Source organism: Plantibacter lichenum (assembly GCF_050587525.1).
In the GTDB taxonomy this organism is placed as follows: domain Bacteria; phylum Actinomycetota; class Actinomycetes; order Actinomycetales; family Microbacteriaceae; genus Plantibacter.
This window is the reverse complement of sequence record NZ_JBOBFT010000002.1, coordinates 230,687-286,656: the sequence shown is the minus strand read 5'-3', so window position 1 is coordinate 286,656 and position 55,970 is coordinate 230,687. Positions and strand designations below refer to the sequence as shown.

Here is a 55,970-nt window from a genome sequence, read left to right as displayed (position 1 = left end):
GTATGCGTCACCGACCACGGTCGCATCGGAAGCGGCCGATGCCGGCGAGGACGCCCTCACGCAGTTGGCCGTCGAAGCCGCGGTCGCCGAGGCATCGCCGTCGCGACCTTCGCGCGCACACGCCTCTGTGATGCTGCCGGACGGCCGCCTCGCAACGACCGACCTCGGTCACGACACCGTCCGCATCTGGCAGATCCGCGGCAAGCGCATCGTCCTCGACCACACGGTCGTGCTCCCGGAGGGGGTCGGCCCGCGCCACCTCGTCACGCACCCGAGCGGACATCTGCATGTCGTCACCGAGTACTCGAACGAGGTGTTCACCCTCGCCCCGGACGGCACCGGCCACTGGCACCTCGTGTCCGCTGTCTTCGCCGCGGCGCAGGGCATGCGTGAGGGCGACTTCCCGTCGGAGATCAGCCTCGCGGCTTCGCGTGAGCAGCTGCACGTCGGGATCCGCGGCAGCAACCTCATCGCGACGCTCGCGGTGATCGGCGACGGCTCGAAGCTGCAGTCGGTCGGCGATGTCGAATGCGGCGGGAACTGGCCCCGTCACCACCTCGAGGCCGGCAACCTCCTCCACGTCGCGAACCAATTGTCGGACACGGTCGCGACGTTCCGTCTCGACGAGCGCACGGGTGTTCCCACGACGCTCCTGGGCACGCTCGACACGGGTTCGCCCACCTGCCTGCTCCCCGTCTGACGACGCGCCGCTCGGGACGCGTCACTCCCCTCATGACTCTCATAACTCCTTCAATTCGCGCCTCACTTGATTTCGGATCAGCGTCATTCCGGGGTAGTCGAGGTCTGCGGGGGCGGAATCGAAGGAGTTGTGATCGAAGGAGTTGTGCTCGGTCGCGGTGATGCGGGCGGTCGCGGTGATGTGGCCGGGCAGGATGCAGCGCATCCGCAGCCCGCGGATCCTATGCTTGGTCCGTGAATGCACGACGCCCAGACCCGCAGCCGATCGACGGCCGCACCATCCGCTTCGAACCGCTCACCGCGGCCCACCGTCCGGAGCTCTTCGCCGCTATCGCCCGCCCCGAGGTCTTCGCCGGCGGATACGGCGGCGGTCCGCAGGGCCTGCCGACGACGCTCGCGGAGTTCGACGTCTTCGCCGACGGCTACTTGTCGGGTGACAACCACAATACCTTCGCGATCCGTCTCGTCGGCGGAGTGCACGACGGCCTCCTGGTCGGGACGAGCACGCTCGGCGACTTCGATGAACCGAGCGAGCACGCGCACATCGGCTGGACCGCGTACGACCCGCGAGTATGGGGCACGGCGGTCAACGCCGAAGCGAAGCTCCTCCTGCTGCAGCTCGCGTTCGACGCTGGGTTCGGTCGCGTGAAGATCCAAGCCGATGAGCGCAACACCCACTCGCGAGCTGCGATCGCGAAGCTGGGCGCGACGTTCGAGGGCATCGTGCGCCGCGACAAGCGTCGTGCCGACGGCAGCTGGCGGAACACCGCGCTGTTCTCGGTGATCGTCGAGGAATGGCCGGAGGTCCGCGCCGGACTGCAGGCGCGTCTCGACCGTCATCCGGGCCCGGTCGCACTCCGCACGCTCTGACCGCGGTAGCTAACCGCGGCGTCTGCTCGCGCCGTCTGCTCGCGCCGTCTGCTCGCGCCGTCTCTCAGATTGTCCGGTCGTGCCGGCTGCGCCGTCTGCTCAGGCTGCCCGACCGTGCCGACTGCTCCGTCTCCTCGCCCGTCCGACCGTGCCGACCGCGCCGTCTGACCGCGGCGCGCACACCTTTCGAGCACAACTCCTTCGAATTCGACATGGCCGATGCCGAAGCCGCGGAACGACGGCGGTCTCTGCGGCGGGATGTCGGAATCGAAGGAGTTATGAACAGGGAACGTCGCTGGGGTCGGCATCGCAGGCACAGATGATGCACATATGTGCAGATCGGCGCAGCATAGCCGCAACAAGCGCTTGACGCCAGAACGACCGCCGTCGTTCACGAACCGGACACCAACAGGTGGTTCCGCGGCCACCGGCTGTGCGTAGCTTCACTCCCAGATGTCCGCGGTGACCAACGGTCCCGACAGCACGGGGCGGCCGCCGGCATCACTGGAGGAACAGTGAACAGCAGGCGCACCTTGACGGCCCTCGCGACTCTCGCGATCGCCGCAACCGCCCTCACCGCATGCTCGACCAGCGCCGCCCCCGCGGGCTCAGACGGCAAGGTCGATGCGGCCACCGCCACGAGCGCGAAGGACTTCGGCGGCCTCGACTCCCTCGTCAAGGCCGCGAAGGCTGAAGGCCAACTGAACGTCATCGCCCTCCCCGACAACTGGGCGAACTACGGCAAGATCATCGCCGCGTTCGAGAAGAAGTACGACATCACGGTCAACTCCGCCGACCCCGACGTGTCGAGCGCCGAGGAGATCACGGCCGCCAAGAACCAGAAGGGCCAGGACACCGCTCCCGACACCTTCGACCTCGGTTCAGCGGTCACGCTCGACAACCTGAAGCAGTTCGCTCCGTACCAGGTCGAGACCTGGGACGACATCCCGAAGGATTACAAGGAGTCGACGGGCCTCTGGGTCTACGACTACACGGGCCTCGTCTCCATCGGGTACGACGCCGACGCCGTCAAGGAGCCGAAGAAGCTCGACGACCTGCTCGGTTCCGACTACTCGGGCAAGGTCGCGCTGAACGGTGACCCGACCCAGGCCGGCGCCGCCGCAGCGGGCGTCTACATGGCTGCCCTCCAGGCCGGCGGCACCGCCGACGACATCCAGCCCGGCATCGACTTCTTCCAGAAGCTCAACAAGGCGGGCAACTTCCTCCCCGTCGACCCGACGCCCGCGACGATCGCTTCCGGCGAGACCCCCGTCGTCATCGACTGGAGCTACAACAACCTCGCCGCAGCGACCGAGAACAAGGGCACGCGCAACTGGAAGACGACCGTCCTCCCGGGCACCGCGGTCGGCAGCTACTACAACCAGGCCATCAACGTGGACGCACCGCACCCCGCGGCGGCCCGCCTGTGGCAGGAGTTCATCTTCAGCGATGAGGCGCAGAACCTGTACCTCGCGTCCGGTGCGTACCCGTCGCGTCTCGCGGCGATGGACAAGGCCGGCACGGTCGACAAGGACGCTCTCGCGGCCGTCGGTGAAGCTCCCAAGGACCTGGTCCAGTTCACCGCGAAGCAGACCGAGGCGGCAACCGCTCTCCTCGCCGAGAAGTGGGCGGCAGCGATCTCCAAGTGAGTCGCGTCGATCAAGCAAGGCCCGTTGGACGTCGGGAGGTGGACGGTGTGAGCCGTCCGCCTGCCCGGCGGTCGCGGTCGCGGTCGGGGTGGGCCGTTCTCGGTCTCACCCCGTTCGCGGCGTACGCGCTCCTCTTCCTCGCCGTCCCGACGGTGCTCGCTCTCGCGACCGGGTTCTTCGACGGCAAGGGCGCGTTCACCTTCGACAACCTGACGGCGCTCGCGGAGCCCGCCGTGTTCGGCACCTTCGTGAGTTCCTTCTGGATCTCCGCGCTCACCGCGGTGGTCGGCGCGATCCTCGGCGCCCTCGTCTGCTACGCACTGCTGGCGGTCCGTCCCGACGGCGCCGTCCGCTCCTTCGTCGATTCCGCGTCGAGCGTGCTCGCGCAGTTCGGCGGGGTGATGCTCGCGTTCGCGTTCATCGCGACGATCGGCATCCAGGGCGTCGTGACCCTGTACCTGAAGAGCACGTTCGGGATCGACATCTTCGCGAACGGCGTCTGGCTGTATCAGGTGCCGGGCCTCATCCTGCCGTACCTGTACTTCCAGGTGCCGCTCATGGTGATCACGTTCATGCCGGCGATGGAAGGGCTGAAGCGGACCTGGTCCGAGGCCAACGCCACGCTCGGCGGCAACGGCTTCACCTACTGGACGCGGATCGCGATGCCGATCCTCGCCCCGTCCTTCTTCGGTTCGCTGCTGCTCCTGTTCGCGAACGCCTTCTCCAGTTATGCGACGGCCGCCGCGTTGATCAGCCAGGGTGCGCAGATCGTCCCCCTGCAGATCCGTGGTGCGCTCATCAGCGAGACGGTGCTCGGCCGTCAGAACCTCGCCGGCGCGCTCGCCATCGGCATGATCATCGTCATGGTGGTCATGATGACGGCCTACTCCGCGCTGCAAGCGCGCACGGAACGGTGGCAGAAATGACCGGCACGACGTCCGCGGTCGATCCGGCCGGGCAGCTCGGTGCGGTGCCGACCGTCACCGTGACGGAGACGATCGCGCGTCGCGAGGCAGCAACTGCCGCAGGTCTGCCGCCGCGGGTGCGTCCGAGCCGTCGTCGTGACGCCGCGACGCCGTCGAAGCTCACGAGCCGCATCATCCTCGCTGTGATCGGGCTGCTGTTCGCGGTGCCGATCCTGTCGATGATCGAGTTCACGCTCCGCGGTGGCCTGGGCGGCGGCTACAACCTCGACCACTGGGCCGCGATCTTCGACCCCGCGAACGCTCGCAAGTACCAGGTGCTGTTCCAGGGCATCGGGAACTCGCTCATCCTCGCGGTCGTCACCGTCGCAATCGTCGTCGTGCTCCTCCTGCCGACGATGATCCTCGTCAAACTGCGGTTCCCGAAGCTGCAGCGGACGCTCGAATTCATCTGCATCATCCCGATCACGGTTCCGGCGATCGTCCTCGTCGTCGGTCTCGCACCGGTGTTCTCGGTCGTCGCGAAGGTGTTCGGTTCCGGCCCGTGGACGCTCGCGTTCGCGTACGGGATCACGGTCCTGCCGTACGCGTATCGGGCGATCGCCGCGAACCTGCAGTCGGTGGACGTGTCGACGCTCAGTGAGGCGGCGCGGACCCTCGGCGCAGGCTGGGGCACGGTCCTCGCTCGCGTCATCCTGCCGAACCTCCGACGCGGCGTCCTGTCCGCGGCCGTCATCTCGGTCGCCGTGGTCCTCGGCGAGTACACGATCGCGTCGTTGCTCGGACGGAACACGCTCCAGACGGCGCTCGTGCAGGTGCAGAAGAGCGACCCGTTCGTCGCGGTCATCTTCGCCCTGCTGTCGTTGGCGTTCGCCTTCATCCTCTTGTTCATCATCGGGCGCGTCGGCGAGAGCCGCCGGGCCAAGGAGACATCATGACCGTTCAGAACACGACCCCGTCCGGCACCGATGCGATGTCGGCGGGCGGTTCGTCCGCGGGGGCTCCGTCTGGCGCTGCCGGAACCGGCGCTGCCGGTGCTGGCGGAGCTGCCGGAGCCGTCGGCGCCGAGGTGGAGTTCCGCTCCGTCGTCAAGGACTACGGCAGCGGGGCGCGTGCGCTCGACGGCGTCAGCCTGACCCTCGCACCCGGCGAGTTCGTCGCCCTCCTCGGCCCGTCCGGCTGCGGCAAGACGACGGCCCTCCGGAGCCTCGCCGGTCTCGAGGAGGTCACTTCGGGGAGCGTCCTCATCGACGGTGTCGACGTCGCCCCGATCCCGACGAACCGACGCGACCTCGGCATGGTCTTCCAGTCGTACTCGCTCTTCCCACACCTGACCGTGCTGGAGAACGTCGAGTTCGGGCTGCGCATGCGGAAGGTCGCGAGCGGGGAGCGACGTGCGCGCGCCGAGGAGAGCCTCGAACTCGTGGGGCTCGGCCACCTCGGCAACCGCTACGCGCATCAGCTCTCCGGCGGCCAGCAGCAGCGGGTCGCGCTCGCCAGAGCCCTCGTCACCCGCCCACGCGTCCTCCTGCTCGACGAGCCGTTGAGCGCGCTCGACGCGAAGGTGCGCGTGCAGTTGCGCGATGAGATCCGCCGCATCCAGACGGAGCTCCGCATCACGACGCTCTTCGTCACGCACGACCAGGAGGAGGCGCTCGCCGTCGCCGACCGCGTCGCGGTGATGCGGGCGGGCGTCATCGAGCAGATCGGCACGCCGGAGGAGCTGTACTCCCGGCCCGTCTCGCCGTTCGTCGCAGACTTCATCGGACTCTCGAACCGGATCCCCGGGGAGCTCGAGGCCGGCGGCATCCGTGTCCTCGGCCAGTGGCTGCCCGTGCTCGGCGACGTGCCCGCTGCGGAAGCCGTCGTCGCGCTCGTCCGTCCGGAGGACATCGGTTTCGAGGACGTGCCTGCTCACGCTGCTGATGCGCAGGCCGCTGGCGGGGATGCCGATGCCGGCGCAACCGACGAGCTCTCGGAGGAGGCCGCCGATGCCACGTCAGCCGTGGTGCTCACCTCGAGCTTCCTCGGTCCGGTGCGTCGGACGACCGTCCAACTGGCCGACGGCACGCTCGTCGCCGTCCAGCACGGTGCGAACGACCGCCGCGAGCCCGGCGACACCGTCAGCATCCGTCTCGCCGGCCGTCCCGTCGCCGTCCGCCCGGCCTGACCCGCCCGCCCCGTCCCCATCTGCCCGCGAGGGGTCGCAAACTGCGGGTGTCGTCGACGAACACCCGCAGTTTGCGGCACCTCGCGAGCTGAGGTGAGGGCCCGGGTCGGAGGCTAGGCCTTGCGGTCCTGGCGCGGGACGACGACCTGCTTGATGATCAGCAGGATCGACGCCGTCACGGGGATCGAGACGAGCGCACCGAGCAGCCCGAGGAGTGCACCGCCGACCATCGCGCCGATCACCACGAGTGCGCCCGGAACCGCGACGGCCTTGTTCATGACCCGCGGCGTCAGCACGTACGACTCGACCTGCATGTAGATCAGGTAGTAGATGACGACGACGAGTGCCGTCGCCGGGGAGTTGAAGAGGGCCACGATGGCCACGATGACGGTCGCGATGATCGAACCCACGAGCGGGATGAGTGTCACGAAGAAGATCACCACGGCGAGGATCCCGGCGAACGGGACGCCGACGATGAGCATCATCACGAGACCGAGGGACGCGTTGATCGCCGCGAGGATCACCATCCCGTTGACGTAACCGCCGATCGACGCCGTGATCTGGTTCGTGATCGAGATGACGCGGGGACGGTTCCGACGCGAGACGAGCGAGTAGAACGCGTTCTTCATCGCTCGCATCGACGCGAGGAAGTAGAGCGACAGCACGAGCACGATGAAGCCGCCGAAGAACCCGTTGAGGATGCCGCCGCCGACGCTCAGCACGCCCCCGGCGAGGGCCACCCAGTTCTTCGGATCGGCGGCGAGCGACTGCAGCCAGGACAGCGCGCCTTCGAGATCGACGCCGGGCCCGAGCGCATCGCTCAGGTTGACGAACCACGGCTGGTTCTTGATGTCGGTGAGGAACAGCGGCGCGTTCTGGACCAGTTCGATCGCCTGCCGCGTCACGATCGGCACGATGAGCGCGAGGAGGCCGATGATCACGAGCGCGAAGACGGCGAACACGATCGCGATGGCGAGCGGCCGCTTCACGCCGTGCGATTCGAGCCTGACCACCACGGGGTCGAGACCGAGCGCGATGAAGAGCGCGGCGGCGATGTAGACGAGGATCGATGACAGCGAGCCGAGCGTCACGCCGAGGAGGATGGCGGCGAGGACGCCGAGCGCGCCGATGAAGCCCACCGCGAACGGCTGCTGCAGGATCGTCTTGACCGTCTCGGTGCGGGCCACCGGCCGACCGCCGCGGAACTGGATGCGAGGGGTGCCGGAGGACGCGCGAAGACGCGGGTTCCGACGTGGTTCGATGGCCATGAGGTCAGGGTATTGCCGTGGGCGTGACGGCCATCCGGGGCGCGCCGGTCGGCCGTGCGCCGTGTCATGCATCTGTCGCATACGGGTCGTACCAGAGGATGACCCGTCATCCGCGGGGTTGGTCCGGCAGCGGGATGTGCGGATCGGTGCACCCGAGCACGATGGAAACCATGAACACTCCCATCCTCTCCGCACGCTCACTCGTCAAGCAGTACGGGACCACGTTCGCGCTCGCCGGAGTCGACCTCGACATCACGGCGGGGGAGTCCGTCGCCATCATGGGAGCGTCCGGCTCCGGGAAGACGACTCTCCTGCACTGCCTGGCCGGCATCATCGGTCCCGACGGCGGTACGATCTCCTTCACCTCGCCGACCGGCCAGCTCCGCATCGATGAACTGGGTGAACGACGACGCTCGCAGTTGCGTCGAGAGGCGTTCGGGTTCGTGTTCCAGCAGGGCCTGCTCGTCCCGGAGCTGACAGCCGTCGAGAATGTCGCCCTCGCACTCATGCTGAACGGCGTGCCTCGCAAGACGGCCGAACAGCACGCGGCCGGCTGGCTCGCCGCCCTCGGTCTCGCCGGGATGGAGCAGCGTCGCATCGGAGAGCTCAGCGGCGGTCAGGCGCAGCGCGTCGCCATCGCCCGCGCACAGGTGACGGGCGCATCGGTCGTGTTCGCCGATGAACCCACCGGCGCCCTCGACTCGCAGACCTCCGCTGACGTCATGGGCGCGCTCCTCCACGCCACGACCGGTCAGGGCCGCACGCTCGTCCTCGTCACGCACGACGAAACCGTCGCCGCACGATGCTCGCGCACGATCCGTCTCCGCGACGGCCGCATCGAGGGGGCGCCGCGGAACGCGGCGACGGGCGGGGCGAACATCGGATGGGCGCCGCAGCCGGCCGGCCAGTACGGGCCGCGGCAGGCAGCTCAGTCCATGCCGACGCAGGCGCCGATGCCCTCGGTGCAGCCACCTGGCATCCCGCCGATTCCGTCGACGGGCGGAACGACGCAGTCGGCCGCAGTCATGGCAGGCGCCGCAGCCGAGCTCATCGATTCCTCGTCACCGCAGCCGTTCGCTCAGGTCTCCGCTGCCCGCCATGTGAACGGCTCGGCGTCCGGATTCGAGGGCACGGGTCTGCTCGATGCAGCCGATGCAGCCAACGCAGCCGACGCAGGCCATGCCGGCAGCGCCCCTTCCGTCTCCGGCGCTGCCCGCGCCGACACCAAGACCTCCGGCATCCGGTTCCTCGGCGCCGGCTGGGGATTCGATGCGATGTCGCTCGGCGCGTTCGCCCAGTACCGCCGCAAGGGCGCGGCCGCGTGATCGGCCACGAGACCCAGCCTCAGAGCGCTTCGAACGGCGCGCAACCGCACTCCCAACCGCCGCATCCGCCGCATCGGCCGACCGCCGGGCCCGCCCGACGGTTCACGGGCGGAGCGCCGCGGGGGACGGGGCGCACTCCCATCGTCCGCCTCACCTGGCTGCTGTCGCGGCCGAGCGCGCAGAGCCTCGCGACCATCCTGCTGCCCGCCGTCGCATTCGCGGTCACGTCAGCACTCGTCCTCATCGTCCTCGGCGGCGCGCTCATGTTCTGGCGGTGGGACAGCGACATCGCACCGGCGTACCAGTTCCTCAGCGTGCTCGCGCTCGCGCTGCTGCTCGTGCCGCTCGGTGCGCTCGGCGGAGCCGCAGCCCGCCTGTCCGCGCGACGCCGCGACGACCGGCTCTCGACGCTGCGCCTCCTGGGCGCGACGCCGTCGGCCGTCACCAGGATGACAATCCTCGAGTCATCGGCCATCGCGCTCATGGGAGCTGTCGTCGGCGCCGTGCTCTATGCGGTCACGATGCCGCTCGTCGGGCTGCTGCCGTTCGGCGGGGCACTGATCGGGCCGGTCGCCGTGTGGGTGGGCTTCCCGATCCTCGCGGCCGTGGTCCTCGGGATCGCCGTGCTCGCCGCCGTCAGCGCCGCGATCGGCCTGCGTGTAGTGAACCTCACGCCACTCGGGGTGCGGACCAGGCAACAGGCGCCGAAGGTGCACTGGCTGCGGATCGTCCTCGGCGCCGCGGTCGTCGTGATCGGCTACGCGGCGCTCTCTGCGATCGGCGGTCTCGGCAGCATCGTCGCGATCATCACCGTGATCGGCCTCGCCTTCGCCGCCGGCGTCGCGGTGCTCAACCTGATCGGGCCGTTCGCGATCCGCATCGTCGGACGCGTCGCGCTCTCACGGGCGAAGACCGCTGAACGGCTCATCGCCGCCCGCGGCATCCTCGAGTCCCCGAAGGCCGCGTGGCGACAGGTGAGCGGTGTGGCGATGACGAGCTTCGTCGCCGTGGTCGCCGGCACCGGCATCGCACTCGCGGACATGGCCGGCGGCTCGGGGATGGACCGGGAGAGCATCGTGCTCGTCGCCGACATCCGCACCGGCATCCTCATCACCCTGGCCGCGTCCTTCGTGATGGTGGCATGCTCGGTCGGGGTCAATCAGGCCTCCGCGATCCTCGACCGGCGCGAGCTGTACGTGAGCCTCGACCGGCTGGGGGTGCCCAGGGAGGCGATGGAGCGGGCGAGGTCACGGGCGATCCTCCTGCCGTTGCGAACCGTCTCGATCGGGTCGGCGCTCATCGGTGCGTTGCTCGTGCTCCCGCTGGCCGGCATGACGCTCATCGTCGCGCCGCTCTCGCTCCTCGTCATCGCCGGGTGCTTGGCGGCCGGCATCGGGCTCGTCTGGCTCGCGCTGCGCGCCACCCGGCCCGTCCTGACCGCGGTCCTGCGTGCCCCCGACCGTCTCTGAGCCGCCGCCCCGTCCCTCCGGTGGTTGCACAATTCAGGAACATCCGCACAATGCAGGACGATCCGGCCTCGGCGCGCCGATCGATCATCCTGAATTCTGAAGATCTTCCTGAATTCTGCACACCGTTCAGGGGGCGAGGACGTGCTCGATCCCGTCGAGTGCGACCTCGAGCTTCCGACCGAACCACGTCGCCGGATCGCCGTGCATGGACTCCCGCATCGCCTCCGCGAGCCCCTCGTCGAGGTTGCGGTACCAGGTCTCCACAGTCGGGTCGGCAGCCGCTTGTGCAGCGAGCGTCTCGCGCATCTTGAGACTGTCGATCGCGAGATCCAGAACGAAGTCGACGGCGAGGCCCGCATCGGCCGGAGCGAAACCGGCCGCGATGAGATCGAGGCAGATGCCGCTGTACAACGCCATGAGCTGCGGATTCGTGATGCCGACCGCGGGGGACGCCGTCGCGAGACCGGGATGCGAACGCACGAGATGCCACAGCGTCCAGGTGACGGTCTCGAGGTACTCGCGCCAATCGCCCTCGATCGTCGGCCAATCGGTCGTACTGACCAGCCGCGACACCGCGAGGTCGACCATCTCCGCGTGACCCGACACATGGCGGTAGAGGGTTGCGGGATTCACGGCGAGCCGCTCGGCGACGTCGACGGCCTTCAGATCCGTGAACCCGCAAGCGATGATCGCGTCCGCGACCCGCTCGTCGGTGAGGGATCGCGGCCGCCCGACGGGCCGGCGCTCGCTGTCGTCCATCGTCCCAGTATGCCCGGTGGCCTCGATTGTGCGAGCAGGCGTGCACGAGCAGGCGGTTCTCGGAGGGTCACGTCGCGCGGCGTTGCTAGAGTGCTGACATGAGTGCGACCGACCCCACCCCAGCCACCGACCCGTCCGTCCGCCTGGGGCGTCTGCGCAGCAGCATCGACAACATCGACGCCGCCCTCATCCACTTGCTCGCGGAACGCTTCAAGTGCACGCAGGAGGTCGGCGCGCTGAAGGCCGAGTTCGGGATGCCCGCGAGTGACCCGGAGCGCGAGAAGCGCCAGATCGCCCGCCTCCGCGCGCTCGCGGAGGAATCGCACCTGGATCCCGCCTTCGCCGAGAAGTGGTTCAACTTCGTTGTGGCGGAGGTCATCCACCACCACGAACAGCTCGCAGAGGGCTCCGCCGGACGCTGACCCCGTCGCGGCGCGAGCGCGTCGCAGCCAGTGCTGGAGCATCGCTGTTGCCGATGGCGGATGCCGACTCTGAACCTGACCCGGTCGCCGCCCACGACGATGCCGATGCTGGACACTTGCTGAGCTTGCGAGTTTTGCGAGGGTCCATGCGGAATGATGAAGTCATGACGTGGAACGTGGACTCCCTGCCCGACCAGACCGGCCGAGTGGTCGCCGTGACCGGCGCGAACGCCGGCCTCGGCTTCTGGACGAGCTACCAACTCGCACGGGCCGGTGCGCATGTCGTGCTCGCCTGCCGCAACGAGGACAAAGCGGCAGCGGCCATCCGCGCGATCCGCGGACGCGTCCCGGGGGCGCAGCTCACGCACGTCCCACTCGACACCTCGTCGCTCGCCTCCGCACAGACGGCGGGAGAGCGCCTCGCACGCCTGCCTCGCCTCGACGCGTTCGTCGCGAACGCCGGCATCGTGCACTTCCCGAAGCACCGCGAGGAGACGATCGACGGGATCGAGCTCGTCTTCGGCACCAACGTCGTCGGGCACGCGGCTCTGCTGCCGCACGTCCTCCCGCTCCTCGAGCAGACGGCCGGATCGCGCGTCGTGATGCTCGGCAGCCTCTCCACCCTGCTCGTGAAACTCCGGCTCCAGGACCTCGAACTCCGGAACCGCTACAGCGGATGGCAGGCGTACGCGCAGTCGAAGATCGCCCTGTCGGCGCTCGGTTACGAACTCGACCGACGCCTGCAGGCATCGGGCAGCGGGGTACGTGCCTCGGTCGCGCACCCCGGGTTCGCGATCTCCGGCCTGAGCCCGCGCGTGCCAGGCGTGAACGAACCGTCCAGGGGCACCAGGTTCTTCGACACGCTGCAGCAGCCGTTCGCGCAGGGGAAGGACCGCGGCGCGCAGCCGACCGTTCGTGCGGTCACCGATCCGGCAGCCGTCGGCGGATCGTTCTTCGGACCGCGCTTCATGACGAAGGGCGAGCCCGTTCTCGCGACCCCGGCGAAGGTCACCGTCGACGAAGCCGTCGGCGCCTCGATCTGGGCGCAGCTGGAAGCGCTCATCGGCAAGCAGATCCTGCCGGCGCGCTAGTCGCCGCGGGCGGCGGCTCGGAGGGCTCGGTGGCCGGACTCAGTCCGTCCGCCGGGTCAGTTGAGGATGAGCCCGAGCACGGTCGCGCCGCCGGCGCCGAGCACGAGGGCGATCACCAGTGTCCAGGCGATGACGCGCTGCCTCCGGCGACGCTTCTCGCCCCACTCGGCCAGGTCCTGATCATCGGTGCTCATGGTCCACAAGCCTAGGCGATTGAGATGTGCGACACGTGTGGCGACATCGGGCGGCGCTGACGGGAGCTGAGCGGCGCTGACGGGAGCTGAGCCGCGCTGATCATCTGGTCCGATCGGCGCGTTCCGTTAACTTTCTCGCAACGGCCGGTCGCGTTGGATGGAACCATGATCGCGTCGCCGTCCTCGTCCCAGATCCCCTCGCCGCCGGACGATGACGCCGTGCTCGCCCAGTTGGTAGGACGGACCGAAGCCGTGAACGACAGCGGCTGGGCACGCTCCATCGGACTGGCCGACGGCCCCATGAAGGGTCGGACGCAGCGACGACCACCGATCATGATGATCTGGACGGCCGTGTTCTCCGCAATCGCGATCCTCGTGGCACTCACGGTCTGGACGATGCAGTTGCAGGGGCCGACGATCGTGCCGTCCGGTGGTGCAACGGTGCCGTCGGTGATCGGGCTGAGCGTCGCCGACGCGACGAAGCAGCTGACGGATCTCGGATTCACGGTCGAACACCGGCCCGGATCCGACACGGGCGCTGGAGCTGGGCGAGGGGAGCCGGGGACAGTGCAGGCCAGCAATCCCGCTGCAGGGTTCGTCGCGCCGGAGGGGACGCACGTGGAGTTGTACGTCGTGCCGGAGCCCGCGCCATCCGCGTCGCAGTCCGACGCCTCGCCGCCCCAAGCGCCTCCGTCGTCGTAGCGTTCCTGTTCACAACTCAGGAGCGTCGCGGCGTGTCGACGGAGCCCTTCGGCGCGTCGCGGGCGACACGCCGAAGGGCTCCTGAGTTGTGAACAGTGGTGGTCAGGCGAGCGCTGGGGTCGCCGCGAGCTGTCGGATCGAGACCGTCCGCTTCCGGGCGATCGCGAGCGTCGTCACCACCACCGAGCCGAGCAGCCAGAACACGAGCCCTGCCACCGCGGCTGCCGCACCGTTCTCGCCCGTCACGATCGACTGCATCCCGTTGAGCGCCGGCGCGATCGGGACGTACGTGAGCAGGGTGTCGAGGAACGGGGGAGCAGTGGCGATGATGCCGGTCGCCAGCCCGATGAGCGCGATGATCATCGAGATGAAGCGTCCGATGCCGCCGAACAGGGCCATGAGCGCCTGGTTCGTCGCAGCGAACGCCGCACCCGCGAGGACCGCGACGCCGGCGAAGCCGAACCACGCCCCCGCGTTCAACTCGAGCAGCGGAGCGAGGATGACGGCCACGAGCAGGCCCTGGAGCATGCCGACCGCACCCGCAGGGGCGAACGAGCGCAGCGCCAGACGGAACGACGAGCGCGTGGAGCCGAGCGTCGACGTCGGGACGGAACGGAGCACGAGGAACGTCGCGAGGGCGCCCAGCCACAGGGCGAGCGATGCGTAGAACGGTGCGCTGTTCTTGCCGAGCTCGATCGACGGCGTCCCGGCGCTCACCGGGTCCGCGACGACCTTCGAGAGGTTCTGACGATCGGACGAGGAGTACGTCGGCAGCTGGTCGACGGCCGTCTTGAGGCCGGCCGTCAGCGAGGTGATGCCGCCGCTCAGGGTGCCGGTGCCGTCGGCGAGCTGCGTCGTGCCGTCGGCGAGACCCTTCGCGCCCGTCGCGAGGTCCGCGGCTCCACCCGCGAGGGTCGACGTGCCCGTGGCGAGCTGCGCTGCTGCGGAGGACAGCTGGGAGATCCCGTCCTGGACAGTCGGGATGGAGCTGGCGAAGGTCTGGGCGCCGCTAGCGAATTCCTGCGTCTTGGACGCGAGCGACGTGGTTCCGGGGTAGTCGGCTTCAGTCGTGCCCGTGCCGTTCATGACCGCAGCGCTTGTGCCGGCAGCCGTCAGAATCGCCGTGCACGTGTCGGCGTCCAGCGTGACGTCGGGCGGAACACACTTCTTCGCGAGGGCTTGCAACTGCTGATCGAGCTTGCCGGTTATCTGTTGTGTCCCAGCGGCTGCCGCTGCAAGACCGGATGCGCCACCGGCGACTTGATTCGCGCCGTCGGCAAGCGCGGGGACACCCGCATTCAGCTGCGCGAGCCCGTTCGCGAGCTGGTTCGTCCCATCGCTCAGCTGCGCAGCACCGTTCGAGAGATCACCGGCACCGCCCGCGAGTTTGGTCGTGCCGTCGGCGAGCTGACGTGAGGCGTCCGCGAGCGAGAGTCCGCCCTCGGACAGTTTGGCCGCGCCGTCCGCGGCTTCACCGAGCTGGTCGTTGAGGGTGTTGAAGCCGACGTAGACGTTGTCGAGGTACGTCGTCGTCAGCTGGCGGCCCATGACGGTCGCGGCCGTCGAAGTGATGGTCTGCGTGATCGCATCGTCGACGAGTTTGCTCTTGTCGCTCGTCGTGACATCGATTCGTGCCTTCTCCGCGTCTGCGGCCTTCCCGGAGAAGGACGTCGCGGCGGCGGAGAAGTTCTTCGGGATCGTGACCACGGCGGTGTACTGACCGCTCTTCATCCCGGCTTTCGCATCGGCGGCGTCCGTGATGACCCACGTGTAGTTGGTCTTCGTGTCGCCGTCGACGAGCCCGGCGGACAGTTGGCGGCCGAGCGGCACCATCTGCCCGTTGAGCGTGACGGGCTTGTCGTTGTTCACGATGGCCGCGGTCACCTGACCGAGACGGTCCTGCGGGTTCCACAGCGCCCACACGAGGATGCCTGCGATGACGAGCGGCACGAGGATGATGCCGACGATCGAGAGGACCGTGATCTTCTTGTTCGAGCGGGCCCGTTCGAGCCGGCCGAGGATGCTGCTCATGCGTGTACCTTCGCTTCCTGCGCAGCGAACGAGTCGCCGCTGGTGTCTGCTGCGGCCGCGAGGTCCGCGTCGATCCCGGCGCGAGGTGAGGTCGCGTCGAGGTCGATGATGGTGACGTCCGTGCCGGAGACCACGTCGGTGATCGCTTCGGCGTCCGCCGTGCCCACGACGACCGTCAGCGGCTTGGCGGCGCGTTCCGCGGCGCGCTTGGCGGTGTGGACGATCTCGTAGAGCGTGCGTCTCGTGCTCTCGTCCGGCACGGTGTCGAGCGTGTCGATGGCGATGACGGTCGGTCGTTCCGCGAGTGCGCTGCGGAGGCGGCTCGTCGGATCCGGTTCGTCGAGGCGCACATAGGCGACCCGGGACCGGACGGCGCCGGCGCGGACGGGCAGGACGAGTCCCGCGACCTTGAGTTGGCCGTCGTCCGGGTTCAGGCGACCGCTGAGCGTGAGCAGGAGGGCGCTCACCTCGACGGGGCGGGACCCCTGGACGACGAGGACGCCGCCCGCCGAAACGGTGGTCGCGACATCGCTGTACAGACGACCGTCGCGGCCCGTGAGGCTGAGACCGTCGGCCGCGATGACCGTGTCCCCGCCTGCTCGCCAGTCCTTGAGCGAGAGTTCGTGCTGCAGTCCCTCGCCCTCCACATCGAAGGAGGGGAGGACGCGGTCGAGCCAGCGGGGCATGTACCAGGCGCGGTCGCCGAGGAGGGCCAGCACTGCCGGGACGAGGGTCATACGGACGATGAACGCGTCCACGAAGACGCCCACCGCGAGCCCGAGCGCGATCGGTTTGATGTTGCCGTCGCCCTCGGGGACGAAGGCGGCGAACACCGCGAACATGATGACGGCTGCGGCGGTGACGACCTTCGCCGAACTCGTGAAGCCCGTCTCGATCGATCGCCTCGCCTTGCCGCTGTGGACGTAGTCCTCGCGCATCCTCGACACGAGGAACACCTCGTAGTCCATCGCGAGACCGAAGAGGACGCCCATGAGGATGATCGGCATGAAGCTGATGATCGGGCCCGTCTTGGCGACGTGGAGCGCTTCGGCGAACACCCCGTGCTCGAAGACGAGCGCGACGACTCCGAACGAGGCGCCGACGGACAGCAGATAGCCGAGCGTCGCTTTGATGGGAACCCAGATGGAGCGGAACACCATCGTGAGCAGGAGCAGCGAGAGTCCCACGACGATGAGTCCGAAGGGCACCAGCGCTCCGCCGAGTCGATCGGAGATGTCGATGCCGGCGGCCGTGAATCCCGTGACCTTCAGATCGACCTTGTACTCGTCCTGGAAGTAGCCGTGCAGATCGCGTAGCTCCGTGACGAGGTCCTTCGTGGACTGCGAGTCCGGGCTGCCCGTCGGGATGACCTGGACGATGCCCGTGTCCGCCGTCGCGTTGGGGGTGGAGAGCGGGACGGCCGCAACGCCGTCGAGGCCCTCGATCTCCTTCTTGAGATCGGCCATGAGCTTCAACGGATCGGTGCTGCCCACGATGCTGCCGGTCACGATGAGCGGACCGTTGAACCCCTCGCCGAAGTGGTCGGAGATGAGGTCGTAGGTGATGCGAGCGGGGTCGCTCGCGGGAGCGGATCCGGCGTCAGGGAGGGCGAGACGGAGTGATGCGGCGGGAATCGTCGCGACGCCGAGGATGCCGACGACGGCGATGATCGTGACGATGGGCCACCGCGTGACACCGCGCACCCAGCCGAGGAAGAAGCGGTTCTGGTGGGGTTCCGGAGCAGCGGGGGCGGCAGAGGCGTCCGATCCCTGAGTGACGCCGTCCGGTCCCTGAGCCTGTCGAAGGGCGGAGTCCGACACTTCGACAGGCTCAGTGACCGGGGAGACAGGCTCAGTGACCGGGGTTCCAGACTCAGTGACCGGGGTTCCGGCCTCGGCGACGGGGGCTTTCGCCGTGCCGCGCTTCGCCCGCTTGGACTTCGGCGTCAGGCGCGCACCGGCGAAGCCGAGCATGGCGGGGATGAGGGTGAGCGAGATGACGACGGCGATGGCCACGCCGACGGCCGCGGCGACGCCCATCGTCGTGAGGAACGGGATGTTCGCGACCGACAGACCGAGCAGGGCGATGACGACCGTGAGGCCGGCGAAGATGACCGCGGAGCCGGCCGTCGCGACGGCGCGCGCGGTCGACTCCTCCGGATCGAGCCCAGATCGCAATTGGTCTTGATGTCTGGAGATGATGAAGAGGGCGTAGTCGATGCCGACGGCGAGGCCGAGCATGAGCGCGAGCATCGGCGTGGTCGAGGAGATCGGGCCGAAGAGTGTGGCCACGAAGATGAGCGCCATCGAGATCGCGACGCCGAGGAGCGCCGTGATGAGCGGCATCCCGGCCGCGAGGAACGAGCCGAAGGTGATGACGAGGACGGCGAGGGCGACGACGACGCCGATGACCTCGACGATGCTGAGGGCAGGCAGGTTCTGGCTGAACAGCTGACCGCCGAGCGCCGATTGCGCGCCGGAGGGGAGCGCATCGGCCAGGTGCTTCGCCTCGTCCTGGATGGCGGTCTTCGTCTCCGCCGTCACCGCGGACTGTTCGCCGTCGAGCTGGATGGTGATGAGTGCTGCGCTCTTGTCTTCGGAGACGGCACCGGTGATGTTCTCATCGAACGGCGAGACCGCCTGCGCGACGCCCTTGACGTCATCGAGCGCCTTGATCGCATCGGTGATGGCCTGCTTCGTGGCCGTATCGGTGACGTCCTCGCCCTTGGGCGCGACGACGACGAGTTGGGCGCTCGCGCCGCTCACCTGGGGGAAGGTGTGCGAGAGGGAGTCGAGCGCCTCCTGCGATTCGGTGCCAGGGATGGAGAACGAGTTGTCCGTGCCCTGGTTGAACGCGAGTGCGCTGCCACCTGCGACGGCGAGGACGGCGATCCAGAGGACGAGCACGAGTCGTCGGGCCCTGAAGGCCCAGCGTCCCAGGGAATACAACATTGACGACACGCGTCACTCCTCTGTACAAGGATCGGGGGATTTTCGATACAGCGGCGTATCCGATACACAAATGTATTCGATACAATGATGTATCGCAAAGAGCTCACAGTAAGGTGTCAGGATGCGCGTGCACGAGGAACGGACCACTGCAGCCGACGAGGCAGCGACCGAGAAGACGACGCAGCAGACCCCCGGATCCGCGGTCGAGACGGGTGGTGGGACGCCTGCCGAGACGCGCGCCGAACCGCGCGCCGAGGGCGGTGCCCAGCCGGTGCCGGAATCCGTTTCGGACGGCCCCGTCGAATCCGCTCGCCGTCAGCGCACGCGAGAGCGGCTCATCGACGCCGCCTACGACGTGTTCGCGGAGCACGGCGTCCGGTCCGCATCCGTCGAGATGATCAGCGAGCAGGCCGGCTTCACTCGCGGCGCGTTCTACTCGAACTTCGATTCGAAGGAAGAGCTGTTCTTCGCCCTCGAAGCACGCGAGAACCGCCTTCGCTTCGATCGCCTGCAGGAGGGGCTCGGCGCCGTCCTCCCCAACTTCAAGCCGGCGGACGGCAATTACACGCCCGCCGCCATCGAGACGATCGTCACCGCGTTCCTCGAGATGCAGACCGATGATCGGCAGTGGTGCCTCGTCCAGTCCGAGTTCCGGCTGCTCGCCATGCGCGACAACGCTGTGGCCGCGCGGTACCTCGAACACCAGCTGGGCTTCAACCATCGCCTTGCCGAACTCCTCGACCAGGCGGCGGAGACCGTCGGTCTGCGGTTCACCATCTCGACCGATGCCGTCGCGCAGATCGTCGTGACGCTGTACGAGCACGCTCTGCAGGAGTCGATCCTGCAGGACGCCGACGGTGACGAGAAGTCGGCTCATGCGCTCGCGATGAAGACGCTCCCGCAGATCGTCCACGCGCTCACCGAGGCGCGCTGACCCCACCCGAAACGCCGCCGAGGTGAGGCTTCCGGTCGTCTCGAGCGCTGTCGAACGACCGGAAGCCTCACCTCGGCGGATGGGCGGCGGCTAGCTGCTGAGGGCGGACGTTGGCGGCGTCCGGGACGCACGGATCGCTGGATACAGGCCGGCGATGGCGCCGATCACGAGCGTCGCGCCGATGCCGCCCGCGATGACCGCGACGGGGATCGCCGTCGGCCACCCGCTGAGACTCGCGAAGACCGCTGTCACACCGCTGCCGAGCGCCGCACCGGCGATGCCGCCGAGCGCCGACAGTAGGAGCGCCTCCGTGAGGAACTGCGACCTGATGTGTCCCCGGGTCGCGCCGAGCGCCCGCCGCAGACCGATCTCCCGTCTCCGTTCGAGCACCGAGATGACCATCGTGTTGGCGACACCGATGCCGCCCACGAGGAGCGCGACGGAGCCGAGACCGAGCAACAGGCCGGTGAACGCCTGATCTGCTGCGTTCTTGGCTGCGAGGGCGTCTGACGGGCGGGAGACCGTGATCTCCTCGGGCGCCGACGGGTTCACCGTGCGGGAGAGGAGTTCGCGAACCGAAGCGACAGCCTCGTCCGAGGACCGTTCGTAGATCGTCGTGGGCTTGCCGTTGAAGCCGAACTGGCCCTTCGCAACGGCCTCGCCGATGAGCGCGGTCGTGTCGATCTCGGGTGCGAGCGCAACCGGATCGAGGATGCCGATGACGGTGAACTGCTGATCGCCCAACCAGACGAGCGTGCCGGGCGTGGAGATGCCGAGTCGCTCGGCCGCTTTCGAGCCGAGGACGACCGCTGGGTACTGGCTCGTCGCCTGGTTCAGCCAGCTGCCTGCGGCGAGGCTCCCTCCGATGACGTCGAGGAGGCCGTCGGTCGCGACCTTCACCCCGAGACCGCCGCTCTGAGCGGGATCGATGAGGCTGCTCCGGTAGATCGAGAGTTGGTCGAGGTCGGCCGTGGAACCGACGGCGGTGACGCCCGCCAGGAGGCTGACCTTCGCGACCGAGTTCTCCGGCAGCGTCGCATCCTTACCGAAGAGCGTCTTGCCGGCCTGCGCGGTCAGCAGGTTCGTGCCGAGGGTCGCCAGCTGCTCATTGAGCTTCGCCTGGCTCGACGTGGAGATGCCGACCACCGCGATCATCGCCGCGATGCCGATCGCGATGCCGAGCGCGGACAGGATCGCACGCGTGGGACGGGATCGGAGACCGGCGGTGCCCAGGTGCAGCACGTCGCTGCCGAGGAGCTTCGAGCGGAGTCCGCGCGGGTTGCCGGGGCGCGTGCGGGGACCCGCGACGCCACGTGACTGGTCGCGGTTCCGGCGGCTCATGCTGCACGTCCTTCGTGATCCGGTGCGGAACCGAAGCCGGCCGGCCGGCCCGAGTCCGACACGACGAGGCCGTCGCGGATGCCGATCCGTCGGGGGAGCTGCTCGGCGAGCTCGACATCGTGGGTGATGACGATGACGGTGGTGCCGGAGCGGTTGAGCTCGTGGAGGAGCTCGACGATCGTGGCTCCGGACGCCGAGTCGAGGTTGCCTGTCGGTTCGTCGGCGAGGAGGAGGGGCGGTTCGCCGACGACCGCGCGCGCGATGGCGACGCGCTGCCGCTCGCCACCGGACATCTGGTTGGGGCGGTGGGTGAGGCGATGGCCGAGCCCGACCCGCTCGAGTGCGCGCTTGGCGCGGCGGCGACGCTCGCTGCGTCGGATGCCCGTGTAGATGAGGCCGTCCGCGACGTTGTCGACGGCGCTCGTCCCCTCGGCCAGGTGGAATTGCTGGAAGACGAACCCGATGCGGTACGCGCGGAGTGCCGACAACGCGGCGTCCGACATCGTCTGCACGTCGGATCCGTCGATCACCGCGGTGCCCGTCGACGGTCGGTCGAGCGTGCCGATGACGTTGAGCATCGTGGATTTGCCGGAACCGCTGGGGCCGACGATCGCGACGAACTCGCCCGCTTCGATCGAGAGGTCGACGCCGGCCAGCGCGTGCACGGGCGGTTGCCCGTAGCTGCGCGTGACGCCTTCGAGGTGGACGATCGTGTCGCGGGGGTCGAGGGGTGTGGCGGAATCGACGGTCGGTGCAGCGGACGCAAGCGGCGAGCCAGCTCGGATCAGGCCGCTCATGATCCCGGCACCACGACGTCGTCGCCCTCGGCGATGCCGTCGCCGGAGATCTCGACCTGCCCGTCGGCGAATAGGCCGGTTGTCACCGGGACCTTCTTGCCCGTGCCGTTCTTGCCCTTGCCGGCCAGTTCGACGCCGAAGGTCTTGCTGTCGAGCGCGAGGAGCGCTTCGACGGGGACGTACAGGACGTTCTCGCGCTTCTCCGTCGGGAAGCCGACCGTGACGCTCGCGCGTTGCAGATCGGCGACCGCGGCGAGATCGTCGAGGGTGATGGTCACGGGGATCGTGACCGTCTTCTGGCCGTTGTCGTCCTTCTCCGTCGGCACGCCGACCTCGGACACCGTGCCCGTGGTCGTCGCTCCGCCCGGCAGACGGACCTCGACCTTGGACCCGACGACGCCGAGCTTCTGATCGCTCAGCTTGAGGTCCACGTCGATTCGTTTGTCGAGCGACGTCACCGTGATGACGTTCGCACCGGGGCCTGCCTGCGCCCCGACGGCCGTGTCGACCGAGGCGACGCGAACGTCGCCCGCCATGAACACGACGGATCCGAGTTCCAGCCGACCGGTCTGCTCGAGGCCGAGTGCCTTCTGCCACTTGATGATGGCCCGCTCGGTGGATGCTGCGAACTCCTCGTCCGGCTCGCGGTCGAAGTATCCGAGCGCGGCAAGGCTCTGCTCGAGCTGGAGGACGTCCGGGCCGTCCTCCATCCCCATGCCGAAGGCCCGCCACGCGGGGAGGCCGCCGTGCAGGAGCAGCACGGGGATGTTGTCGACGGAGAAGAGTGCGCCGCCCAGGCTGATGGTCGCACCGGGCGCGGGCGTCGAGGTCACCGTCCCGCCCGTGCCTCCGCTGACCTTTCGCTGATTCGCGTAGTTCAGAATGCCGCTCACCTGCGTGACGCCGGAGAGCGTGCCCTTCTGAATCTTCGCCGTGCTGGTCTTGATGCTGCTCTGATGTTCCTCCGGCGCGGCGTTCGCCTGGCCGGCGGTCGTGGCGACCACGGCCGCCCCTCCCACGAGCAGGAGGGCACCGATGCAGATGCTCGCGACGATCAGCCGTCGCCGCGTCGGACGCGGTTCAGGCGATCCGCTGTCGGAGGTGAGTCCGCGAGCGGAACCGGTGGGGGAGCCGGGTGTTCCGCCGGTCTCCGGTTCGAGGTCATCGATCGAGTGGTCCATGGTGTCTTCCTGCGTTCATCGGGTGGGTGGCCGGGGCGGCCGGGTCTGAGTGGGCGTTCAGTGGGGTGGCGCGGCGGGATCAGCCGGCGGGCCGCACACTCGTCATGCCGCCTGCCCCGGCACCGAGGCCGCACTTCTCCATGACGTCGTCAGGAGCCTCGGGGATCGTGAGCCCCTGGCCTTCCTTCGGGTCGGCGACGTCGATGCCGTTGTCGCGGAAGCACTTCGCGAGCTTCAGCTGGTCGGCGAGCATCTCCTTCTCGGTCTTCTTGCCTCCGGGAGGTGCCGGCGGTTCGCCGAGCTTCTTCATGCACGTGTCTGAGGCCGTCTGGAACGCTTCGGCGTTGGCCTCGTCGAGGGTGAGCGCCTGGGACATGCCGCCCTTGCCAGGGTCGGGCATGTCGACGCCGTTGTCGCGCATGCACGAGGCGAACGACACCTGCCAGTCTTCGAAGCTCTTCTCGGAGGAAGCGGACTGCTCGGGTTTCGGGTCGCCCGTGCTACAGGCGGCGAGGAGGCCGACGAGAAGTGGCACCGCGAGGAGCGCGGAGTACTTCGCCAGGCGACGGTCGGTGATGCGGAACATGATGCTGTCCTGTTCTGTCGGGAGTCGGCCGATCGGGTGATCGGCGCGAGCTGATGAGAACAGTCCAACGAATGACGCGTACCCCTGGCGTCAAAGGAAATCTTTATGTTTCTGCAAGGTCGTTCAGGGGCCGCTCTGTGAAGCCGGTGAGCACCACCGTTCGATTTCGGCACCGCATCATCGGAACGCCGCCCCGTGACGAAACGACGATGCCGCCCTGCTGGCTGCAGAGCGGCATCGGGCTGTCGGACGGTCAGTTCTTCGAGCTGACCACGCCGCCCTCGCCGATGCACTTCTCGATCACGTCCTGAGGAATGTCATTGCTCATGGTCATCTGGTTCCCCGCCTTCGGATCCTCCATCTCGTAACCACTGTCGCGCACGCACTGGGCGACCTTCATGTTCTGCTCCATGAGCTCCTCACCAGTGACCTTGCCCCCGGGGCCGGCCGGCGGTTCGCCGAGCTGCTCCAAGCACGTCTTCGACGCCGTCTCCATCGCCTGCGCATCGGCGTCGTCCAGGGTGGTGCCAGCTTTCATCGTGCCGTCCGGTTCCGGATCCGGATAGTCCGCGATGCCCTCGTCGCGCATGCACGCGGAGAAGGACACCTGCCAGTCCTGGACCGTCTGTTCCGTGCCTGCCGGCTTCTCGGACCCCTTCGGATCGCTTCCGCTGCATGCGGCGAGCATGCCCACGAGGAGCGGAACGGCGAGCAGCGCCGAGTACCTGGCGAGCGTGCGCTGGCGGGTTGTCGATGTGGTGTGGAGCATGGGTGCTGTCCTGTTCTCTCGATGGTCGACCGATGCTGTGGCCGACGCTGGGGATGAGACCAGTTCATGCTCTCCGGTGTTATGACGACGTCAGGACGTCGGTGATCACGCTGCTCAGCCGGCGTTCGGCAGTTGGTCCGGGCAGGTTCCGCCCGGTGAGGTCGCGAGCTCGAAGTGCCAGATCTCGTTCGAGTAGGTCTGACACAGGCCGTAGTCGGTGCCGTGCTGGATGAGCCAGTAGTCGGCGTCGGTGGCGCCGATGTCGACCGCCGCACCACGGGTGTGCGAGGAGCCGTCCGGCGTCGCGACGTACTGCCTGGCGGCCTCCTCGCTCCCGTACTCGACGATCGCGGCGTCCAGGAGGTGCTGCTGGTACGACTGACTGCGCCATCCCGAACTCACGAACATCGTGATGTCATCTTCGGCGGCATCCCGCGTCGCCTGCTGAACCGCGTCCAGGAGGGCCGGATGGAGGTTCGCGATGCCGGGGTGGCCGGTGTCGAAGGCCGTGAACGTGTTGTCGGTCATCGCTCCGTCGGCTTCTCCGTACGTGCCGTCCGCCACCCCGCCGCCTCCGAGCGGTTCGGGGAGCTGCCCCTGCGTGATCGAGGAGATCCCCGTCACGATCGCCGTGCCGCCTCCGGTGCACGCCGTCACCGCGATGAGCGCAGCGAGCGTGATGCCGACGATTGCGACGATCCTCCGGCGGACGCGCTTCCGACGCCGGTGCGTGGCGGCCGGGTACGGGTCCTCGGACCGGAGCGAGCGCGCGGTGATGCGCGGGGGCGGTGTGCGGTGGGATGTCGTCAACACGGCGTCTCCTTCATCGTGGGCCGCCTCGACTCGGCGAGTGGGCGGTGGCTGGACCGGTGAGGGTCGCGACCCAGTCCACCCGGACGGGCATTTCGCAGGCGATTGGCGATCGCCATACGTTTTCGACACACCGGCGCACGTACGATCGAGGTGCCGTGCCGGGACCGCGCACGGACCGGATCCCGAGCGGTCCGGAACCCGCCCAGCAGAGGAGTCCCATGCGCGTGTTGATCGCCGAAGACGAGCCGTACCTGGCGGAAGCGATCCACGACGGCCTCCAGCACGAGGGCATCGCCGCCGACCTCGTCCTCGACGGCGACACCGCGCTCGAACGGCTCGCGGTCAACGCGTACGACATCGTCGTCCTCGACCGCGACCTGCCCGGCACCCACGGCGACGACGTGTGCCGGTGGATCGTGCAGCAGGAGCTGCCGTGCAAAGTACTGATGCTCACTGCCGCGGCCGAGCTCGACGACAAGGAGTCCGGCTTCGAGATCGGGGCGGACGACTACTTGACGAAGCCGTTCGAGCTGCGGGAGCTCGTCCTCCGTCTTCGGTCCCTCGCCCGCCGGCCCGGCGCATCGGTTCCGCCCGTCCTCGAATACGCGGGGGTGCGTCTCGATCCGTTCCGGCGCGAGGTGTACCGCAACGGTCGGTACGTCCGGCTCGCGAAGAAACAGTTCGCCGTCCTCGAAGTGCTGCTCGCAGCGCGCGGCGGGGTCGTGAGCGCCGAGGAGCTTCTCGAACGGGTGTGGGACGAGAACGCCGACCCGTTCACGAACGCCGTCCGCGTCACGATGTCGACGCTCCGGAAGGAACTCGGCGAGCCGTGGATCATCCACACGGTCTCCGGCGTCGGCTATCGGGCGCTCCCGCCCGAGGAATAGCCCGCCGCCACTTCTGCCGAGGGGTCGCAATCTGCGGGTGCGGGCTGGCCGGACCCGCAGATCGCGACCCCTCGGCGGAGATGAAGGGGTGGGGCGATGGCGCTATTTGGCGCAGGCGCGCGCCTCATCGAAGAGACTCTCCGGGAGCTGCCAGGAGCCGTCCGCCCCGGGGTCTGGCACGTCGAAGCCCTTGTCCCGGAGGCACTTGGCCCGTTCCATGAGCTCGTCGGAGATCTCCTTCCTGCTCGGCTGGTTCGGGTCGGTCGGCGCGTTGCCGACCGATGACAAGCACTCGGTCACGGCGTTGTCGGCACCGGGTTCGTTGGGATAGGTCCACTGCGTGCCCGGCTCCGGATCTGCGACGTCCATGCCCTGATCGCGCAGGCATTTCGCGACCTTCAGGTTCCAGTCGTCGAACTCCTGCTCGTAGCTCTGCGAACCGTCTGAGCCCCCGGAGCCGCTGGAAGGGCTGCCGCCGGCTGATGGCGTTCCGCCGCCGGAGCACGCGGCGAGCCCGAGCGTGAGCGCGAGGAGGGGGAGGGCGAGTACGGCTGCTGTGCGTCTGCGCATGGTGGGGTCCTTCCGTTGGAGGCGATCGGGTCGTGATCGCACGCCGCGTCGCGACGTCCCTCCATCCCATCGGCCGGCCCGCTATGTCATCGTCTGCCGATCACCAGACATCCTCCAAAGCCCCTTCTCAGCTGCCGAGGGGTCACAACCTGCGGGTGTGAGCCGCTGACACCCGCACGTTGAGACCCCTCGGCGGAAAGGGGGGTCAGGAGGCGGAGGAGGGCGCGGGCTCTGGAGCGGCGGCGCCACGGGCTCTGGCCCAGACGAAGAAGCCGACGAGCGTGAACGCACCGTAGAAGACGTACATGATCGCGGACGCCCAATACCCCGCGCTGAAGAGCAGCGGGACGCCGACGAGGTCGACCGCGACCCAGATGAGCCAGAACTCGACCCACCGCTTCGCCATGCCGTACGTCGCGAGCAGCGAACCCATGAAGATCCAGGCATCCGCCCACACCGGCTCGTAAGAACCCAGCGCGCGGAACAGCGGTGTCAGGGCGACGGTGCCACCGAACAGGACGACGATGAGCCCGATGCGCACGCGCCAGCCAGCCCACCGGGTGCGGATGACCTCCTCCGGCTCGTCCGGATGGAGGCCGGCGCGAACCGCGGCTCGGCGTTCGCTGCGGCGCCACTGCACCCAGCCGTAGACGGACACGAGGATGAAGACGATCTGCCGGCCCGCCTGACCGAGCAGGTTGGTCGCGTTGGGCGTGTGGAACACGGCGCCCAGGAAGACCGTGAAGAGCAGGGCGTTGCCGATGATGCCGACGGGCCACGCCCACACCTTGCGACGCATGCCGCCGAGGGCGCTCAGGAGGCCGAAGACGTTGCCGATGACCTCACGCCAGAGGATGGTCTGGTCGCCGATGGAGAAGGAGGCGTCGAACAACCACACGAGGAAGCCCACGATGCGTCTCTCCGTTTCTGCTGGCCCCCGTGCCCCGATCTCTCACAGTAGTGGTCGGTCGGCCCGTTCGCATCGACCAGTCAGCATCGGCCCGCCAGCCCTGGCCCGCCAGCCCTGGCCCGCCAGCCCTGGCCCGGCAGCCCCGGCCGGCCGGCATCCGTTCGTCGCGTCAGCCGAGCGGCGCGCCGCGATCGCGCATGAACGGGACGGGGTCGGTGCGGCCGCCGCCGATGCGCACCTCGAAGTGCAGGTGGCAGCCGCTGGACGCGCCAGTCGTGCCGGACCAGGCGATGAGCTGCCCGGCGGAGACCGATTGCCCGTTGTTCACGACGATGCCGCCGGGGCGGATGTGCGCGTAGCCGGTGTCGACGCCTCCGCCGTGCGCGAGCTGCACGAAGTTGCCGTACGTGCCGTAGTAACCGGCGTACTCGACGGTGCCGGCCGCCGCGGCGTAGATGGGGGCGCCGCAGCCCGTGCCGATGTCGGTGCCGTAGTGGAACGGGCCACTGCATCCGTCTGAACCGCAGATGGGTTCGCGCGGGCCGTAGGAGTCGGTGATGCGGCCACCGGCGGGGACGCCCCAGCCCTGCGGGCCGACGCTGCCACCGGGGAGGCCGCCGCCTCCGCCGCCCCCACCCGGGTTCGCCGCTGCTGCAGCGTCGACGCCCGCCTGGTACTCGGCGGCCGTCTTGGCCGATGCGTCGGTGAGGGCGGCGAGCTTCGCGTTGAGCTCGATCGCCTGCTTCTGCGCGCTCGCGACTGCCGCTGCATCGGCGTCCGCTGCCTCGCGTGCCGAGGCGAATGCGGTCGACGCCGCCTCGCGGAGGGCATCGCGTTCCGTGGAAGCCGTCTGCGCCTGCGTGGCGACGGCCGATGCGACGTTCCGGGCGGTCGTCGCGCGCTCGTACACGGTGTTGTTGCGCTCGGCGAGCTTGTTCATGGCACCGAGAGCCGAAAGGAGGTCGGTGTTGCCGCCCGAGTCGCCCTTCGTGGAAGCGGGCGATGCGTTCGCGTCGGACGGCGTCGCCGAGAGGAACAACTGTGCGGTGAGGTCGGCGCCGCCGCCGCGGTATAGCTGCGCGGCGATGCGACCGGCCTGCGTGGCCGTGGAATCAGCGGTGGCGCTCGTCGTGTCCGCCTGCTGCTGCAGCGACGTGGCACGGGCGAGCGCGACATCGTAGGCGTCCTGGGCGATGGCGAGTTCCTCACCCTTGGTCTGTGCGACGCGGCTGGTCTCGGCCGCGCGGGTCTCGAGATCGGCGAGGTGGCCCCGCAGCTCCTTCGCCTTCGCCTCGGCCGCGGCCTGATTGCCTCGAGCGGCGATGACGTCGCCCCAGCTCGGGTACTCGGCGGCCGACGCGGTGGGGACGACGGGCGGTGCGAGCAGAGCGACGCCGACGGCCAGCACGAGTGCGACGATCCCTGACCGGCGGAGCCCCCGATGGGACGGATTCCGATGCGATCGGTTCAGCCGACGAGTGGTGGAGATCGAGGGGTGCGTCACGGTGTCCTTTCTTCCGGGACGTGCCCGGGCGCCCCTGCACCGTACCGAGTCCCCTGTTCGGGGGCAAATCCTGGTTCACGGGTGCCTTTCTGGTATATCACGTACACTGCTCTCCAGTCGAGCCCGCGGCGCAGGAGACCGCCCCGAACCGGCCTCCGACCGCTCGTCGGCTTCCTTCTTTACGCAGCTTGAACACCCGTCGTGCTTCACTGGATCGACCGGCGCACTGCGTCGATCGCTTCACCGACCCGAGCGGTCCGACACCCGACGGATCGCACCCGAGAGGAACCCATGCGCGTCCTGGTAGCAGAGGATGAGACCTTCCTGGCGGAAGCCATCCGAGCCGGGCTCCGACAGGAGGCCATCGCCGCCGATCTCGTCCACGACGGCGACGCGGCGCTCGAAGCCATCACGATCAATCAATACGACGTCATCGTGCTCGACCGCGACCTCCCCGGCACCCATGGGGACGACGTCTGCCGCACGATCGTGGCCGACTACCCGGAGATCCGCGTCCTCATGCTCACGGCCGCTCGACGACTCGACGACAAGGTGTCCGGCCTCGGGCTCGGCGCCGACGACTACCTCTCGAAGCCGTTCGAGTTCCCGGAGCTCGTGGCGCGTCTGCGGGCGCTCGTGCGTCGCAACGTCGAATCGCGTCCGCCCATCCTCGAACTCGCCGGCGTGCGCCTCGACCCGTTCCGTCGCGAGGTGTTCCGCGGGGGCTCGTACATCAAGCTCTCGCGCAAGGAGTTCGCGGTGCTCGAAGTGCTCATGCAGGCCGGCGGCGGCGTCGTGAGCGCCGAGACGCTCCTCGAGAAGGCGTGGGACGAGAACGTCGATCCCTTCACCAACACGATTCGCGTGACCGTCTCGAACCTCCGCCGTCGCCTCGGCTCGCCCTGGGTCATCCAGACGGTGCCTGCGGCCGGGTACCGGATCGAGGAACCGGCGTGAGCGGGCGGGGAACGGGGGAGTCGCCCCGCGTCGGACCCCGGACGGCGAACCGGCCCACGCCGCGCCAGGCGTCGAATCGCATCCTCGAGGCCCCCCTCCACGAGCGCCCCCGTCGTTTGACCGTCCGCGCGCGGCTCACCCTCACCTACTCGGCGCTCTTCACGGGGGCCGGTGCGCTCATGCTCGGCATCGTCTACGTCTTCATGCGGTACGTGCCGACCTATGCGATCCAGGTCGACAAGACGGCCGTCGCTGCAACGCGCGCCTACCCGTCGGACGGGTACGCCGAAACCGTCGATCCGACGACGGGTCTCCCGCTCTCGAGCATGTCCGGGCTGATGCCGACCGGGACCGATTCCGCCTCGATCCGTGTGGCGTCCCCACTCCTCATCACCGACCAGTCGGACATCCTCAACACCCTGCTCGTCGTGTCGGTCATCGTGCTCATCGTCCTCGCCCTCGGCAGTTCGTGGGCGGGCTGGGTCATCTCGGGCCGAGTCCTCCGGCCGCTCCAGGAGATCAACCTCGCCGCGCAGCGAGCAGCGACGGGATCCTTCGACCACCGCGTCGCACTCACCGGCCCCCGCGACGAGATCACGGAACTCTCCGACACCTTCGACCACATGCTCGAACGCCTCGACCGCTCGTTCCACGCCCATCGACGCTTCGCCGCCAACGCCTCGCACGAACTCCGCACCCCGCTCGCCACGACGCAGACGATGCTCGACGTCGCGGCCCGGGACGACGAACTCGACCTCGAGCGGACGCGGGAACTGCTCAGCCGCCTCCGCACCACGAACTCGCGCAGCATCGAGACCGTCGAATCGCTCCTCGACCTCGCCGACATCGGCCAGCGCGAGATGGACGTGGAGCCGATCGCGCTCACCGGGCTCATCGAGGACGTCGTCATCGACGCGCAGGACGACGCGGCCGAACGCGGGATCACGATCGACACGGACCTCGCACCGGCTGTGGTGCTCGGCGAGGCGACGCTCGTGGCGCAGGTCGTCTCCAACCTCGTCGGCAACGCCATCAGGCACAACCACGACGGCGGGACCGTGAGCGTGCGCACGCGGCTGACCGGGGGACCGGACGGCGGTGCGCCGGAGCTGACGATCACGAACACGGGAACGCTCGTGCCGGAGTCGGCCATCCCCATGCTCACCGAGCCGTTCTACCGCGACAGCGGTCGGGTCGCGACGGGCCGGCAGCGGTCGCTCGGCCTCGGACTCGCGATCGTCGACAGCATCGTCACGGCGCACAACGGCACCCTCGCCCTCCGCCCGAACGATGGAGGTGGCCTGGTCGCCGTCGTGACCTTCCCACCTGTGCGGACGGAGCGGGAGATCGAGCGGCTGCGCTGAACGGCTGACCTGCACGGTTGCGCTGAGCGTCTGCGCTGCGCGGTCGTCCCGCGTCGCCCATCCGCTGCCTGAGGCACGTCCGATGACCACGCCGGGCTCACGTGTCGCCTGGAGTTCCCGGTATTGGTATATTTAACGGGATGCTTGTGGTCCCGACTCCGGAATCGGCGGCGGACTGATTCGGGTTCAGTCCGTGCAGCTGCCGGATCGTCGGAGCAAGCTGGTCCGTTGTTCGCAACGGTCGCGCCTGGTGAGTGGGTTTCGGGTATCTGCTCTCCAGGCGCACTTCCCTGCACGGGCGCCTGTGCCGCCCCGGAACGCAGACGTCCGCCGTACCCTGCGGATGCGGCGGACGAGCACTGCTGTCGAGGGCGCTCGGGCCTAGCCGACCGTCGCGCCGAAGCGGGCCGGGAGCACGCTCTTCGACACCGTGCGGAGCTCCGACACGGAGACCGTGAAGACGTCCTGCACTTCGAGCACGGGCTCGGTGGCGTCTGCATCGGCGGCGGAGGCGTCCGTCACACCGATGCGGATGACCGGGTAGCCGCGGCCTTCGCACAGACCGCGGAACTTCACATCGTCCTCACGCGGAACCGACACGAGCACACGGCCCGTCGATTCCGAGAAGAGGGCCGTCGTGAGGTCGACGCCGTCGCGCTGCAGCAGCTCGCCGAGGAAGATGCGGGCGCCGACGCCGAAGCGCATGACGCTCTCGGCGAGAGCCTGCGCGAGGCCGCCGTCGGAGAGGTCGTGGGCGGAAGCGATGAGGGCTTCGTGCGCACCGGCGTGCAGTAGGCCGGCGAGGTCCTGTTCACGGGCCAGGTCGACCGCGGGCGGCAGACCGCCGAGGTGGTCGTGGATCGTGCCGGCCCATGCCGAACCGGACAGTTCCGCCGAGGTCGTGCCGAGGAGGTAGATGTTGTCGCCCTCGTCCTGCCAACCGCTCGGGACGCGGCGGGCCACGTCATCGATGACGCCGAGCACTCCGACGACGGGGGTCGGGAAGATCGGGACGTCGCCCGTCTGGTTGTAGAACGAGACGTTGCCGCCGGTGACCGGGATGCCGAGTTCGAGGCAACCGTCCGACAGGCCTTCGACGGCCTCCGAGAACTGCCACATGACCTCGGGGTTCTCCGGCGAACCGAAGTTGAGGCAGTCCGTGACCGCCGCCGGAACGGCACCGGTGACGGCGACGTTGCGGTAGGCCTCTGCGAGAGCCAGGCGCGCACCCTGACGCGGGTCGAGCTGGCAGTAACGGCCGTTGGCGTCCGTCGCGATCGCGAACCCGAGGCCGGACTCCTCGTCGACGCGGATCATGCCGCCGTCGTCGGGGAACGACAGGGCCGTGTTGCCCATGACGTAGTAGTCGTACTGGTTCGTGATCCAGCTCTTGTCCGCGAGGTTCGCCGAACCGAGGAGCGCGAGGAACTGGTCCTTGAGCTCGGCGGCATCGGTCGCGCGGGGGAGGTCCTCGGCCTTGTCGGCCTGCAGTGCATCGATCCACGTGGGGTAGGCGACGGGGCGCTCGTAGACGGGACCGTCGACGGCGACCGTGGACGGGTCCACGTTCACGATCTCTTCGCCGTGCCAGTTGATGACGAGGCGACCCGTGTCCGTGACCTCACCGAGAACCGACGTCTCGACGTCCCACTTCGAGGTGACGGCGAGGAATGCGTCGAGCTTGCCCGGTTCGACGACCGCCATCATGCGCTCCTGCGACTCGGACATGAGGATCTCCTCAGGCGTGAGCGAGGGGTCGCGCAGCAGCACGTGCGAGAGCTCGACGAACATGCCGCCGTCGCCGTTCGCGGCCAGCTCGCTCGTGGCGCAGGAGATCCCGGCGGCACCGAGGTCCTGGATGCCCTCGACGAGGCTGTCGCGGTAGAGCTCGAGGCAGCACTCGATGAGCACCTTCTCGGCGAACGGGTCGCCGACCTGCACGGCGGGACGCTTCGTCGGGCCGTTCGCGTCGAACGAGTCCGAAGCGAGGATCGATGCGCCGCCGATGCCGTCGCCGCCCGTGCGCGCACCGAAGAGGACGATCTTGTTGCCGACGCCGGACGCGTTCGCGAGGCGGAGGTCCTCGTGGCGGAGGACACCGACCGACAGGGCGTTGACGAGCGGGTTGCCCTGGTACACCTTGTCGAAGTAGGTCTCGCCGCCGATGTTCGGCAGGCCGAGGCAGTTGCCGTACGAGGAGATGCCGGCCGTCACGCCGTGGACGACGCGCGCGGTGTCGGGGTGGTCGATGTCGCCGAACCGCAGCTGATCCATGATCGCGACCGGGCGTGCACCCATCGAGATGATGTCGCGGACGATGCCGCCGACACCCGTCGCCGCACCCTGGAACGGTTCGATGTAGCTCGGGTGGTTGTGGCTCTCCACCTTGAAGGTGACTGCCCAGCCCTCGCCGACGTCGACGACGCCCGCGTTCTCCCCCATGCCGACCATGAGGTTCTTCTTCATCTCCGGCGTGACCTTCTGACCGAACTGACGGAGGTAGGTCTTGCTCGACTTGTAGGAGCAGTGCTCGCTCCACATGACCGAGTACATGGCGAGCTCGCCGCTCGTGGGACGGCGCCCGAGGATCTCGCGGATCTTCGCGTACTCGTCCGCCTTCAGGCCGAGTGCGCCGTACGGCTGCTCGCGGTCGGGGGTGGCGATGGCGTTGTCGACGGTGTCGGCGACAGCGGTCGCATTGGTCGCATCGGCGCTGGGGGTGGTGGTCGTCACGAGGGCAGGACTCCAAAGGAAGAGGGGGGATGCCGGACCCATCAATCTTAGCGGCGTGCGCTCTCCACGAGTTCCTCGGTGCCGCGTCGGTCGTCGCGGCCGATTCGTCACGGTCCGATGCACGATTCTCGGCGGCTTCACGAGCTTCCCGCCCACCCGTGACGAACGATGCGACGGCTGCGTCCTATCACCGAAGCGCCGATCGAATCCCTCGACCGGACGACCGAGAAAGGCGACACCATGTCGAACACGACCAACACCCCCAGCATCCCGAAGCCCACCGTCTCGAAGGGCCGCCCCGCCGACGGCACCGTCATCGCCGACACCTCCTCCTTCGGCACGACCGTCATCGACGACGGCGTCATCGCGAAGATCGCAGGCATCGCCGCTCGTGAAGTCCGTGGCGTCCACGCGCTCGGCGGCGGAGCGGCTCGCGCCTTCGGAGCGATCCGCGACGCCATCGGTTCCTCCGACCTCTCGCAGGGCATCCGTGTCGAGGTGGGCGAGACACAGGTGGCCGTCGACGTCGTGATCGTCGCCGACTACCCCGTCGACCTGCAACTCGTCGCCGGCGAGGTGCGCGCATCCATCATCCGCGCGATCGAACAGTTCGTCGGCATGGAGGTCCCCGAGGTCAACGTGACCGTCAGCGACGTCTTCATCCCCTCCGATGACGAGGACCAGGAAGCCGAGGCGCGAGTCCTGTGACCGCGACCAGCATCGGCATCCTGATCGGGGCGGTCCTGGCGATCAGCTGGGTCGCCTTCGGGTTCTGGGCGTTCGTCTTCGTCGCCGTCGCGATGGGGGTCGGCGCCGTCGTCGCACGCATCGTCACGGGGCAGACGGACTTCCGCGCCATCGTCGACGCCGTGCGCGGGAAGCGCGTGTCCTCATGATGTCCACCGTCCTCGATCGCGGAGGCGCGCCCGACGCCCTCGCGGGGCCGCCGAACAGCGAAGGCTCAGCCGGCGGGAACATGTCGGGCGGGCCGTCGTCCGGTGGGCTCCCATCCGGCGGCCCCGGCCGGACGCGCATCGCGGCGAAAGCCCTCGAACACGTCGCGGTGGCCATCGCGGCCGAGACGCTCGGGGTTCCCGCGGGTCGCGTGACCGTCTCACTCGCCGACGACCGCGGCGCCCTCGCCCTCGTCGTCACCTCGCCCATGCGCGTTCCACCGCTCGGACTCATCGCCGCGGCGCCGGACGTCGTGGCACGATCCGGTGGCTCGATCCTCGACCGGGCGGGCGAGGCGACGGGCGCCATCGGAGCGAAGCTCGAAGCGTTGTCCGGGTCCAGGGTGACCAGGGTCGTCGTGCGTGTGAGCGGGATCGAGACGGCCCGGAGAGGACGGGTCTCATGACGAGCGACGACGTTCCGATGCTGTCTGGCGGGCCTGGCGGGTCAGACGGCCCCGTTGCGACGAGCGTGGCGGACGGGGCGCCGGTCACCGAGTCGACCGGGTCGCCCGCGACCGGGTCCAGTCCGGCCGCGTCGGGTTCCGCAGCGCCGAACCGGACCGCGCCGACCCCGACCCCATCGCCCGCTTCGACGCCGCTCCTGCGCCGCCTCGTGCGTCGAGAACTCCACTCGCCGAGGTCGACGGCTGCGATCGTCATCGCGATAGCTCTCGTCATCGTCGCCGTCTGGATCGCGGTCGAGACGGTGCTCGCCCTCGTCGGCGTTCCGCCGCTCCTCGTCGCGCCGGGCGACATCCCGTCGGCGGCCGCCAGCCTCCCGACGACGCAGCCGGCGATCCTCGGCGTCTCCGGCGCGGTCGTCCTGCTGCTCGGCCTCGTGCTGCTCGGCCTCGCCATCGGCCCCGGTCGTCACCATCGGCACGTGCTCGCGACCGACCGCGTCCTCGCCGTCGTCGACGACGAGGTCATCGCCTCGGCACTCGCGCAGCGCGCCTCCGCCACGGCGTCGACGCATCCGGACGGCACCGTGGTCGCCGTCGGGCGCCGCACCGTCGGCATCCGCATCACACCGGCGAGCGGCATCGCCGTCGACCGTGACGCGGTCGATCGCGCGGTCGCCGCCGACCTCGACGCCTTCGCGCTCCAGCCGCCGCTGCGCGTCGCCACCACGATCTCGACGAACGGGAAGGTCGGACAATGAACTCCACCAATCGCGGGCTGAACCGTCTGCTGCTCTTCATCGTCGGCCTCGTGCTCGTCGCGCTCGGTGCTGCAGCGCTCGCCGTCGTGACCGTTCCGTTCGTCGCCGACTGGTGGCGGGACGATCGCGCTGCGGTCCTCGACACGATCGCCGGCTGGTTCTCCTGGAACCCGTTCTCGGCCGTGCCGGGAGTCGTCGGAGACGTGGATCCCACACCCATGGTCGCTCCCGTCGTCGGTGTCGTGCTCCTCGCGCTGGTCGCTGCGCTCCTCGTCGCGTTCGTGCTCCGTCAGGGCCGTGGGCGGACGAACCTCGTGCATCGCGCCCCGGCGGAGCACGGCGAGGTCGTGCTCGAAGCCGATGTCGTCGCGCGCGCACTCGGCGATGCGCTCGCCGACACCGCCGCATTCTCCGCGGTGCGGGTATCGGCCTGGGAAGCCGGGCGGGAACGTGCGCTCAAGGTCGCCCTCACGTGCCGTCGTGGCGTGTCGCCGCGAACGGCCGTCGAGACCGTCGGCGCCGCCGTCGAATCGCTCGACGCTCTGCTCGGTGTCGAGCTCCCCGTACTGGTCGAGCTCGGTGGCGGCTTCCGGGCTGCCGCTCCGCACCGGGTCCTCCGCTGACCCGCTGACCTGATGCCCGGCCCGCCTCGTCCCCATCCCCTATCCGCCGAGGTGAGGCTTCCGGTCGTCCAAGCGCCTCCAGAACAACCGGAAGCCTCACCTCGGCGGGATGTTGCTGGAGAATGGGCGGATGAGCGAAGCACGCACCACATTGACCGTGAACGGGGTGCTGTTCGACATGGACGGCACACTCGTCGACTCCACCTCCGTCGTCGAGATCGTGTGGTCGGCGTTCGCTGTGCGTCACGGCGCTGAACCGGCCGAACTGCTCGCGTTCGCACACGGACGACGGGCGTCCGAGACGATCGCCGTGTACGGAACCCCCGGAATCGACGTCGACCTCGAGGTGACATCGCTCATCGCCGAGGAGATGTCGATGACGGAGGGCATCGTCGAGATCCCGGGGGCCGCCGCGTTCGTCGCATCGCTGCCCTCCGCTGTGGTCGGTCTCGTGACGTCGGCGCCCGGTGAACTCGCTCGGGCGCGCATGGGCGTCGTCGGCATCCCGATCCCGCCGGTCATCGTCGCCGCCGAGGACGTGACGTCGGGCAAGCCCGACCCGCAGGGATACCTTGCGGCCGCAGCTCGGCTGGGGTTGGAACCGGCAGACGTCGTCGTGTTCGAGGACGCCGATGCAGGCCTGCGCGCCGGGGTCGCTGCCGGCATGCAGGTCGTGGTCGTTGGCGACTACGCGGGCGAGATCACCGACGGCCTTCCGCGCATTCCCGACTACCGGGCCGTGACGGTGACCGCCGGGCCGGGCGGCGCCTTGACCGTCGTGCTCTGACCGTCCCGTCGTCGTATCCCGGCTTATCCCTCCCACCAGGGGTTTCACAATTCAGGATGATGTGCACAATTCAGGACGATCGACCGGTGTGTCGCGCGGAATCCTCCTGAATTGTGCGGATGTTCCTGAATTGTGCAACCCCACGTGACGAAGGGGGCGATGGGTCCGTCCTACCTGTGAGAACGTATTCGACACTCGACGGGAAAGCCCACGAGGACGAGACTCGACGAGACGGACAAGGAGCGGACATGGCTGAACACGACGACGCACGGGACCAGGCAGCAGCAGCAGCGAAGCACGGAGCGGATGCGGTGAAAGACGGCGCAGAGGCAGCGAAGCACGGCGCGGAGGCCGTGAAAGACGGTGTCGGCGATGCGACGCAGGCGGTCTCCGACGGCGTTCGCGGAGCCAAACGCGCGGCGGCCGACGGCATCGGTGATGCGAAGGACGCCGTGAAGGACGGCGCGGCCGATGCCAAGAACGCCGTGAAGGACGGCGCCGCGGATGCGAAGAACGCTGTGAAGGAGGGCGCCGCGGATGCCAAGAACGCCGTGAAGGAGGGCGTGTCAGGTGCCAAGAACGCGGTGCAAGACGGCGTGAAGGACGCGAAAGCGGCAGTCGTCGGCGGGGTCGACGACGCCAAGCACGCTGTGAAGGACGGAGTCGACGGCGTCACCCACGCTGCGGCCGACGGTGTGAGCGGCGCGACCGGCGCGGTGAAGGACGGAGTGGCGGGGGTTCGGGACGCCGCCAAGAACGCGGTCGCCGACGGCCAGCACGCCGCCGCGAAAGCACAGGACGCCGTGCAATCGGCCGCGGACGACGTCCGTCACGCTGTGAGCGACACCGTCGGTGAAGCGACCGATCGTGTGACGTCGACGGTCGACTCCGTCGCCGACGAACTCGAACAGCAGTACCGCAAGCACCCGGCAGCCACGATCGCGGTCGTCGCGGGTGTGGGCATCGCTGCCGTCACCGTCGTGGTGCTCGTTGCACGGGCCATCGCCCGCCGGTAGAGCGACGACGAGGGTTCACGGCGCAGTTCGGGTGGGTGGGAAGCGATCCCACCCACCCGAACCGCCAACTGAACCGCGCCGGGCGGGCGCGCAGCGCGCCTACAGCACCTTGGAGAGGAACGCGCGGGTCCGAGCGTGCTGCGGGTCGGCGAGGACCGTGCGAGGATCGCCGGACTCGACGACGACGCCCTGGTCCATGAAGACGAGCGAGTCGGCGACCTCCCTCGCGAAGCCCATCTCGTGCGTGACCACGATCATCGTCATGCCGTCGCGCGCGAGGCCCTTCATGACGTCGAGCACGTCGCCGACGAGTTCCGGGTCGAGCGCGGACGTCGGCTCGTCGAACAGCATGAGCTTCGGGTCCATCGCCAACGCTCTGGCGATCGCGACCCGTTGCTGCTGCCCGCCGGACAGGTGCCCCGGGTAGGCCGCAGCCTTGTCGGACAGGCCGACGCGGTCGAGCAGTTCCTTCGCCCGCTGTTCCGCCGCCGCTCGCCGCTGCCCCTTCACCTGCATGGGCGCCTCGACGATGTTCTCGAGCGCCGTCATATGCGGGAACAGGTTGAACCGCTGGAACACCATGCCGATGTCACGACGCTGTTTCGCGGCCTCCTTCGGTTTGAGTTCGTACAGCGTGTCGCCGCGCTCGCGGTACCCGATGAGGTCGCCCTCCACGAGCAGCCGTCCGCCGTCGACCCGTTCCAGGTGGTTGATGCAGCGGAGGAACGTCGACTTGCCGGAGCCGGACGGCCCGATGAGGCACATGACCTCGCCACGCTGCACCGTCAGGGAGATGTCCTTGAGGACCGTGTTCGAGCCGAAGCGCTTGACCACGCGCTCCGCCTGCACCATCGGCAGCGCGGTCCGCGGGCTCGGCGAACTCGGTGGGCTCGGCGGCGTTGGCGTCGTGTCGGCGGTCATGCGGTCCCTCCCGGGCTCGTGCCGCTGGGTGTCGGCGGGTCGGTCGGAATGGTGCCCGTGAGCACCTCACCGTCCACGCCGGTCGCCCCGTTCGCGATGTCCACGCGCGTCAGCCCGCGCGCGAACCGCTTCTCGAGGAAATACTGGCCGACCATCATGATCGAGGTGAACAGCAGGTACCAGAGGGAGGCGACGATGAGCAGCGGAATGGGGTTGAACGTCTCCGATGAGATGTCCCGCGACCTCGTGTACAGCTCCTGCGTGAACGGGACGGCCGTCACGAGCGACGTCGTCTTGAGCATCGAGATGACCTCGTTGCCGGTCGGCGGGATGATGATGCGCATCGACTGCGGCAGGATGACCCGCCGCATCGTCTGTCCCCAGCTCATGCCGAGGGCTGTCGACGCCTCATCCTGCCCGCGGTCGACCGACATGAGGCCGGCGCGGACGATCTCCGACATGTAGGCGGCCTCGTTGAGAGCCAGGCCGATGACGGCGATCCAGAAGGTGCTGAGGGCGGCATCGGTCGGCAGTTGCGCGATCGGCGGGAGGAAGGGCAGCCCGATGTTGAGGGTCGGGTAGATCGTCGACAGGAGTCCCCAGAACACGAGCTGCACATAGACGGGTGTGCCGCGGAACAGCCAGACGTACGCCGCCGCGATGCTCTTCAGCACCGGATTGTCGGAGAGGCGCATGATCGCGAGCAGCACACCGAGGACGATGGCCCCGATCATCGAGTACACCGTCAATTGCAGGGTGATGAGCGCGGCCAGGGTGATCCGACGGTCGAAGACGTACTTGCCGACGGCTGGCCAGTCGTATGCCGGGCGGAGCGCCGCGTCGTAGATGACCGCGGCGAGCAGCACCAGGATGATCACCGCGAACACGTTCCGCCACGGGTGACGGAGGCGGACCACCTTGAGCGGTGGCGGGCTGTCCTGCGCCCCCGGCGCCGGAGTCCCCGAAGGGACCGATCCGGACGCCGGGGCGCTTCGGAACGGGTCGCTCATGGTCAGCTCGTCGCGCCGTTGACGTCGATCTTCGGGATGGCGCCGGACTCGACGCCCCACTTCGCGAGGATCTTCGTGTAGGTGCCGTCGTCCTGCAGGGACTGCAGAGCCGTCTGGAGGGCCTTGGCGAGGTCGCCGCGATCCTTCTTGATGGGCATCCCGTAGAGGAAGGTGGAGTAGACGTCGCCGGAGAGTTCGAGCTTGTCCTTGCTCTGCTGCACGGCGTACTGGACGACGGGCGAGTCGGCGGACATCGCATCGGCACGGCCCAGTGTCACGGCGGCGGTGGCTTCATCCTGCGTGTCGTAGCCGAGGGCCTGGATGGCGGGCTTGCCGGCATCGACACAGGCCTGCGACTTCGCCGGGACGTCTTCGAGCGCCTCGGTCGTGCCGTTCTGGACGGCGACCTTCAGGCCGCACGCGTTGTCGGGGTCGACGGTCTTGCCCTTGGGCGCCGCCCACTGGATGCCGGCCGTGTAGTAGTCGATCATGTCGACCTGCTGCTGCCGTTCCTTCGTGTCGAAGAACGAGGAGAGGCCCACGTCGTACTTGCCGCCCGTGATGCTCGGGATGATGTTGTCGAATTTGGCGACCTGGTAGTCGGTCGTGAGGCCGAGCTTCGCGGCCATCGCATCGGCCAGTTCGATCTCCCAACCGATCGGGTTGCCGTCGGCGTCCTTGAACTCGTTGGGCGCGTAGCTCGCGTCCGTTCCGATGATGAGCTTGCCTGCCTTGGTGACGTCGTCCGGCAGGAGTGCAGCGGCGGCCTTGTCGACGGAGACGGCGCCGGCCGATCCACCGCTCGTCGGCGTTGCGACCTCGTTGTTGACGCAACCCGTGAGGAGGAGGGCCGCGGAGGCGACGAGTGCTGCGGGGAGCAGATATCTGGTTCTCATGAAGGGGTTCCTTGCTCGATCGGTGGGACGGTGGACATCAGTGGGACGGGCGGACGGTGGTGGGATCGCGGGCGCGGTCCCGGTCGTGGGCGGATGGGCTGGTCGATGAGGCGTGGGTGGTCCGAGCGCCGGACTCGGTGACCTTCGTGGACGGTTCGTCTCGCGCGGGCTGCTCGGGTCGCGCGGGCTGCTCGGGTTGCGCGGTGAAGACCCGGCGACCGGCGACCCACGTGCCGACCGTGCGGGTGCGGTGGATGTCCTGCGGATCGCCGCGGAACGGGTCACGGTCGGTCAGGACGAGATCTGCGACGGCGCCCACCTGGATCGTCCCGGCGTCGTCGCGGTGGTTCACCCGGTTGGAGCCGGCCGTGTACGCGGCGATCGCATCGTCGAGCGTGAGCGCCTGGTTCCGATTCAGGGGGAGCGGGTTGTAGTCGGGGTCGTCCGCGGGGAGCGTGCGGTTGACGGCGACGTGGAGGGCGGCCCAGGGGTCCGGGGTCGTGACCGGCCAGTCGGAGCCTGCGCACAGTCTCGCTCCCGAGCGGACGGCGTCCGCGAACGGATACTGCCAACCCGCTCGCTCGTCGCCGAGGATCGGGAGGTTGAGCTCGACCATCTGCGGTTCCCACGTCGCCCACAGCGACTGGATGTTCATCGTGACGTCGAGGTCCGCGAACCGCGGCACGTCGTCGGGGTGCACGATCTGGACGTGCGCGATGTGATGCCGGCAGAGCGACGGGCCGTTGCGGGCGATGGCGGCTTCGACCGCGTCGAGGCACTCTCGGACGGCCCGGTCCCCGATGGCGTGGAAGTGGACCTGGAAGCCGGCCGCGTCGAGCTGGGTGACCGCTTCGGCGAGGAGTTCCGGCTCGACGAAGGAGATGCCGCTGTCCGGGGCGTGGTGGTGGTGCGAGTGGCTGTGGCCGTGGTGGTTCGGGTTCGGTGCGCTGTTCGTGCTGCTGTCGCCCCCGCGCTCGCCGCTGCCGCCCAGGTAGGGCTCGATCATCGCCGCCGTGCGGTTCTCCGGGATGCCGTCCTGCATGATCTTGATCGTGCCCGCCGTGAAACGCCCCGGCCAAGGGCTTGCGCTCCGTGCGCGGGCTGGGCCTGCCGCTTGGCCTGCCGCTTCGCCTGCGGCAGCGATCGCGTCCCGCCTGGCGATGAGGTCCGGGATCTGCTCGAGGCCGCGACTCCGGTCCCACCAGAGCGCGCCGACCACATGACCGGTGAGCGCTCCCGATGAGGCCGCCGCGAGATACGCGCCGCTCGTGTCCGAGTGGTTGTCCGCGTCGCCCACGATCGCGTCCTGCCAACCCGTCACGCCGACCGAGTGCAGGTACGCCTGTGCGGCGATGAGTGCTTCGATCGTGTCGTCCGCCGTGTCCTCCGGGACGAGGTACGAGACAAGCCCGCGCGCCCCTTCGTGGAGCGTGCCGTTCGGGGAGCCGTCGTCGTCGCGTTCGATCCGACCATCGGCCGGGTCCGGGGTGGAGCGGTCGATGCCGGCGAGCCGGAGCGCAGCCGCGTTCACCCAGGCGCCGTGATGGTCGCGATTCTGGAGGAAGACGGGTCGGTCGGGGACGATGCGGTCGAGATCGGCCGCGAGCGGGGTGCCACCGGGGAAGGCGGACTGCTGCCAGCCGCCTCCGACGATCCACGGGAGGTCGGGGTGGGACGCGGCGTACGCGGCGATCGCGTCGAGGTAGTCCGCTGCGGTCCGGTGCCCGGAGAGATCGCAGCGCATCCGTTCGAGTCCGCCCTCGACGGGGTGGATATGCGCGTCGACGAACCCCGGGAGGAGGAGGCCGTCGGGGGCTTCGATGACGCACGTGGACTCACCGATCGAGGCGATGGCGTCCTGATCGAGTGCGGACACACGCCCGGCCGTGACGGCGACGGCTCCTGAGCGCGGGCGTGATCCTGGTCCGTGGTAGACCGCTCCCGCGAGGAAGACCGTATCCGCACTGCTCGTCATATCACCTGCTCGTGGAGTGGGTGGTGCCTGTCGTGCCGGTGCATCGTCGTTGGTGCATCGGTGGTATCGAGAGCATAACCGGTGGGATTGCTCCGGATTCGGCTGCCAGATAGCGATTTCGCAACGGAATCCGGAATGCGCTGTCTGTGAGCCCCGTTCGGAGGGCGTGCCGGTGATGTGGGCGCACGCTGGTCGGCGATGTCACTGGGTGGGGGCTGGGCGCGATGGGTGCGCGCGCTGGCCGTCGGCTGTGCGGTGCTGCGTCATCGTCATCGTCGAGTCGTCCGCATCGCGCTGCCCGCAATGCCGCAGGCCCGGACGCCGAACGCCCACACACCGACCCCGGCGGAGCGGAGTGAGTGCATGGGCGAAGGGCGGGGCGGCGATGCAACGCGGGGCGGCGATGCAACGCGCGACCGGCGCTTGGTCCGCGCGGAGCCGCTGGCGACTAGCTCGCGGCGACGACGGCGCGCAGGCCCTCGACGAGCGGCGTCGTCGGGCGGCCGATGAGCGCGGCGAGTTCACCGTTCGTCTCGCCGAGGAGGCCGTCGCGCGTGTTGCCGTCGAGCCCGACGACGAAACCGACCGTACCCTCGTCCAGACCGGCGGCGAGGAGCGCGGCCGTGTGGTCCTCAGGCGACAGGTCGCGGTACTCGATCGTCGTGCCGGTGACCTCGGAGAACGCCTTCGCGAGTTCATCGTGCGACCATGCGACATCCCCGGAGAGCTCGAACACACGGCCCTCGAGGCCGTCCGTGATGAGCGCGACGGCGGCAGCTTCGGCGAAGTCGGCGCGCGAGGCGCTCGACACCAGGCCGTCGCCGACGCTGCCGATGAAGGAGCCGCTCTCGGCGGCCTGCGCCAGTGCGCCGGCGTAGTTCTCGGTGTACCAGCCGTTGCGGAGGATCGTGGTCGGAACGCCGGATGCGGCGAGCAGCTCCTCGGTGGCCTTGTGCTCCGGCGCGAGGATGAGGTCCGAGGTCGTCGCCTTCGGGGCGCTCGTGTAGACGATGCGGGCGACGCCTGCGCGAGCGGCGGCATCGATCACGTTGCGGTGCTGGGCGACGCGGTTGCCGACTTCGGAGCCGGAGACGAGGAGGACGGTGTCGCCGGCCTGGAGCACGGCGTCGATCGTCGCGGGGTCGGCGAAGTCGAGTCGAGCGGTCGTGACCCCCTTCGCGGCGAGGTCCTCGAGGGCTTCGGTGCGGCGGCCCGTCGCGACGATGCGGCCCGCATCGACGCCGCGCGCGAGCAGTGACTCGACGACGTGGTGGCCGAGCTGCCCTGAGGCGCCGGTGACGACGAGGCGGCCGGTGGAGGTGGTGGATGCGGATGCTGCGCTGGAGGCGTCGAGCGACATGATGTGGGTCCTTTCCCGTGGGTTCGCCTCACCATAACGCAGGCGGCTGCTGATACTTCCCGAGAGAGAGTACCCACTTTCAGGTAAGCTACTCACATGTCCATCAGTCTTGGGGAACGGCCCGGGTTCACCGACGGAATTCTTCCCGCAGCGTGCCCCACCCGCACGGTGCTCGATCACGTCACGAGCAAATGGGGCGTCCTCGTCCTGCTCGCCCTGTCCGACGGCACCCTCCGCTGGAGTGAGTTGCGTCGCGTGGTCGACGGCATCAGCGAGAAGATGCTCGCGCAGACGCTCCGGACGCTGGAACGCGACGGCATCATCATCCGCACGGCGTACCCGACGATCCCGCCGCACGTCGAGTACCGCTTGAGCGAGCGCGGCGTGGACCTCAACACCCACCTGATCCCGCTCATGGCCTGGATCGACGACAACGCCGACGCCATCCTCAGCCCGCGAGGGGTCGGAAACGGCTAGTCCCGACCCCCGTCAACGAGCCATTTGCGACTCCTCGCGGGCCGGGAGGACGACGAAACCTCCGCACCGGAGGAGGGGCGGAGGTTTCGTGAGAGTCAGGGAGGGGCTGGGCGGCCCTTCGACAGGCTCAGGGACCGGGGACCCGGAGCGGAAGGACGCTAGACGGCCTGGAGGGCCTGGACCGCGCTCGTGAAGAACGCGAGGCCGTCGACGCCCGAGCGCATGGCGGCCGGGGTGTCCGGGCCGAAGCCGGGCTCGATCGCGTGCTCGGGGTGCGGCATCAGACCGACGACGTTGCCCGCCTCGTTCGTGAGACCGGCGATGTCGTCGAGCGAACCGTTCGGGTTGATCCCCGCGTACCGGAACGCCACAAGACCCTCGCCCTCGACGCGCTTGAGCGTCTCGGCGTCGGCGATGTAGCCGCCATCGGCGTTCTTCAGCGGGATGACGATCTCCTGGCCGCGCGAGAACTGGTGCGTCCAAGCGGTGTCCGCGTTCTCGACCGTGAGCGCCTGGTCGCGGCGGATGAACTGCTGGTGCGCGTTCCGGATGAGACCGCCCGGCAGCAGGTGCGCCTCGACGAGCATCTGGAAGCCGTTGCAGATGCCGAGGACGGGCATGCCCTTCGCGGCGGCATCCTTGACCTCGGTCATGATCGGTGCGATGGCGGCGATGGCGCCAGCGCGCAGGTAGTCGCCGTAGCTGAATCCGCCGGGCAGGACGATCGCGTCGACGCCCTGCAGGTCGTGGTCGCCGTGCCAGAGCGCGACGGCTTCCGCACCGGCCATGGTCACCGCGCGCTGGGCGTCGCGGTCATCGAGGCTGCCCGGGAACGTGACGACGCCGATGCGGGTCGTCATGCTGCGTCGCCCGCTGCTGCGCCCGCGCCGTCCTCTGCCGGGTAGTGGATGGCGACGACGTCCTCGATCACGCTGTTGCTGAGGATGTCGTCCGCGATCTGCTGCACCTTCGCGCGCGTCTCATCGGTGACGGGACCGTCGACCGTGAGCTCGAATCGCTTGCCGATGCGGACATCGGTGAACTCGCCGCTGCCGAGACGCGACAGGGCGCCGGCGACGGCCTTGCCCTGCGGGTCGAGCAGTTCGGCTTTCGGCATGACTTCTACGACGATGGTCGGCACGGACATCTCTTTCGTTGCGACGCGACGGGGGATGCTCTCACCCTATCCGAATTCAGGAACAGGTGAGGGCCGAGTGCGTCGTGCGCTCGGCCCTCGATCGGTCCTGAAAACGGGTGGAATCAGCGGTTCGGGGCTGTGACCCGCTCTACTCCGGCAGGGCCGCGTCGGCCTCGTTCGAGTCGCCCGCGACACCGCGCGAGAGCGTCTTGTTCCGGAAGAAGTCCGGTCGCAGCTTGGCCTGGATGAGCATGATCACGATGCCGAGCACGATAATCGTCATTCCGAGGATGAACACGAGGCCCACCCCGCCGATGTTCGATCCGCTGCCGTAGGCCGGGTCCGCGCTCTCGATGATGGTCGTGAAGAACAGCACCGCGAGGATCAGGCCGCCGACGAGCGGGGCGAAGAACTGGAAGAAGAAGTTCCGGGCGCTCGAGAACCACTGCTTCCGGAAGTACCAGACGCACGCGAACGCGGTCAGGCCGTAGTAGAAGCAGATCATCATGCCGAGGGTCGTGATGGTGTCCCACAGGACGTCCTCGGAGATGAAGCGCATGACGGCGTAGAACACGGAGGCGACGACGCTCGACACGATGGTCGCGTAGCCGGGCGTGAAGAACTTCGGGTGCACCTTCGAGAACTTCGGGGAGAGCGCGCCGTAGTGGCCCATCGCGAGGAGCGTGCGGGCGGGCGACACGAACGTCGACTGCAGCGACGCCGCGGACGAGGAGAGCACGGCGATCGACACGAGGATCGCGAGCGGACCGAGGATGGGGCCCGCGAGCGAGAAGAACACGTTGCCCTGGATCGCCTCGTTCCCGAGACCGACCTCGCCCTTCCCGACGCCCGCGTAGTTGATGAGCGCGACCGAGAGGAACAGGTACAGGACGACGATGATGAGCACGGTCGCCGTCGCCGCCTTGCCTGGCGTCGAGGCCGACCCCTTCGTCTCCTCGGACATCGTGAGCGTCACGTCCCAACCCCAGAAGATGAAGATCGAGAGCGAGAGGCCGGCGGCGAAGGCGCTGAACGAGCCGACGGAGAACGGGTTGAACCAGTCGAGGTTGATCGCCGTGGCGTCGAACGCGTTGCCGGCGGCGACGTGCGCGAACGCGACGATGCCGAAGAACACCATGACGAGCAGCTGGAAGCCGACGAGCACGTACTGCAGCTTCTGCGTCGTCTGCATGTCGCGATAGGAGATGAGCGTCGCGCCCAGCATGAAGGCCAGACACGTGATCACGTTGATGAACGGGTTGCGGGTGAGATCCGCGATTCCCGGGTTCTGGAAGATCTGCGACAGCATCAGGTAGAAGAAGTCGACGGCGATGCCCGCGAGGTTCGAGAGGACGACGATCGTCGCCGCGATGAGCCCCCACCCGGCCATCCAGCCGATCCACGGCCCGAACGCGCGTGTCGCCCATGTGAACGAGGTGCCGCTGTCCGGCATCCGGCTGTTCAGCTCCCGATAGCCGAAGGCGACGAGGAGCATGGGGATGAAGCCGACGAGGAAGATCGCCGGCACGTGGGTGCCGACCTGTGCGACCGTCGGCCCGAGGGCGCCCGTGAGCGTGTACGCCGGGGCGATGCAGGAGATGCCGATGACGATCGCGCCGATGAGGCCGACCGTCCCGGCGCCGAGGCCCTTCTTGGACAGGGCGCCCGTCGCGGTGGTCTCGGGGTGGGCGATGTCGCCCGTCGGAACGGATTCTGGAGGAGTCATGATGCGTCTCCGATGCTCAGCACGGAGTGTCGGGGGACGACCACCATGGGAACGGGCAGCTCGCGCAGCATCTTCGCCGCTGTGGAGCCGAGGAACAGGTGTTTGGGTTGTGCGAGGCGGCTGGAACCGACGAGGACGACCTCGGCCGGATCCCAGTCGAGGCTGACGACGGCGTCCTCGACGCGGCCGCCCGTGGCGATCTCGGTCGTGACGGTGACGTCGGACGGCAGGTGCGAACTCGCGTACTCGAGGACCTCCTGCGCGTGCGCGGCCGCGCGGGCCATCGCGTCGGGGTGCTCAGCGCCCTCCGGCTGGTCGAGGGCCACGAGGGAGACGAGCCGCAGCGGGATGGAGGACCGACGTGCGGCGATGATGCCGGCGTCGAGGAGCTCGTCGGCTCCGGCGCGGGTCCCGATCGCGCACGTGATGCGGCTGAGGGTCGGCTCGCCGGCGGGCGCCTGAGCCACGTCGCGGCAGCCGTCCGGTGCGAGGGCGACGGGGACGACCGCCGAGTGCAGGAGCGTGTTCGCGACGCTGCCGAGCGAGAAGCGGCCGAGGAGGCCGCCGCGGGCCGCGCCGATCACGATGAGGGAGCCCTCGAGGATCTTCGACGCTTCGAGCAGGCCCTCCGCGAACGACTCCGCGTAGACGAGGTGGGACTTGGCCTTGAGGTCCTTCGGGACGGACGAGAGGGCTTCGGTGAGCCAGCCGTCGGCCGTCTCGCGGAGGAAGCGTTCGTAGCCCGGGTCGGCGGGGACGAGGGTCGGGCGCTCCTCGTTGGAGAGGACGAGCACCACGTCGAGGCGGGCCTTGGCGGCACGGGCGAGGCGGATCCCGTGGGCGAGCGCGTCACGTCCTGCCGGGGTATCGGTGTATCCAACGATGTATCTCATCTGGTGTTCGCTTTCGATCGGGTGCGATGCCGGACTGCACGGCGGTGTGCGGTGGTGCGTTGGAACCCTTCGACAGGCTCAGGGACCGGACCCCGGTCACTGACCCGGGGATCCCGGTCACTGAGCCGGAGATCCCGGTCACTGAGCCGGAGATCCCGGTCACTGAGCCTGTCGAAGTGTGGAACTGGTGGAGCCGATGCTACCGATCAGGAGGCGTTGTGTCGCTCGATGATCGCTGCCGCGGTCGCTGCGCCGATGCGGATCGCGCCGTCGACGTGCTGGTACCCCTCTGCGGCGAGATCGCTCGTGGACCAGTAGATCGGTCCGACGGGCGTCGTCTGCATCGCACCGTAGCGGGAGAGCCCGCCGAGGTCGAAGCTCGCGGCGTACGCACCGCGCGTCCACTCCTCGCTGCCCCAGTCGCTCTCGTAGTAGACGACCGGGCTGAGGGCCTGCTCGCCGTAGTAGTGGGAGAGCGAGGTGAGGATGCGCTCGCGGCGCTCCTCGGCGGAGAGCTTGAAGACGGCATCGGCCTTCAGATCGGACACGAAGCCGACCAGGGTGCCGCGCGGGTCCTCGTGGTTCGTGTTGTCGTACGCCTCGTGGACGATCTCGTACGGGCTGAAGGCCGTGCCGGAGAGGCCGGCCTCGCGCCAGAACGGCGTCTCGTAGACCGCGTGCACCTTGATGACGAGACCCAGCGACATGTGCTGGTGCATCTGGTGGCTGAGGCGGGGGAGCGGCGGCTGGTAGTCGATGCGGGTGTACAGGTTCGGCGGGACGGCCACGATGACGTACTTCGCGTTGACCGTGATGCCGTCGGCCTCCGCGGAGACGCCCTCGTCGGACCACTCGAGACGGCGGACCGGGGAGTTCAGGTGCACGTCGTCGCCGAGCGATTCCGCGAGCTTGATCGGCACCTGCTGGAGGCCGCCGACGACGCGCTTGTCGAGGATGAAGTCCGCGTCGACGAGGTGCGTGAAGCTCCCCGCGGAAGCCGCCATCAGGAGCGCCTGCAGCGCCGAGAAGGAGTGCGACGGCTTGGTCAGCATGGCTTCTGCGATGAAGAGGGCGATGTTGTCGCGCGCTTCGATGTCGTCCGTCTGCTCTGCCAGCCAGGCGCTCCAGGAGATCGAGTCGAGCTCCTTCGCGCGCGGGTGCGACCACGGCTCCTGGACGCCCACCTCGGCGACGAGGCCGTCGAGCAGGTCGATGAGGCGTTCCATCTCGCGCTGGGTCGACGCCTCGACGGGGAAGATGTCGCCCGTGAACCGGGTGATGTCGCCGTCTGCATTGATGTAGACGCTGTCGCCCTCGCGGTAGCGCGAGTAGGTGTCGAGGCCGAGCTCGGCGAGCGTGTCGATGAGCGCCGTCTGGTCCGGTGAGACCCACTGGCCGCCGAGCTCCAGCATCGCGCCGTCGATGTGATCGGTCCAGAGGCGGCCGCCGACGCGGTCGCGCGCTTCGAGGACGGCGACCGAGAGGCCCGCCGCTCGCAGCTTCGTAGCGGCCGTGAGGCCGGATGCGCCCGCGCCGATGATGACGACGTCGCGTTCGAGTGCGGTCATGTTGTGTGCTTCTTTCTGTTGCCCTCCGACAGGCTCGGGGACCGGATGTCCCGGTCACTGAGCCTGTCGAAGTGTGCTTCGGTGAGTTCTGAGACCGGCGTGGTGTTCAGAGATCGTGGTGCGGGGGTCCCGGTCACTGGGCTTGTCGCCCTTCGACGGGCTCAGGAACCGGGTGTACGAGTGCGGGACCGGGTGGTGCGTGCCTTACGCGTCGAGGCTCGACATGACGTGCTTGAGACGCGTGTAGTCCTCGAAGCCGTAGGAGGAGAGGTCCTTGCCGTAGCCGGACTTCTTGAATCCGCCGTGCGGCATCTCGGCGACGAGCACGATGTGGGTGTTGATCCACACACAGCCGAAGTCGAGGTCGCGGGACACGCGCAGCGCCTGGCCGTGGTCCTTCGTCCACACGCTCGACGCGAGCGCGTACTCGACGTCGTTCGCGAGTTCGATCGCCTCCTCCTCGGTCTCGAACGGCTGCACCGTGAGCACCGGGCCGAACGTCTCCTGCTGGACGCAGGCGTCGTCCTGGCGGACGCCCGTGAGAACCGTCGGGGCGAAGAAGAATCCGCGGTCGCCCACGCGCTTGCCGCCCGTCGCAACCGTCACGTGCTCTGGCAGCGCATCGATGACGCCCTGCACCTGCGTGAAGTGGTTGACGTTGTTGAGCGGGCCGTAGAACGCGTCGGGGTCCTCGGCATCGCCCGTGACGGTGGCTTCAGCGGCGGTGACGAGCGCGTCGACGAACTCGTCGTGGATGCTGCTGTGCACGATGACGCGGGTGGCGGCCGTGCAGTCCTGACCGCCGTTGAAGTAGCCGGCCTGGGCGATGCCCTCGGCGGCCGCGGCGATGTCGACGCCGGGGAAGACGATGACGGGCGCCTTGCCGCCGAGTTCGAGGTGCGCGCGGTGCAGGTTCTTCGCAGCCGACGTCGCGACGGCCTGGCCCGCTCGGACGGAACCGGTGATGGCGACGAGGCCGGGCGTCGGGTGCTCGGTGAGGAACGTGCCGGTGGAGGCGTTGCCGAGGACGACGTTGAAGACGCCGTCCGGCAGGATGCCCTGCGTGAGCTTCGCGAGGACGAGCGTCGACTCCGGCGTCGTGTCGCTCGGCTTGAGGACGATCGTGTTGCCGGCGGCGAGGGCCGGTGCGATCTTCCAGACGGCCATGAGGAACGGGTAGTTCCAGGGGGTCACCTGGCCGACGACGCCGATCGGTTCGCGACGGACCCAGGAGGTGAAGCCCTCCATGTACTCGCCGGCCGACTTGCCCTCGAGCACGCGAGCAGCGCCCGCGAAGAAGCGGAGCTGCTCCGCGCCGACGAGGACCTCTTCGGCCTTGATCGTCTCGGAGGGCTGGCCCGTGTTGCGGTGCTGCGCCGCGACGAGTTCGTCGGCGTGCTCCTCGAAGGCGTCTGCGAGCTTCAGGAGCGCCGCCTGCCGCTGGCTGGGGGTGGACCGGTTCCACGTCTTCGCGGCGGTCTTCGCGGCTGCGTACGCGGCGTCGACGTCATCGGAATCCGAGACGGGGGAGATCGCGACGACCTCTTCGGTGGCCGGGTTCACGACCTCGATGGTGTCGCTTCCGTGAGCATCGACGAACGAGCCGCCTATGAAGTTCTGGAGGGTCGAGCCTGACATTGCCGTTCCTTTCACGTGTGCCGGCTGCGGCCGACACGTCGTCATGGACTCCCGATGGAAGGTTGATGACGAGTATGCCGGTATCCGCAGCATTGCGGAACACATCATGGTGATTTCGAGTGCATCGCACCCATTCAGCTACGTATTCAGTTGTGGATGCTTCGGGTGCTGCCAACCTCCAAACCTCCGTTTTCGTGCAATTCGGCCGTTGTGCACGGCACTTCTTGCACGAAAAGGGAGGTCTGGGGGAGCGGTCAGGGGTTCGGGGTCATCGTGTACTTCGTCGAGAGGTACTCGTGGATGCCCTCGAGCCCGCCCTCTCGGCCGATACCGGACTGCTTCACACCGCCGAACGGCGCAGCCGCGTTCGAGATGACACCGACGTTGAGGCCCATCATGCCCGTCTGCAACCGGTCGATCATGCGCTGACCGCGAGCGAGGTCCTTCGTGAAGACGTACGACACGAGGCCGTACTCGGTGTCGTTCGCGAGCCGCACCGCCTCGTCCTCGTCGGTGAAGGGGACGATCGCGAGCACGGGTCCGAAGATCTCCTCGCGGAGGATGTCGGAACCCTGAGCGACGCCCGTGACGACGGTGGGCTCGTAGAAGGTGCCTGCGCCGTCGATCGCCTTGCCGCCCGTGAGGACCTCGGCGCCTCTGGACACGGCGTCATCAACGAGGGTCTTCGCCTTCGCGACCGCTCGGTCATCGATCAGCGGCCCGATGGTGACGCCGTCCTCGGTGCCGCGACCGATGCGGAAGCCCCGCACCCGCTCCGTGACGCGCTTCGCGAACTCATCCGCGACGCTCGTGTGCACGATGAAGCGGTTGGCCGCCGTGCACGCCTGGCCGATGTTGCGGAACTTCGCAGCGATCGCCCCGTCGACGGCCTTGTCGAGGTCTGCGTCCTCGAAGACGACGAACGGGGCGTTGCCGCCGAGCTCCATCGAGGTGCGGAGGACGTTCTCGGCCGACTGCTGGATGAGCTTCTGGCCGACGGGCGTCGAACCCGTGAAGCTCAGCTTGCGGAGCCGCGGGTCCGCGATGATCGGGCTGGAGACCTTGCTCGACTCCGAGGTCGTGATGACGTTCACGACGCCCTTCGGCAGACCGGCGTCCTCGAGGAGCTTCACGAAGTAGAGGGTCGTGAGCGGCGTCAGCTCCGCTGGCTTCACGACGACCGTGCAGCCGGCCGCGAGGGCGGGAGCGATCTTGCGCGTCGCCATCGCGAGCGGGAAGTTCCACGGCGTGATGAGGAAGCACGGGCCGACGGGGTGCTGGGACACGATCATGCGACCGGTGCCCTCCGGGTTCGTGCCGTAGCGGCCGGAGATGCGCACGGCCTCCTCGGAGAACCAGCGGAGGAATTCGCCGCCGTAGGTGACCTCGCCGTTCGACTCGGCGAGCGGCTTGCCCATCTCGAGCGTCATGAGGAGGGCGAAGTCGTCGCGACGCTCCTGGAGGAGGTCGAAGGCCTTGCGGAGGATGTCGGATCGGGTGCGGGGCGGGGTCGCCGCCCACTCGTCCGCAACGGCGACGGCCGCATCGAGCGCGGCCTTGCCGTCGGCGACGCTCGCATCGGCGATCGTCTTGATGACCTCACCCGTGGACGGGTCGATCACGTCGAGCGTCCTGCCGCCCTCCGCATCGCGCCATTCGCCGCCGATGGAGAGGCCGGACGGCACCGTGGCGAGGAGTGCTGCTTCGCGGGGATCAGTCATGTGTTGCTCCTTCTGAGGTCGTGCGTGTGAGTCGTTGCGTTCGTGGGCCGGGTGGTGGTCCCGGTCTCGGCCACTGAGCTTGTCGGCCCGGTCACTGAGCTTGTCGAAGTGTTGCAGCCGATTCGCCCCTTCGACAAGCTCAGGGACCGGGGTTGCGTTCGCCCCTTCGACACGCTCAGTGACCGGACAGTGCTCAGGATCGGTGGCTCCGGGACCGGGGCGGAGCAGGCCTAGTTCGCGGCGAGGGACGCGAGGACGACGTCGAGGCCCTCCTCGAGGAGGTCGACGGGGATCGTGAGCGGCGGCAGGAAGCGGACGACGTTGCCATAGGTGCCGCACGTGAGGACGATGACGCCCTCCTGGTGCGACGCCTTCGCGACGGCGTTCGTGAGCGCGGCATCGGGTTCGCCGGTCTGCGGGTCGACGAACTCGACGGCCATCATCGCCCCGCGTCCGCGGATGTCGCCGATGCGCGGGTCGTTCTGCTGCGCGGCTTCGAACCTGGCGCGGATGCGCTCCTCGATGACGCGGGCGGAGGCCGCCAGGTCGTCCTCCTCGTAGGTCTCGATCGCGGCGAGGGCTGCGACGCACGCGAGCGGGTTGCCGCCGTAGGTGCCGCCGAGGCCGCCCGTGTGCGGGGCGTCCATGATCTCGGCACGGCCCGTGACCGCGGAGAGCGGCAGGCCGCCGGCGATGCCCTTCGCCGTGATGATGACATCGGGGACGATGCCGAACAGCTCGGAGGCGAACATCGCGCCGGTGCGGGCGAAGCCGGTCTGGACCTCATCGGCGATGAACACGACGTCGTTCGCGCGCGCCCACTCGAGGAGGGTGGGGAGGAAGCCGTCGGCGGGGACGATGAAGCCGCCCTCTCCCTGAATCGGTTCGATGATGATCGCGGCGAGGTTGTCGGCGCCGATCTGCTTCTCGATCTGCGTGATCGCGCGCTTCGCTGCCTCCGGACCGGTCAGGCCGCCGTCGCGGAACGGGTACGAGAGTGGAGCACGGTAGACCTCGGAGGCGAACGGCCCGAAGCCGCTCTTGTACGGCATCGACTTCGCGGTGAGCGCCATCGTGAGGTTCGTCCGGCCGTGGTAGGCGTGGTCGAATGCGACGACGGCCTGCTTCTTCGTGTGACTGCGGGCGATCTTCACGGCGTTCTCGACGGCTTCGGCGCCGGAGTTGAAGAGGGCCGTGCGCTTCTCGTGGTCGCCGGGGGTGAGACGGTTGAGCGCTTCGGCGACGCCGACGTAGGAGTCGTACGGCGTGATCGTGAAGCACGTGTGGGTGAACTCGTTGAGCTGCCGGGTGACCGCCTCGACGACGCGCGGGTTGCTGTTGCCGACGCCGGTCACGGCGATGCCGGAGCCGAGGTCGATGAGGGAGTTGCCGTCGACGTCGACGAGGACGCCGCCGCCGGCCGCAGCCGCGAACACGGGCATCGTGGTTCCGACGCCAGAGGCGACGGCCGCGTGCTTGCGGGCCATGCGCTCCACGGAGAGCGGGCCGGGGATCGCGGTGACGAGGCGGCGTTCCTGGGGGAGGCCCGGGCCGCCGGTCGGCGTGGTCGCGATGCTGTCAGGCGTGTCGATGATCGTCATCGATGCTCCGTTCCTCTGGGGTGCTCGTGTGTGGTCTGGGTGCCGGTCGTCGTGTCGGCCGGGCGTGTGTGCGATGCCGACGCCACGTCATCGCAGTCGTCGTCGGTTCGAGGTGCGAGCCCGTGCGACGACTCCGGCGCGCGTTGCAGCCATGCTAGACAGCGTCGGGCGGCGAACGCAGTGCCACTTTGTCGATATCAACATCACTGTTTCGACAAACTGGCAGATCGTCATAGACTCGCGACGTGCCGCCCTCCCTCCGTGCCCTGCTCGACCATCGCGAACTCGACCTCCGACTCATCGTCGGCGGAGCACCGGGTGCGGTCGATGCACCCGTCACCTGGGTGTCCGGATCCGACCTGCCAGATCCGACGCCGTTCCTCGTCGACGAACAGGTGCTCCTGACGACGGGCACCTGGTTGTCCGGCGCGGGCCCGGCCGAGGTGACGGCGTACGTCGAACGACTCCTCGCCGCCGGCGTGACCGGCCTCGGGTTCGGCACCGAAGTAGTCACGTCCGGAACGCCCGACGCGCTCATCGAGGCCTGCGCCGAGGAGGGACTGCCGCTCTTCGAAGTGCCGTACAGGACGCCGTTCATCGCTGTCATCCGGTACGCGGCCGATCTCATCGCCG

Annotated in this window: 52 protein-coding genes and 1 pseudogene (2 of these 53 running past the window's edge); 24 read left to right on the top strand and 29 right to left on the bottom strand. The window is 68.7% G+C overall.

The annotated features are described in order from the left end of the window. Window positions 1–700: the 3' portion of a lactonase family protein gene (locus tag ACQ3HB_RS04690; RefSeq protein WP_430918208.1), read on the top strand. It extends 413 nt beyond the left edge of the window; the window shows 700 of its 1,113 coding nt (coding positions 414–1,113); its start codon lies off the left edge, out of view; its stop codon occupies window positions 698–700. A gap of 39 nt (window positions 701–739) precedes the next feature. Here the strand turns inward: ACQ3HB_RS04690 and ACQ3HB_RS04685 are convergent, their stop codons facing one another. Beyond that, a complete protein-coding gene (locus ACQ3HB_RS04685) occupies window positions 740–904 on the bottom strand; it encodes a hypothetical protein (RefSeq protein WP_430918206.1) in 165 nt (54 codons plus the stop codon). 29 nt (window positions 905–933) lie between these two features. Here ACQ3HB_RS04685 and ACQ3HB_RS04680 point away from each other — a divergent pair, with 29 nt between their 5' ends. From ACQ3HB_RS04680 to ACQ3HB_RS04660, 5 genes are all read left to right on the top strand, one after another. Next, window positions 934–1,569 (top strand): GNAT family N-acetyltransferase, encoded by a 636-nt coding sequence (locus ACQ3HB_RS04680; protein ID WP_430918204.1) that lies wholly within the window; start codon window positions 934–936, stop codon window positions 1,567–1,569. A 515-nt stretch (window positions 1,570–2,084) separates the two neighbouring features. Beyond that, complete coding sequence (locus ACQ3HB_RS04675) at window positions 2,085–3,218, top strand: ABC transporter substrate-binding protein (RefSeq protein WP_430918202.1); 1,134 nt, start codon at window positions 2,085–2,087, stop codon at window positions 3,216–3,218. 47 nt (window positions 3,219–3,265) lie between these two features. Continuing rightward, window positions 3,266–4,144: an ABC transporter permease gene (locus tag ACQ3HB_RS04670; RefSeq protein ID WP_430918200.1), complete on the top strand. Its 879-nt coding sequence runs from the start codon at window positions 3,266–3,268 to the stop codon at window positions 4,142–4,144. After that, entirely contained in the window at window positions 4,141–5,079 is a 939-nt protein-coding gene (locus ACQ3HB_RS04665) for an ABC transporter permease (protein WP_430918198.1), read from the top strand. The genes ACQ3HB_RS04670 and ACQ3HB_RS04665 overlap by 4 nt, the downstream gene beginning before the upstream one ends. Further along, entirely contained in the window at window positions 5,076–6,311 is a 1,236-nt protein-coding gene (locus ACQ3HB_RS04660; protein WP_430918196.1) for an ABC transporter ATP-binding protein, read from the top strand. The genes ACQ3HB_RS04665 and ACQ3HB_RS04660 overlap by 4 nt, the downstream gene beginning before the upstream one ends. A gap of 113 nt (window positions 6,312–6,424) precedes the next feature. Here the strand turns inward: ACQ3HB_RS04660 and ACQ3HB_RS04655 are convergent, their stop codons facing one another. Next, window positions 6,425–7,579 (bottom strand): AI-2E family transporter, encoded by a 1,155-nt coding sequence (locus tag ACQ3HB_RS04655; protein WP_430918194.1) that lies wholly within the window; start codon window positions 7,577–7,579, stop codon window positions 6,425–6,427. Window positions 7,580–7,749: 170 nt separating this feature from the next. On the opposite strand from ACQ3HB_RS04655, the pseudogene ACQ3HB_RS04650 reads away from it, so the two are divergent. Together ACQ3HB_RS04650 and ACQ3HB_RS04645 are read left to right on the top strand one after the other, a co-directional pair. Further along, a pseudogene (locus tag ACQ3HB_RS04650) lies at window positions 7,750–8,439 on the top strand (ABC transporter ATP-binding protein); the annotation flags it as partial. 461 nt (window positions 8,440–8,900) lie between these two features. After that, window positions 8,901–10,373 (top strand): FtsX-like permease family protein, encoded by a 1,473-nt coding sequence (locus tag ACQ3HB_RS04645; RefSeq protein WP_430918192.1) that lies wholly within the window; start codon window positions 8,901–8,903, stop codon window positions 10,371–10,373. A gap of 126 nt (window positions 10,374–10,499) precedes the next feature. Here ACQ3HB_RS04645 and ACQ3HB_RS04640 read toward each other — a convergent pair whose 3' ends face one another. Next, a complete protein-coding gene (locus ACQ3HB_RS04640) occupies window positions 10,500–11,132 on the bottom strand; it encodes a hypothetical protein (RefSeq protein WP_430918190.1) in 633 nt (210 codons plus the stop codon). Window positions 11,133–11,230: 98 nt separating this feature from the next. Here ACQ3HB_RS04640 and ACQ3HB_RS04635 point away from each other — a divergent pair, with 98 nt between their 5' ends. Both ACQ3HB_RS04635 and ACQ3HB_RS04630 read left to right on the top strand, forming a co-directional pair. Continuing rightward, complete coding sequence (locus ACQ3HB_RS04635) at window positions 11,231–11,554, top strand: chorismate mutase (protein ID WP_430918188.1); 324 nt, start codon at window positions 11,231–11,233, stop codon at window positions 11,552–11,554. A gap of 164 nt (window positions 11,555–11,718) precedes the next feature. Continuing rightward, window positions 11,719–12,645: an SDR family NAD(P)-dependent oxidoreductase gene (locus ACQ3HB_RS04630; RefSeq protein ID WP_430918186.1), complete on the top strand. Its 927-nt coding sequence runs from the start codon at window positions 11,719–11,721 to the stop codon at window positions 12,643–12,645. Between the two features lie 56 nt (window positions 12,646–12,701). Here ACQ3HB_RS04630 and ACQ3HB_RS04625 read toward each other — a convergent pair whose 3' ends face one another. Then, entirely contained in the window at window positions 12,702–12,839 is a 138-nt protein-coding gene (locus ACQ3HB_RS04625) for a hypothetical protein (protein ID WP_430918185.1), read from the bottom strand. A 165-nt stretch (window positions 12,840–13,004) separates the two neighbouring features. On the opposite strand from ACQ3HB_RS04625, the gene ACQ3HB_RS04620 reads away from it, so the two are divergent. Beyond that, window positions 13,005–13,541, top strand: a complete 537-nt coding sequence (locus ACQ3HB_RS04620; protein WP_430918183.1) for a PASTA domain-containing protein — start codon at window positions 13,005–13,007, stop codon at window positions 13,539–13,541. 102 nt (window positions 13,542–13,643) lie between these two features. Here the strand turns inward: ACQ3HB_RS04620 and ACQ3HB_RS04615 are convergent, their stop codons facing one another. Together ACQ3HB_RS04615 and ACQ3HB_RS04610 are read right to left on the bottom strand one after the other, a co-directional pair. Further along, on the bottom strand, window positions 13,644–15,572 hold the full coding sequence (locus tag ACQ3HB_RS04615) for a YhgE/Pip family protein (protein WP_430918181.1): 1,929 nt from the start codon (window positions 15,570–15,572) through the stop codon (window positions 13,644–13,646). After that, window positions 15,569–18,532 (bottom strand): MMPL family transporter, encoded by a 2,964-nt coding sequence (locus ACQ3HB_RS04610; RefSeq protein ID WP_430918179.1) that lies wholly within the window; start codon window positions 18,530–18,532, stop codon window positions 15,569–15,571. Before ACQ3HB_RS04610 ends, ACQ3HB_RS04615 begins: the two co-directional genes overlap by 4 nt. A gap of 112 nt (window positions 18,533–18,644) precedes the next feature. Between ACQ3HB_RS04610 and ACQ3HB_RS04605 the strand changes: the two genes are divergently transcribed. Further along, entirely contained in the window at window positions 18,645–19,457 is an 813-nt protein-coding gene (locus ACQ3HB_RS04605) for a TetR/AcrR family transcriptional regulator (RefSeq protein WP_430918177.1), read from the top strand. Between the two features lie 90 nt (window positions 19,458–19,547). Here ACQ3HB_RS04605 and ACQ3HB_RS04600 read toward each other — a convergent pair whose 3' ends face one another. The 6 genes from ACQ3HB_RS04600 to ACQ3HB_RS04575 form a co-directional block, all read right to left on the bottom strand. Beyond that, window positions 19,548–20,798 carry an ABC transporter permease gene (locus tag ACQ3HB_RS04600; protein ID WP_430918175.1) on the bottom strand — a complete coding sequence of 417 codons (1,251 nt, stop codon included), beginning with the start codon at window positions 20,796–20,798 and terminating at the stop codon, window positions 19,548–19,550. Then, entirely contained in the window at window positions 20,795–21,595 is an 801-nt protein-coding gene (locus ACQ3HB_RS04595) for an ABC transporter ATP-binding protein (RefSeq protein WP_430918173.1), read from the bottom strand. The genes ACQ3HB_RS04600 and ACQ3HB_RS04595 overlap by 4 nt, the downstream gene beginning before the upstream one ends. After that, entirely contained in the window at window positions 21,592–22,776 is a 1,185-nt protein-coding gene (locus tag ACQ3HB_RS04590; RefSeq protein ID WP_430918171.1) for a peptidoglycan-binding protein, read from the bottom strand. The genes ACQ3HB_RS04595 and ACQ3HB_RS04590 overlap by 4 nt, the downstream gene beginning before the upstream one ends. A gap of 79 nt (window positions 22,777–22,855) precedes the next feature. Continuing rightward, window positions 22,856–23,362 (bottom strand): hypothetical protein, encoded by a 507-nt coding sequence (locus ACQ3HB_RS04585; protein WP_430918169.1) that lies wholly within the window; start codon window positions 23,360–23,362, stop codon window positions 22,856–22,858. Window positions 23,363–23,615: 253 nt separating this feature from the next. Beyond that, a complete protein-coding gene (locus tag ACQ3HB_RS04580) occupies window positions 23,616–24,131 on the bottom strand; it encodes a hypothetical protein (protein ID WP_430918167.1) in 516 nt (171 codons plus the stop codon). 114 nt (window positions 24,132–24,245) lie between these two features. Then, a complete protein-coding gene (locus ACQ3HB_RS04575; protein WP_430918165.1) occupies window positions 24,246–24,944 on the bottom strand; it encodes a M15 family metallopeptidase in 699 nt (232 codons plus the stop codon). 218 nt (window positions 24,945–25,162) lie between these two features. Between ACQ3HB_RS04575 and ACQ3HB_RS04570 the strand changes: the two genes are divergently transcribed. Further along, window positions 25,163–25,831, top strand: coding sequence for a response regulator transcription factor (locus tag ACQ3HB_RS04570; RefSeq protein WP_430918163.1), 669 nt, complete (start codon window positions 25,163–25,165; stop codon window positions 25,829–25,831). Window positions 25,832–25,933: 102 nt separating this feature from the next. On the opposite strand, the gene ACQ3HB_RS04565 is transcribed toward ACQ3HB_RS04570, so the two are convergent. The 3 genes from ACQ3HB_RS04565 to ACQ3HB_RS04555 all read right to left on the bottom strand — a co-directional run bounded on the left by ACQ3HB_RS04565 (window position 25,934) and on the right by ACQ3HB_RS04555 (window position 28,815). Next, a complete protein-coding gene (locus ACQ3HB_RS04565) occupies window positions 25,934–26,401 on the bottom strand; it encodes a hypothetical protein (RefSeq protein WP_430918161.1) in 468 nt (155 codons plus the stop codon). Between the two features lie 205 nt (window positions 26,402–26,606). Continuing rightward, on the bottom strand, window positions 26,607–27,311 hold the full coding sequence (gene pnuC / locus ACQ3HB_RS04560; protein WP_430918159.1) for a nicotinamide riboside transporter PnuC: 705 nt from the start codon (window positions 27,309–27,311) through the stop codon (window positions 26,607–26,609). A gap of 169 nt (window positions 27,312–27,480) precedes the next feature. Continuing rightward, a complete protein-coding gene (locus ACQ3HB_RS04555; protein WP_430918157.1) occupies window positions 27,481–28,815 on the bottom strand; it encodes a M23 family metallopeptidase in 1,335 nt (444 codons plus the stop codon). A gap of 291 nt (window positions 28,816–29,106) precedes the next feature. On the opposite strand from ACQ3HB_RS04555, the gene ACQ3HB_RS04550 reads away from it, so the two are divergent. Together ACQ3HB_RS04550 and ACQ3HB_RS04545 are read left to right on the top strand one after the other, a co-directional pair. Continuing rightward, window positions 29,107–29,772 (top strand): response regulator transcription factor, encoded by a 666-nt coding sequence (locus tag ACQ3HB_RS04550; protein WP_430918155.1) that lies wholly within the window; start codon window positions 29,107–29,109, stop codon window positions 29,770–29,772. Next, complete coding sequence (locus tag ACQ3HB_RS04545) at window positions 29,769–31,136, top strand: HAMP domain-containing sensor histidine kinase (RefSeq protein ID WP_430918153.1); 1,368 nt, start codon at window positions 29,769–29,771, stop codon at window positions 31,134–31,136. Before ACQ3HB_RS04550 ends, ACQ3HB_RS04545 begins: the two co-directional genes overlap by 4 nt. Window positions 31,137–31,517: 381 nt before the next feature. Here the strand turns inward: ACQ3HB_RS04545 and purL are convergent, their stop codons facing one another. Beyond that, window positions 31,518–33,911: a phosphoribosylformylglycinamidine synthase subunit PurL gene (gene purL, locus ACQ3HB_RS04540; protein ID WP_430918151.1), complete on the bottom strand. Its 2,394-nt coding sequence runs from the start codon at window positions 33,909–33,911 to the stop codon at window positions 31,518–31,520. Between the two features lie 198 nt (window positions 33,912–34,109). Between purL and ACQ3HB_RS04535 the strand changes: the two genes are divergently transcribed. From ACQ3HB_RS04535 to ACQ3HB_RS04505, 7 genes are all read left to right on the top strand, one after another. Then, window positions 34,110–34,577 carry an Asp23/Gls24 family envelope stress response protein gene (locus tag ACQ3HB_RS04535; protein WP_430918150.1) on the top strand — a complete coding sequence of 156 codons (468 nt, stop codon included), beginning with the start codon at window positions 34,110–34,112 and terminating at the stop codon, window positions 34,575–34,577. After that, on the top strand, window positions 34,574–34,765 hold the full coding sequence (locus tag ACQ3HB_RS04530) for a DUF2273 domain-containing protein (protein WP_430918147.1): 192 nt from the start codon (window positions 34,574–34,576) through the stop codon (window positions 34,763–34,765). Before ACQ3HB_RS04535 ends, ACQ3HB_RS04530 begins: the two co-directional genes overlap by 4 nt. After that, window positions 34,762–35,229, top strand: coding sequence for a hypothetical protein (locus ACQ3HB_RS04525; protein ID WP_430918145.1), 468 nt, complete (start codon window positions 34,762–34,764; stop codon window positions 35,227–35,229). Before ACQ3HB_RS04530 ends, ACQ3HB_RS04525 begins: the two co-directional genes overlap by 4 nt. Beyond that, window positions 35,226–35,987 carry a hypothetical protein gene (locus ACQ3HB_RS04520; RefSeq protein WP_430918143.1) on the top strand — a complete coding sequence of 254 codons (762 nt, stop codon included), beginning with the start codon at window positions 35,226–35,228 and terminating at the stop codon, window positions 35,985–35,987. The genes ACQ3HB_RS04525 and ACQ3HB_RS04520 overlap by 4 nt, the downstream gene beginning before the upstream one ends. Then, complete coding sequence (locus tag ACQ3HB_RS04515) at window positions 35,984–36,610, top strand: hypothetical protein (protein WP_430918141.1); 627 nt, start codon at window positions 35,984–35,986, stop codon at window positions 36,608–36,610. Before ACQ3HB_RS04520 ends, ACQ3HB_RS04515 begins: the two co-directional genes overlap by 4 nt. Before the next feature lie 130 nt (window positions 36,611–36,740). Next, window positions 36,741–37,397 carry an HAD-IA family hydrolase gene (locus tag ACQ3HB_RS04510; RefSeq protein ID WP_430918140.1) on the top strand — a complete coding sequence of 219 codons (657 nt, stop codon included), beginning with the start codon at window positions 36,741–36,743 and terminating at the stop codon, window positions 37,395–37,397. Between the two features lie 248 nt (window positions 37,398–37,645). Beyond that, window positions 37,646–38,413, top strand: coding sequence for a hypothetical protein (locus ACQ3HB_RS04505; RefSeq protein WP_430918139.1), 768 nt, complete (start codon window positions 37,646–37,648; stop codon window positions 38,411–38,413). A gap of 99 nt (window positions 38,414–38,512) precedes the next feature. On the opposite strand, the gene ACQ3HB_RS04500 is transcribed toward ACQ3HB_RS04505, so the two are convergent. From ACQ3HB_RS04500 to ACQ3HB_RS04480, 5 genes are all read right to left on the bottom strand, one after another. After that, entirely contained in the window at window positions 38,513–39,265 is a 753-nt protein-coding gene (locus ACQ3HB_RS04500) for an amino acid ABC transporter ATP-binding protein (protein WP_430918420.1), read from the bottom strand. A gap of 65 nt (window positions 39,266–39,330) precedes the next feature. Then, the gene (locus ACQ3HB_RS04495) at window positions 39,331–40,344 is read right to left on the bottom strand and encodes an amino acid ABC transporter permease (RefSeq protein WP_430918137.1); all 1,014 of its coding nucleotides are present in this window, start codon (window positions 40,342–40,344) and stop codon (window positions 39,331–39,333) included. Between the two features lie 2 nt (window positions 40,345–40,346). Further along, window positions 40,347–41,240, bottom strand: coding sequence for an ABC transporter substrate-binding protein (locus tag ACQ3HB_RS04490; protein WP_430918135.1), 894 nt, complete (start codon window positions 41,238–41,240; stop codon window positions 40,347–40,349). 37 nt (window positions 41,241–41,277) lie between these two features. Then, the gene (locus ACQ3HB_RS04485; protein ID WP_430918133.1) at window positions 41,278–43,215 is read right to left on the bottom strand and encodes an amidohydrolase; all 1,938 of its coding nucleotides are present in this window, start codon (window positions 43,213–43,215) and stop codon (window positions 41,278–41,280) included. A gap of 448 nt (window positions 43,216–43,663) precedes the next feature. Next, complete coding sequence (locus ACQ3HB_RS04480) at window positions 43,664–44,575, bottom strand: SDR family oxidoreductase (RefSeq protein WP_430918132.1); 912 nt, start codon at window positions 44,573–44,575, stop codon at window positions 43,664–43,666. A 96-nt stretch (window positions 44,576–44,671) separates the two neighbouring features. On the opposite strand from ACQ3HB_RS04480, the gene ACQ3HB_RS04475 reads away from it, so the two are divergent. Beyond that, window positions 44,672–45,052 (top strand): winged helix-turn-helix transcriptional regulator, encoded by a 381-nt coding sequence (locus ACQ3HB_RS04475; RefSeq protein ID WP_430918130.1) that lies wholly within the window; start codon window positions 44,672–44,674, stop codon window positions 45,050–45,052. Window positions 45,053–45,210: 158 nt separating this feature from the next. Here ACQ3HB_RS04475 and purQ read toward each other — a convergent pair whose 3' ends face one another. From purQ to gabT, 8 genes are all read right to left on the bottom strand, one after another. Beyond that, on the bottom strand, window positions 45,211–45,912 hold the full coding sequence (gene purQ / locus ACQ3HB_RS04470) for a phosphoribosylformylglycinamidine synthase subunit PurQ (RefSeq protein ID WP_430918128.1): 702 nt from the start codon (window positions 45,910–45,912) through the stop codon (window positions 45,211–45,213). Next, on the bottom strand, window positions 45,909–46,193 hold the full coding sequence (purS, locus tag ACQ3HB_RS04465; protein WP_430918127.1) for a phosphoribosylformylglycinamidine synthase subunit PurS: 285 nt from the start codon (window positions 46,191–46,193) through the stop codon (window positions 45,909–45,911). The genes purQ and purS overlap by 4 nt, the downstream gene beginning before the upstream one ends. A 145-nt stretch (window positions 46,194–46,338) precedes the next feature. Beyond that, on the bottom strand, window positions 46,339–47,916 hold the full coding sequence (locus ACQ3HB_RS04460) for an APC family permease (protein ID WP_430918125.1): 1,578 nt from the start codon (window positions 47,914–47,916) through the stop codon (window positions 46,339–46,341). Further along, complete coding sequence (locus ACQ3HB_RS04455) at window positions 47,913–48,809, bottom strand: universal stress protein (RefSeq protein ID WP_430918123.1); 897 nt, start codon at window positions 48,807–48,809, stop codon at window positions 47,913–47,915. The genes ACQ3HB_RS04460 and ACQ3HB_RS04455 overlap by 4 nt, the downstream gene beginning before the upstream one ends. Before the next feature lie 206 nt (window positions 48,810–49,015). Further along, complete coding sequence (locus ACQ3HB_RS04450) at window positions 49,016–50,377, bottom strand: flavin monoamine oxidase family protein (protein ID WP_430918121.1); 1,362 nt, start codon at window positions 50,375–50,377, stop codon at window positions 49,016–49,018. A 204-nt stretch (window positions 50,378–50,581) separates the two neighbouring features. Beyond that, complete coding sequence (locus tag ACQ3HB_RS04445; protein WP_430918119.1) at window positions 50,582–52,015, bottom strand: aminobutyraldehyde dehydrogenase; 1,434 nt, start codon at window positions 52,013–52,015, stop codon at window positions 50,582–50,584. Between the two features lie 254 nt (window positions 52,016–52,269). Next, complete coding sequence (locus ACQ3HB_RS04440) at window positions 52,270–53,736, bottom strand: NAD-dependent succinate-semialdehyde dehydrogenase (protein WP_430918117.1); 1,467 nt, start codon at window positions 53,734–53,736, stop codon at window positions 52,270–52,272. Window positions 53,737–53,966: 230 nt separating this feature from the next. Continuing rightward, entirely contained in the window at window positions 53,967–55,337 is a 1,371-nt protein-coding gene (gabT, locus tag ACQ3HB_RS04435; protein WP_430918115.1) for a 4-aminobutyrate--2-oxoglutarate transaminase, read from the bottom strand. Between the two features lie 245 nt (window positions 55,338–55,582). On the opposite strand from gabT, the gene ACQ3HB_RS04430 reads away from it, so the two are divergent. Next, window positions 55,583–55,970: the beginning of a PucR family transcriptional regulator gene (locus tag ACQ3HB_RS04430; RefSeq protein WP_430918113.1), read on the top strand. The gene runs 1,292 nt beyond the window's last position; the window shows 388 of its 1,680 coding nt (coding positions 1–388); it begins with the start codon at window positions 55,583–55,585; the stop codon falls past the right edge of the window.

Coding starts and splice junctions, on each gene's coding strand:
- ACQ3HB_RS04685 (WP_430918206.1), bottom strand. CDS start 904: ATGCGCTGCATCCTGCCCGGCCACATCACCGCGACCGCCCGCATCACC.
- ACQ3HB_RS04665 (WP_430918198.1), top strand. CDS start 4,141: ATGACCGGCACGACGTCCGCGGTCGATCCGGCCGGGCAGCTCGGTGCG.
- ACQ3HB_RS04660 (WP_430918196.1), top strand. CDS start 5,076: ATGACCGTTCAGAACACGACCCCGTCCGGCACCGATGCGATGTCGGCG.
- ACQ3HB_RS04655 (WP_430918194.1), bottom strand. CDS start 7,579: ATGGCCATCGAACCACGTCGGAACCCGCGTCTTCGCGCGTCCTCCGGC.
- ACQ3HB_RS04640 (WP_430918190.1), bottom strand. CDS start 11,132: ATGGACGACAGCGAGCGCCGGCCCGTCGGGCGGCCGCGATCCCTCACC.
- ACQ3HB_RS04635 (WP_430918188.1), top strand. CDS start 11,231: ATGAGTGCGACCGACCCCACCCCAGCCACCGACCCGTCCGTCCGCCTG.
- ACQ3HB_RS04630 (WP_430918186.1), top strand. CDS start 11,719: ATGACGTGGAACGTGGACTCCCTGCCCGACCAGACCGGCCGAGTGGTC.
- ACQ3HB_RS04625 (WP_430918185.1), bottom strand. CDS start 12,839: ATGAGCACCGATGATCAGGACCTGGCCGAGTGGGGCGAGAAGCGTCGC.
- ACQ3HB_RS04620 (WP_430918183.1), top strand. CDS start 13,005: ATGATCGCGTCGCCGTCCTCGTCCCAGATCCCCTCGCCGCCGGACGAT.
- ACQ3HB_RS04615 (WP_430918181.1), bottom strand. CDS start 15,572: ATGAGCAGCATCCTCGGCCGGCTCGAACGGGCCCGCTCGAACAAGAAG.
- ACQ3HB_RS04605 (WP_430918177.1), top strand. CDS start 18,645: ATGCGCGTGCACGAGGAACGGACCACTGCAGCCGACGAGGCAGCGACC.
- ACQ3HB_RS04600 (WP_430918175.1), bottom strand. CDS start 20,798: ATGAGCCGCCGGAACCGCGACCAGTCACGTGGCGTCGCGGGTCCCCGC.
- ACQ3HB_RS04595 (WP_430918173.1), bottom strand. CDS start 21,595: ATGAGCGGCCTGATCCGAGCTGGCTCGCCGCTTGCGTCCGCTGCACCG.
- ACQ3HB_RS04590 (WP_430918171.1), bottom strand. CDS start 22,776: ATGGACCACTCGATCGATGACCTCGAACCGGAGACCGGCGGAACACCC.
- ACQ3HB_RS04585 (WP_430918169.1), bottom strand. CDS start 23,362: ATGTTCCGCATCACCGACCGTCGCCTGGCGAAGTACTCCGCGCTCCTC.
- ACQ3HB_RS04580 (WP_430918167.1), bottom strand. CDS start 24,131: ATGCTCCACACCACATCGACAACCCGCCAGCGCACGCTCGCCAGGTAC.
- ACQ3HB_RS04570 (WP_430918163.1), top strand. CDS start 25,163: ATGCGCGTGTTGATCGCCGAAGACGAGCCGTACCTGGCGGAAGCGATC.
- ACQ3HB_RS04565 (WP_430918161.1), bottom strand. CDS start 26,401: ATGCGCAGACGCACAGCAGCCGTACTCGCCCTCCCCCTCCTCGCGCTC.
- ACQ3HB_RS04550 (WP_430918155.1), top strand. CDS start 29,107: ATGCGCGTCCTGGTAGCAGAGGATGAGACCTTCCTGGCGGAAGCCATC.
- purL (WP_430918151.1), bottom strand. CDS start 33,911: ATGGGTCCGGCATCCCCCCTCTTCCTTTGGAGTCCTGCCCTCGTGACG.
- ACQ3HB_RS04535 (WP_430918150.1), top strand. CDS start 34,110: ATGTCGAACACGACCAACACCCCCAGCATCCCGAAGCCCACCGTCTCG.
- ACQ3HB_RS04525 (WP_430918145.1), top strand. CDS start 34,762: ATGATGTCCACCGTCCTCGATCGCGGAGGCGCGCCCGACGCCCTCGCG.
- ACQ3HB_RS04520 (WP_430918143.1), top strand. CDS start 35,226: ATGACGAGCGACGACGTTCCGATGCTGTCTGGCGGGCCTGGCGGGTCA.
- ACQ3HB_RS04515 (WP_430918141.1), top strand. CDS start 35,984: ATGAACTCCACCAATCGCGGGCTGAACCGTCTGCTGCTCTTCATCGTC.
- ACQ3HB_RS04510 (WP_430918140.1), top strand. CDS start 36,741: ATGAGCGAAGCACGCACCACATTGACCGTGAACGGGGTGCTGTTCGAC.
- ACQ3HB_RS04505 (WP_430918139.1), top strand. CDS start 37,646: ATGGCTGAACACGACGACGCACGGGACCAGGCAGCAGCAGCAGCGAAG.
- ACQ3HB_RS04500 (WP_430918420.1), bottom strand. CDS start 39,265: ATGGTGCAGGCGGAGCGCGTGGTCAAGCGCTTCGGCTCGAACACGGTC.
- ACQ3HB_RS04495 (WP_430918137.1), bottom strand. CDS start 40,344: ATGAGCGACCCGTTCCGAAGCGCCCCGGCGTCCGGATCGGTCCCTTCG.
- ACQ3HB_RS04490 (WP_430918135.1), bottom strand. CDS start 41,240: ATGAGAACCAGATATCTGCTCCCCGCAGCACTCGTCGCCTCCGCGGCC.
- ACQ3HB_RS04485 (WP_430918133.1), bottom strand. CDS start 43,215: ATGACGAGCAGTGCGGATACGGTCTTCCTCGCGGGAGCGGTCTACCAC.
- ACQ3HB_RS04480 (WP_430918132.1), bottom strand. CDS start 44,575: ATGTCGCTCGACGCCTCCAGCGCAGCATCCGCATCCACCACCTCCACC.
- ACQ3HB_RS04475 (WP_430918130.1), top strand. CDS start 44,672: ATGTCCATCAGTCTTGGGGAACGGCCCGGGTTCACCGACGGAATTCTT.
- purQ (WP_430918128.1), bottom strand. CDS start 45,912: ATGACGACCCGCATCGGCGTCGTCACGTTCCCGGGCAGCCTCGATGAC.
- ACQ3HB_RS04460 (WP_430918125.1), bottom strand. CDS start 47,916: ATGACTCCTCCAGAATCCGTTCCGACGGGCGACATCGCCCACCCCGAG.
- ACQ3HB_RS04455 (WP_430918123.1), bottom strand. CDS start 48,809: ATGAGATACATCGTTGGATACACCGATACCCCGGCAGGACGTGACGCG.
- ACQ3HB_RS04450 (WP_430918121.1), bottom strand. CDS start 50,377: ATGACCGCACTCGAACGCGACGTCGTCATCATCGGCGCGGGCGCATCC.
- ACQ3HB_RS04445 (WP_430918119.1), bottom strand. CDS start 52,015: ATGTCAGGCTCGACCCTCCAGAACTTCATAGGCGGCTCGTTCGTCGAT.
- ACQ3HB_RS04440 (WP_430918117.1), bottom strand. CDS start 53,736: ATGACTGATCCCCGCGAAGCAGCACTCCTCGCCACGGTGCCGTCCGGC.
- gabT (WP_430918115.1), bottom strand. CDS start 55,337: ATGACGATCATCGACACGCCTGACAGCATCGCGACCACGCCGACCGGC.